We start from the raw sequence: 55676 nt of genomic DNA on the forward strand, positions 1-55676 counted from the left end.
GCCCTTTCACCGTTTCCCGGGGCTCCGCCCCGGACCCCCGCGCCTCAAACGCCGGCGGGGCTATAAATAGCCCGCGCGGCGTTTGAGCGCACCGGGCGCGGAGCGTCCGGAAACGGGTCCGGGCAGCGCCCGGGGAACGGGCGAAGAGGGGGTCCCCCCGGACGGAGTCTGGGGGAGGGTAGGGGACCTCGGCCCGCGCAGCGGCACCCCGGGCGGTCAGCCGAACAACGACGCCTGGGCGGACTCGCGGGCCGCGAGCCTGGCACCCTCCAGGACCGCCGGGTCCCCCAGGGCCGTGGCCCGGACCTCGGTCGGAACGGGGCTCAGGGCCGCCAGCCGGCCGCCCACCCGGGACGCCAGGCCCGGACCTCCCGCCCGCCCCAGGCCCCCGCCGAGGACCACGCACCCTGGGTCCAGCACCGCGGCGACGGCCGCCGCCCCGAGGGCGAGCCGCTCGGCGACCGCCTCCAGGAAGGCCTCCCCGGCGGCCCCCGCGAGCGCCTCCTCCACGGGCCCGCCGAAGCCGTGCTCCACGGCCAGCGCGGCCACCGCCGCCCGCCCGGCCAGGGCGTGGAAACCTCCCCCGCAGTCGGTGGCGGAGGGCAGTCCGGCCGTACCGGGCACCGGCAGGAAGCCGATCTCCCCCGCCCCGCCGGACGCGCCCCGTCGCAGCCGCCCGTCGAGCACCACCGCGGCCCCGACCCCGGCGCCGAGCCACAGCAGTACGAAGGAGTCCACGTCCCGCGCGGCGCCGACCCGCTGCTCGGCCAGGGCCGCCAGGTTGGTCTCGTTCTCCACCACCACCTGGGCCGGCAGCCGCCGCTGGAGCGCGGCCACCAGGTCCCGGTGCCAGGCCGGCAGGCCGGAGGTGTCACGCAGTTCGCCGGAGGCCGGGGCGACCAGGCCGGGCGCGCCGACGACCACCGTGTGCAGCGCCTCCGCGCCGGCCTCCCGGGCCAGGGCCTCCAGCCGGTCCACGGCCTCGTCCACGGCGTCGACGGGGAGCTCCGCCCGGGCCAGCGGGCTGCCGAGCAGGTCGGTGACCACCGCCGTCGCGCTGTCGGTCCGGACGTCCAGGGCGGCCAGGTGGGCCCGGCGGGCCACGATCCCGTAGAGGCGGGCGTTGGGGCCGCGCCGCTGGGCGCCGGACTCCCCCACGACCTCGATCAGCCCGGCCGCGCCGAGCCGTTCGAGCAGGTCGGCGGTGGAGGGGCGGGAGAGTCCGGTGAGCTGCTTGAGCTGGGTCGCCGTCAGTGGCCCCTCCGCCTGGAGGAGTTCCAGCGCGAGGCGGTCGTTCATGGCCCGGGCCGTGCTCGGCGAGGCGGGCGAGGGCGCCGGGGCGGCGGGCGGAGCGGAAGCGGCCGGCGGAGCGGAAGCGGCGGGGGAGATCGCCTTCACAGGGGTCACGGAACCCATCCTAAGGAAAGGCCTTAATCATCAGGCAGGCTCCCTGATAGTTTTATCGCATGACGACCGTGACGGCCGGGGACCCCGGCACCGGCCCGGCGCGGCTGCGCCGCGCCCGCTTCGCGATAGCCGCCGTCTTCTGCGCCCACGGCGCCGTGACCGGCTCCTTCGCCACCCGCATCCCGTGGATCCAGGAGCACGCCCAGATCGGCGCGGGCACCCTGGGCCTGGCCCTCGCCTTCCCCGCGCTCGGAGCCGCCCTCGCCATGCCGCTGGCCGGGCGGGTCAACCACCGCTTCGGCGCCCGCGCCGCACTGCGCGGGCTGCTGTCGCTGTGGACCCTGTCCCTCGTCCTGCCGGGCCTCGCCCCCAACCTGGTGACCCTGTGCTGCGCCCTCTTCGCCTACGGGGCCGCCGCCGGGATGTCGGACGTGGCCATGAACGCGCTCGGGGTGGAGACCGAGAACCGGCTCGGCCGCTCGATCATGTCCTCGCTGCACGGCATGTGGAGCGTGGGCGCCCTGATCGGTTCGGCCGCCGGGACCGTCGCCGCGCACACCGGGACGGACGCCCGGGTGCACCACCTGATCGCCGCCCTGGCCCTGACGGCGGCCGGGCTGGTCGCCGTGCGCGGGGTGCTGGACCTGCGCAGCGAGCCGGAGGAGGAGGCCCCGCCGCGGTTCGCCAGGCCTCCGAAGGCGGCCGTGCTGATCGGGGCCGTCGGGTTCTGCGCGGTGTTCGCCGAGGGCGCGAGCCTGGACTGGTCGGCGGTGTTCCTGCGGGACGTGCTGGGCACCGAGGCCGGCACGGCGGCCGCCTCCACCACCGCGTTCGCGCTGACCATGGCGGTGGCCCGGCTGGCCGGGGACCGGATCGTGGACCGGTTCGGGGCGGTGCGCACGGTGCGGGCGGGCGGAGCGCTGGCCACGGCGGGCGGGCTGCTCGTGGTGACGGTGCGCCAGCCGGCGGCGGCCATGGCCGGGTTCGGGATGATCGGGCTGGGCATCGCGGTGGTCGTGCCGCTGGCCTTCGCGGCGGCGGCGCGCAGCGGGCCCGCCCCGGCGCAGGCGATCGCGGGGGTCGCGACGATCACGTACACCTCGGGGCTGATCGCCCCGTCGGCGATCGGGGCGGTGGCGGACGCGACCTCGCTGGTGGTGTCGTTCGGCCTGGTGACGCTGCTGGCGTGCGCGCTGGTCGCGGGGGCGGCGGTACTGCGGCCGAAGCCCGGGCCGACGGGCGGCGCGCACGCCGCCAACCGGGACGAAACCGCTGCTATCCGGCCGTAATATATCGCTGGCCGCCCTGCGGTCATGATCCTTGACCTCTCGGCGGAACGGAAGTGGTGGAACATGGGCTTCGGCCTGCGCTGGACCCTGCACGGAGACGGGCGGACCCCCGCCCCCGGTGCGGTGGTCCGGCCGGACGAGCGGCTGTCGTGGCCGCGCACCGCCGGGCTCGGCGCCCAGCACGTGGTCGCGATGTTCGGGGCGAGCTTCGTCTCCCCGGTCCTCATGGGCCTGGATCCGAACCTGGCCATCATGATGTCCGGCATCGCCACCGCCGTCTTCCTGCTCGCGACGCGCGGGCGGGTCCCCTCGTACCTGGGCTGTTCGCTCTCCTTCGTGGGCGTGGCGGCGGCGATCCGGGCCGGCGGCGGGGACAGCGCGGTGGTCACGGGCGCGGTGTTCGTGGTCGGCGCGGCGCTGTTCCTGGCGGGTCTGGCCGTACAGCGGTTCGGGGCGCGGATCATCCACGCGGCGATGCCGCCCGTGGTGACGGGCGCGGTCGTGATGCTGATCGGGTTCAACCTGGCGCCGGTGACGGCGGCCACGTACTGGCCGCAGGACCAGTGGACGGCGCTGCTGACGATGCTGTTCACCGGGCTGGCCGTGGTGTGCCTGCGCGGCTTCTGGTCGCGGATCGCGATCTTCCTGGGCCTGGTGTTCGGGTACGGGATCTCGTGGGTCTTCGACATGGTCTTCGGCAAGATCCACTCCCCGGCGGGCGGGACCGAGGCCGTGGACCACTGGCGGCTCGACCTGTCGGGCGTGGGCAGGGCCGACTGGATCGGGCTGCCGTCCCTGCACGGGCCCTCCTTCGAGTGGTCGGCGATCCTGATCGCCCTGCCGGTGGTCATCGCGCTGATCGCCGAGAACGCCGGACACATCAAGGCGGTCGGCGAGATGACGGGCGACGCGCTCGACGACAAGCTCGGCACGGCGATCGCGGCCGACGGCGCCGCGTCCATGCTCTCCACGGCGGTGGGCGGCCCGCCGAACACCACGTACTCCGAGAACATCGGCGTCATGGCCGCCACCCGGGTCTACTCCACGGCGGCCTACTGGGCGGCCGCCGGCTTCGCGCTGCTCTTCGGGCTGTGCCCGAAGTTCGGCGCGGTCGTCGCCGCGATCCCCGGCGGGGTGCTGGGCGGCATCACCGTGATCCTGTACGGCATGATCGGCCTGCTCGGCGCGCAGATCTGGCTGAACGGCCGGGTGGACCTGCGCAATCCGCTGAACCTGGTCCCGGCCGCCGCCGGCATCATCATCGGCGTCGGCGGCGTCAAGCTGCACTTCAGCGACAGCTTCGAGCTGGGCGGCATCGCGCTCGGCACGATCGTGGTGATCACCGGATACCACGCGCTGCGCTACTTCGCGCCGGAGCACCTCAAGCGGCAGGAGCCGCTGCTGGACTCGGGGACCTCGGCGTACGACGGCTCCGCCGCCGAGGAGCCCGGGGACAAGCGGGGTTGACGGCGTTTCGCCCGAACCGGCGAAGCCTACGGCCAAGTTCCCCGCGCCGGGCGCCCGGGCTGTGACGCTGTCCTCCATGGAAGCGGTACTCGCGCGGATGCGCGTCCTCGACGAGCGGCTGCCGGCGCAGGACGGCGTCGCCGTCTTCAACCGGGTGTACCTGACCGTGACGCAGAGCCTGCACGAGCGGATCGAGCACGGGGACTTCCCCCGGCCCCGGCGGGCCGAGACGCTGAGCGTGCGGTTCGCCGAGCGGTACCTGACGGCGGTGGAGTCGGACCGGGCGCCGGCCTGCTGGCGCCCGCTCCTGCAGTACCGCCGCCACCCGGGGGTGCGCCCGCTCCAGCACGCGCTGGCCGGGATCAACGCCCACATCGGGCACGACCTGGCCCTGGCGGTGGTGTCCACCTGCCGGACGCTGGACTGCGCCCCCGCGGCCCTGGAGGCCGACTTCCACCGGGTCGGCGACACCCTGGTCTCCCTGGAGGAACGCATCCGGGAGGACCTGATGCCGGGCCCGGACCTGCTGGAGATCGCCGACCCCCTGACGCACCTGCTGGGCTCCTGGAGCCTGGAGCGCGCCCGCGCGGGCGCCTGGGCGGCGGCCCGCCTCCTGTGGACCCTGCGCCGCTCCCCCGACCTGGCGGAGGAGTTCGAGGAGTCCCTGGACGCGGGCGTCGGCCTGGTCGGCCGCTGCCTGCTGACCCCCGTCCGGGCATGAGAACGGGCCGCCGCCGCGTGCGTGACGCGGGGGCGGCCCGTGGTCCTGGGTGCCGGGGAGGATCAGTCCTCGGGGAGTTCGACCGGGGCGATCTCGTCGTAGACGTCGCCCGGGCCCGGGTTCGTGGTGTCCGTGGAGCCGCCGAGGTGGTGCATGACGCCCCAGACCGCGTTCAGGGCGGTCTGGACGGCGCCCTCGGCCCAGCCGGCCGTCCAGGAGATGTCGTCGCCCGCGAGGAAGATGCCGCGCTTGTCCTCGGGGAGGCCGTCCTGCATGAAGTGCGTGAACAGGCGGCGCTGGTAGCGGTAGTGGCCCGGCAGGTTCGCCTTGAACGCGCCCATGAAGTAGGGCTCGTCCTCCCAGGACACGGTGACCGGGTTGCCGATGATGTGGCGGCGGATGTCGACCTTGGGGTAGATCTCGCCGAGGGACTTCAGCATGACCTCCATCCGCTCGTTCGCGGACAGCGGCAGCCACTTCAGGCTGTCGTCGCACCACGTGTACGAGAGGCAGATGACGGCGGGCTTGTCCGGGCCGTTGTCCAGCAGGTAGGTGCCGCGGGTCATGCGGTCCGTGAGCGTCATCGACATGACGTCGCGGCCGGTCTCCTCGTCCTTGTCCAGCCAGAACGGGCGGTCCACGGGGATGAAGAGCTTCGAGCTCTCCATGTAGTGGGTGCGCTCGATCGCCGTCCAGTGGTCGATCGGGAACAGCGAGTCGTCGCACGCGATCTTGGACAGGAGCATCCAGGACTGCGCGGTGAAGATCGCGGCGCGGTAGGTGCGGATGTCGCCCGAGGAGTCGGTGACCGTGATGCGGTTGCCGGCCGTGCGGTGCAGGCGGGTGACGGCCGGGCGCGGGGTCCCGTCGTGCAGGGTGGAGAGGGAGGTGCCCTGGGCCCAGTGGACGATCTTCTCGGGCTCGCGCTCCCACAGGCGCACCGGCAGCTGCTGCGAGCCGCCGACGATGCCGCGGTGGTGGTCGTCGGCCTCGGTGTAGACGACGCGCAGGATCTCCAGGATGGAGTTCGGGAAGTCGGTGTCCCAGCCGCCCGTGCCGAAGCCGACCTGGCCGAAGATCTCGCGCTTGCGGAAGGACTTGAAGGCCTCCGACTTGCAGAGGAACCCGTAGAAGGTCTCGTCGTCGAGCTTCTCGACGAGCTTGGCCCAGATCTCGCGGATGCGCGGGACGTCCCGCTCGCGCATCGCGCGGTTCATGTCGGAGAAGTCGGCGCCCTCGTCGAGGCAGGCGTTCCACGCGTCGGCGACGTCGCGGTAGATCTGCGGGAGGTCGGCGATGGTCTCGGCGTAGTGCGTCTCGCCCTTGAGGTCGACGACCGTGGAGGGGGTGGCCTCGGCGAGCGGGTTCGGGAAGGGCTCGGTGACCAGGCCGACGAGGTCGATGTAGTGCTGCAGGGCCGTGGAGGAGGGCGGGAAGCGCATGGCGCCCATCTCCGCGGTGAGGCCCTCGGTCTCGGCGCCCTCGAAGCCGACGGTGCGCAGCCGGCCGCCGATCTGGTCGGCTTCGTAGACGACGGGCTTGAGGCCCATCTTCATCAGCTCGTAGGCGGAGATGATGCCGGACAGGCCGCCGCCGATGACGGCGACCTCGGTGCCGTGCTCGGTCGCCGGTATCTGGCCCAGGCCCGCCGGGTGGGCGAGGAAGTCGTCGTACGCGTACGGGAAGTCCGGGCCGAACATGGTGATCGGGGGGAGCTGTCCGTCGCCGTGCGGGACGGCGGTGGTGGGCACCGTGGACGTCATGGGGGTACGTCTCCTTGCGGCAGAGCAGGCGGGGCTGGGGCGGGGTGGTGCGGGGAGGGGCGGGCGGGCCTCAGACGAGGGAGGCGTACAGCCCGGGGCGCCGGTCGCGCAGGTACGGGTTGGTCTCGCGCGAGGCGCGCAGCAGCTCGGGGTCGACCTCGCCCTGGACCATCTCCTCGCCGCGGCCGGCGCGGGTGCGGGTGACCCCGTCCGGGCTGGCGAGGCAGCTGAGGCCGACGAACTCGAACTCGCCCTCGGGGCCGGTCCGGTTGACGTACGCGATGTACATCTGGTTCTCGAAGGCCCGTACCGGGACCAGCTGTTCGGCGACGAACTGGAACGGGTGCATCTGCGCGGTCGGGACCAGGAGGAGGTCGGTCCCGGCGAGCGCGTGCGCCCGTACGTTCTCGGGGAACTCCACGTCGTAGCAGATCATGATGCCGACGCGGAGGCCGTTCAGGTCGGCCTGGACGACGGGGACGTCGCCGGGGGTGAAGGCCTCCTGCTCGAAGCAGCCGAACAGGTGGGTCTTGCGGTAGTTCGCCAGCCGGGTCCCGTCGGGGCCGACGAGCTGGGCCGAGTTGTAGACGGTGTCGCCGTCGCGCTCGGGGTAGCCGTACAGGACGGCGATCCCGTGGCGGCGGGCGATGCCCCCGATGGCGTGGGCGGACTCGCCGTCGGCCGGCTCGGCCAGGCCCGCGATGTCCCCGGTCTCCAGCGCGTAGCCGGTCAGGTACATCTCGGAGGTCACGAGGAGCCCGGCCCCGCCCTGTGCGGCGCGCGCCGCGGCCTCGTCGAGCCGCTTCAGGTTCTCGGCGGTGTCGCCGAGCCGTCCGGAGCTCTGGAGGAGTGCGGTGCGCAGCGGGGGCATGGGCGAACCTCTGTGACAGGTGGGGTGGGGGTCGTAAAACGGTACGTTCTGGCGTTCGACCGGGACAAGCCGTCAGCGTTGCGCTGGGCTCATCGATTCGTTGCGCGTTCCGGCCCCGGTGCGGCGATTCGTTGCGCGGGGCCTTCCGTCGGCCGGAGCGGGGCGGACGGCAGGTGTCCCCGTAAATCCGCTGCTCCCGGGGTCCGCGGGGGCGTACCCTGCCGCCGTCGCCGCCGTCCGGTGCCGCCGCGCGGGCTTCCCGGGGCGGCCACCCCCAGGGAAGGATCCCGCACCGCATGTCCACCGAGAACCCCGCCGCCCCGCTGGACAACCCGGTCTGGGCCGCGCTGACCGGTCCGCACCGGGCCTTCGCCGAGTACTCCGGGCGCGGGGCCGCCCGCTACCTCCCGGCGGCGAACCCGTTCGCCGCCGTCGCCGACCCGGCCGATCCGGCCGCCTGGGCGGACCTGGCCGCGCTGGTGGGGCCGGGCCGGGAGGTCTGGCTGACCGGTCTGCCGACCCCGCCGGCGGACTGGGGGACCGTACGCGTCATCCCGGGCGTACAGCTGGACGGGCGGGGGGTGCGGGCCGAGGGCTCGCCGGAGGCGGTCGCGCTGGGGCCGGCCGACGTGGCGGAGATGACGGCGCTGGTGGAGCTGACCGAGCCGGGCCCCTTCCTGCCGCGCACCATCGAGCTGGGCAGCTACCTGGGGATCCGCCGGGAGGGGCGGCTGGTGGCGATGGCCGGGGAGCGGATGCGGCCGCCCGGCTGGACGGAGATCAGCGCGGTGTGCACCCATCCGGACCACCGCGGGCAGGGGCTGGCCGCGCTGCTGGTGCGGGCGGTGGCGGCCGGTATCCGCGAGCGCGGGGATGTCCCGTTCCTGCACGCGGCCGCCGACAACACCAACGCGATCCGGCTGTACGAGTCGATGGGCTTCGTCCTGCGCCGGGAGCCGGTCTTCATCGGGCTGCGCACGCCCGGGACCCCGGACGGCCGGCCGTAGCCCGCTCCACCGCCCGGTTCCCGGTTTAACACGGGGTTCATTGAGTGCCGCCCGGGCCTCCCGTAGCGTCGGCGGAGACGGGAGCCCGGGCCGGGGACCTGCCGGCCACCGCGATGAACACGCAGATCAGCGGCCGTCAGACCGCCGGACCGGCTCCCGTCCCCGTGGCCGCGCTCCGCTCCGCCCAGGCGCGGGCGAACAGCTCGTGCGGCGGGACGGGCGCCAGCAGGCGCAGCAGCGGCAGGTGGAGGTTCGCGCCCGAGGCGGACGCCACGTGTGCGGCGAGCTTCGCGGTCTCCACGGGCAGGTGCGGGGCCTTGGCCTGCGTCCACGGGCCGGGGACGAACAGGGTCCGGCCCGCGCGGGCCCGCTTGTCGGCCACCACGGCGCCGGTGGCCAGCAGCTCCGCCTGGGCGGCCTTGTGCCGGGCGGGGCTCCAGCCGTTCCAGCGGCGGACGGCCCGGTCGGTGGGGCGGGCGAGGGCCAGCAGCTGGAGGTGGAGGGCGGCCGCGTCCGTACCGGTCCCGAGGGCGGCGGCGACCTCGGCGGTCAGCTCCGGGGCGCTCAGGGCCGGGTTCGCCTCGTAGCCGCCCTCGGGCACCGGGGTGGTGGCGGCTCGGGCGGCCAGCCGGGCGAGGCCGGCGTGGAGCTCCCGGTGCCGGCGCAGGACGGTCAGCAGGTAGCCCTGCCGGACGGTGGCAGAGATCCGCTCGGCCCGCGCCATCCGCTCCGGGTCGGTGAGGGCGGCGGCCCGCAGGAAGGCGTCTCCACGGGGTACGGCCACCACGAACAGCCCGTCGTCGAGGAGCGTGGAGGTGCCGGTGGCGGCCTCCCACAACGGCTCCGGGCAGGGCAGCGCGGGCCCTTCGTACGGGACGAACCGCGGGTCGTCCTTCGCGATGCCGGCCAGCTCCTTGAAGAAGGTCCCCAGGGGGATGAGCGCGCCCGGGCCGTCCAGGTGGTCCCGCAGCCGCCCGTACAGGGCCAGGGCGCCCGCGGCTCCGGCGTCGCCGACGGGCCGTTCCGTCAGGGCCCAGGCGATCACGGAGGCGGCGGTGTGGTGGGCGGGCTCGGAGTGGAGGGCGGAGCCGGTGGCGCCGTCCGGCCGGGTGTGGTGGAGGTCGACGCCCCCGATGCGGTTGCCGACGAGGACGAGGCCCTCCTCGCCGAAGGGCGCCCCCTCGGGGGTCCGGCCGGCGGGCAGGGCCCGGGCCCAGGGCAGGGGCAGGCCCAGATCGGCCTCCAGGGCCGCGGCCAGCCCCTCGTCCACCTGCTCCTCGGCGCCCAGCAGGCCGGTCCACACGGCGGCCATCCGCTCGGCGGCCCGGACGGTCCCGCCCGGCTCCCACAGGTCGGCCACGTCCTGCGGCAGGCCGGCGGCGAGGACCGCGCAGCGTCCCGCGTCGCCCAGCTTCCAGGACAGCTCCCCGTACTCCGCGGCGAGGGACTTGTCGGCCTGGAACGGCGCCGAGGCCAGCAGCTTGAGCTGCTCCCGGTGGTCCTCGCGGGCCGGGAACCCGGCGAGGACCAGGCCCGCCACGGGCCCCCGGACCCCGGTCAGCCGGGTGAAGGCCTCGCGGGCGGCGGGCTCCGCGGGCAGCGGGCCCCGCTCGGCGAGCAGCTCCAGCAGCCGGGGCAGGCGTACGGAGTCCTCGTCCTCGACGGTGGTGGTCACGCACTCCTCGGCGCCCTCGGGGGCGGGGTCGGCGGCCCGCTGGAGGAACGGGGCCCGTCCGTCGCGGAGGGGCCCGCGGACCAGGGCGTGCCCGGCGCCGCGGAGGGCGGCGAGCGCATCCTCCCCGGCCCGGCCGGTGCGCCAGGTGCCGCCCGCCTCGGCGAAGGGCTGCCCGCTCCAGGTGTCCAGCAGTGCGGCCAGTGCCGTCCGCTGTTCGTCGGGGGTGGTCGCGGCGGCGGCCCGCCAAGCGACGGCGCCGATCCGGCCGAGCAGCGGCTCCCAGGGCTCGGGGGCGGCGGGCCGGGCCAGCAGGCGGGCCTCGTCGTCGATCTCGCCGCGCAGGTGGCGCCCGTCGGCGGCGACGGCGGTCAGCATCGCGGGCTGCCGGGCGAGCGGGGGCGCGTCGTGGTTGGGGGGGCGGTGGGGCAGCAGTGGGTAGAGGGCGGGGGCGAGCACGGAGTCGGGCACCTCGGTGCGCAGCGAGACGACCGGTGCGGCCCGCATCACGGCGACCCGGCGGGCCAGTTCGCGCAGCCGGCGCAGCACGTCGGCGGCGAGCCGGGCGGCCCGGTCGACCCCGGCGGCGATGTGCGGTTCGAGTCCGGCGGGCAGGGCGGGGGCCGGGTCCGCGGCGAGGGCGGCGTCGAGCAGGGCGTGGACGGTGGTGTCGTCGACGGCGCGCAGCGCCTTGGAGGAGGCTGGGCAGCGCGGGGTGAGGAAGTGCCAGAAGGCGGGCGGCGGGACCGGGCCGGCGCCTTCGCCGAAGCCGGGGGTGCGGCGCCGGTCGGAGCCGGGGAAGCCGTGCACCTGCCACAGGAGGGAGTTGTCCTCGGCGGCGTGGCAGCGGATGGCCTCGGCGCCGACGAGCACCCCGTCCTCGCCGCCCTCGGGCATCCGTACGACGGCCCAGGGCGCGCGCCCCCAGCGGCGGCTGCGGTAGGAGGCGCGGCGGCCGTCGGCGCCCTCCAGGACGAACGAGGTGGGCGAGGGCCCGGCGTAGGGGGTGTGGTGGAAGACCCGGAACCCGACGAGCCGGCCGTCCTGGCCGAGCGGGGAGGCGGGGGCGCCCTCGGGGAGGGCGGCGAGTGTCTGGCAGCGGGAGGAGAAGCGCCGCGTGCCGGGCGGGAGCTCGGCGGAGGCGTGGAACTCCGGGGGCGTCGGGTCGGCGAGCACCCCGCCGGTCTCCGGGTCGACGCGGGTCAGGGCCTGCCCCTGCCTCCGGCCGACGCCGCCGGCGCTCCAGTAGCGCCGGCCGTCGCTCATCTGGACGTCGTAGGCGCCGATCCCCTCGCGACCACCGGGCCGCAGGACGGATCCGCCCTCGTGGCGGCCGCCGCCGTCCGGGGTCTGGAAGTGGTAGCCGAGGTCGCCGCCGCCGTCGTAGCGGCGCAGGCCGAGCTGCTGCTCGGGCTCGAAGACGTCCTCGGGGCGGTCGGCCCAGAAGGCCCGGTCGCCGAAGGAGGCCTTGGGGGTGGTGCCGAAGCCGACCAGGAAGGCGCCGCCGACGTAGTGCACGGTGTGCGCGGTCGCTTCCTCGGGGAGGCGGAAGGAGCAGGAGGCGCGGGGGCCCGCGTGGTCGACGGTGACGGCCCGGTCGGGGCCGTAGACGGTCAGCAGGGGCCAGGTGCAGGTGACCCCGGTGACCGCGGCGGGGCCGCCGAGGCCGGCGACGGCCTCTTCGAGGGCGGGCCAGCCGTGTTCCTCGGGCAGTCCGGCGCGCAGGGCGCGGGCGAGCGGGCCGGTCAGGTCGGGTTCGGCCAGGGCCTCGTCGATGCCGTCGAGGGCTCGGGCGGTGGGCCGGTCGAGGAGGCCGGCGAGTTCGTCGACGGCCTCGTCGGCGGCGGCGAGGCCGCCGCCGCGCAGGGCGCCGAGCAGGGTCTCGACGCGGGCGTGCACCTCGGCGGCGATGCCGGCGTTGTGCGGGAGGCGGCTGATGGCGGTGCCGGAGCCGCGCAGTCCGGCGTGGACGGTGCCCTCCAGGCGGGGGCCGAAGACGGGGTCGGCGGCGAGGGCCTTGAGGTCGCGGGTCGAGCGTCCGTCCCAGAAGACCAGTTCCACGGCGGGGCCGGGGTCCTCGACGGCGATGCCTTCGGCGAGGCAGGCGTCGAGGAGGTCGGCGTCCAGTCCCCGGTAGGTGTAGCGGTCCTCGTGCAGCCGCAGCGGGCTGTCGCAGGCGCGCAGCCGGGGGGCGAAGAGGGCGAGGAGCTCGAAGAGCTCGGCGGGCATGGGCTGGCGCATGACGCCGCCGCCGGAGCGGCCGTGGGCGTAGCGGCCGGCGTACCGGGAGAACCATTCGGCGGGGCCGCCCTCGGGGACGATCCGGCCGGCCGCCGCGGCGTCGGCGGCTCCGCAGCCGAGGAGGAGGCGCAGCCAGGAGGAGGCGTCGCCGCGGCTCTCGGGGAAGAGGTCGAGGAGCGCGAGGGCGGTGTCGTCGGCCGGGGGGTGGGCGGCCAGCAGCGGGGTGGCGGCGTCCAGCAGCCGGTCGGGGACCTCCTTGTGCCGGGACGCGGCCAGGACGAGGCCCAGGACGCGGGCCTCCTCGGCGGCTCCGAGCCCCGCGGCCCGGGCGGAGAGCCGGACGCGGCGGGCCAGGTCGGCGGGGGGCTCGCCGGGCGAGGCGGCCCAGGCCCGCAGGACCCGTACGTACTCCTCGTGGGCGGCGGCGGGCTCCAGGGCGGTGGCCAGCCAGGCCTGGTGGCCGCTGAGCGCGGCGCCGGGCAGTGCTCCGGCGCGGGCGAAGAGGAGCAGGTTGGCTCGGTGCCAGTCGGGGTCGACGGGCAGGGTGTGGTCGCGCTCGGCCTTGCGCGCCAGGGTGTAGGCGCGGGCGGCGGAGCGCAGGTGCCAGGCGATGAGCTTGTGGCCGACGGTGTCCCAGAACCAGGGCAGGTGGGCCGGCTCCACTCCCCGTACGAGCCGCTCCAGGCCGTCCACGTAGCGGCCGGGCTTCTCGTAGGCGCGGTGGATCGTGCTGAGGGCCTCGTCGAGCAGCGCGACGGCGGCCGGCGCGGAGCCGGGGTCGTGCGCGCGGGCCCAGTCGGTGTAGGCGGTCGAGAGGTGCGGGTCGGCCGGTACCTGGATCTGGATCTTCATGGGGCCGATGGTGCCAGGCGCCTCCGACAGCCGCGGCGGCCGTGTCCGCGCGGGGACGGCGACGCCCCCGCCGGATGGTCCGGCGGGGGCGTCGGTGCGCGAACGTGTTACGCGGGTGCTCCCGAGGTGAAGCGGCGCAGCAGGGGCGACAGGACGAGGACGGACTTGGTCCGCTCCACGAAGGGTTCGCCCGCGATGCGCTCCAGGACCCGCTCGAAGTGGCGCATGTCGGAGGCGAAGACCTGGACGAGGGCGTCCGCGTCGCCGGTGACGGTCGACGCGGACACCACCTCGGGGTACCGCTCCAGCCCCCGCCGGATGTCGTCCGGCGAGGTGTTGTGGCGGCAGTAGATCTCGATGAAGCCCTCGGTCTCCCAGCCCATGGCCGCCGGGTCCACGCGGACGGTGAACCCGGTGATGGCGCCTTCGGCGCGGAGCCGGTCGACGCGCCGCTTGACGGCGGGGGCGGAGAGGCCGACCTCGGAGCCGATGTCCGCGTAGGAGCGGCGGGCGTCCTCGGCGAGGGCGTGCACGATGCGTTCGTCGAGATCGTTCAGTCGCACTGCGGATGGATCACTTCTCTGCTGTGGCCACTTCTTCTTCCGTTTCGGTGGCCAGACGGGAGCGGCGGATGCCGTAGGTGAAGTAGACCACGAGGCCGACGACCATCCAGCCACCGAAGACCTGCCACGTGGCGGCATCCAGGCTGAACATCATGTATCCGCAGGCGAGGAAGCCGAGGATCGGCGTGACCGGGAAGAGGGCCACCTTGAAGGTGCGCGGCATGTCCGGGCGCTTCACGCGCAGGATGATCACGGCGACGTTGACCAGACCGAAGGCGAAGAGGGTGCCGATGCTGGTGGCGTCGGCGAGCTTGCCGAGCGGGATGAAGGCCGCGAGGACGCCGCAGAAGAGGGAGACGATGACCACGTTGGCGCGGGGGGCGCCGGTCTTCTCGTCGACCTTGGCGAAGACCTTGGGAACGAGGCCGTCGCGGGACATCGCGAAGAGGATGCGGGTCTGGCCGTAGAGGACGGCGAAGACGACGGAGAAGATCGCGACGATGGCGCCGGCGGCGAGGACGACGCCCCAGACGCTGGTGCCGGTGACGTCCGTCATGATCTGGGCCAGCGCGGCCTCGGTGCCCTCGAAGTCCTTCCACGGCATGGCGCCGACGGCGACGAAGGCGACGAGGACGTAGAGGACGGTGACGATGCCCAGCGAGAGCATGATCGCGCGGGGGAGGTCCTTCTTCGGGTTCTTGGCTTCCTCACCGGCGGTGGAGGCCGCGTCGAAGCCGATGTAGGAGAAGAAGAGGGTGGAGGCGGCGGCGCTGATGCCGGTGACGCCGAGCGGGGCGAGGGGGGTGTAGTTGCCGGCCTTGATGCCCATGATGCCGATGCCGATGAAGAGGATCAGCGTGACGATCTTCACCGCGACCATGATCGAGTTGACCGTGGCGCTCTCCTTGGCGCCGCGCATCAGGAAGACCATGGAGAGCAGGACGACGACCAGCGCGGGCAGGTTGATGAACCCGCCGCCGTCACCGTACGGCTGGGAGATCGCCCCCGGAATGGTGACCCCGATGGTCCCGTCGAGGAACTCGTTGAGGTACTGGCCCCAGCCGACGGCCACGGCGGCCACGGAGACGGCGTACTCCAGGACCAGGCACCAGCCGCAGATCCAGGCTATGAGCTCGCCCATGGTGGCGTACGTGTAGGAGTACGAGGAGCCGGAGACCGGGACGGAGCCGGCCAGCTCGGCGTAGGAGAGGGCCGAGAACAGGGCGGTCAGGCCCGCGAGGATGAAGGAGATCGTCACGGCGGGGCCGGCCTTGGGGGCGGCGGTGCCGAGGACGACGAAGATGCCGGTGCCCAGGGTGGCGCCGATGCTGATCATGGTCAGCTGCCACATGGTGAGCGAGCGGCGCAGCGTACCGCCCTCGCCCTGCCCGCCCTCGGAGATGAGCCGCTCGACCGGCTTGCGCCGCATGAGCGGGTTCACGGGCTTGCGCGTCTCCTGGGAGAGCGGGGGTGCCTGGCCCTGATCGAGCACGAGGGGACTCCTTTGACACTGCGGGATGGGGACGGGTTCAGGCGTCGACCGCAGCGGTCCGGAGCAGTTGGCAGACGGGTGGGAACCCGTCTGGGCATGAGAGGACCGCCGAGCAGGCGGTCCGCGCCACTCCACGTACAGGGGGTGAGCCTACGAGCTGAGGGATACCGCCCGTAATGCACCATCCTTGCACATTGGCGCACGATCGTTGCGCGGATCTGTCCCAGATGGTCCTTTGTTGCACGCGGATGATCGATCAGTGCGCGACCCCCTTCCTCCCCCTTTCTTGACAGTCCGTCAGAATTGCCGCAGCGTGCCGTCATGGACGCAGACGGCACGGCCACGGCCTGGCTCGATCCGGGCCCCTTCCTGCGCGGCGTCGCCTGGCTGGACGGGGACCGGCCCGTACGGGCGGACCCGGCCGACACCGAACGGCTGCCCTGGGACACGGGCGAACGGGCCACCCTGCCGATCGGGGTCCGCCTGGAGTTCCTCGCCCACGGGGCGCGGGCGGTGGAGATCCGCTACCGGGCCGCCGTCCCCGGCCCCACGGACGCCCTGCGCGACCTCGCCCACGGCTTCTCCCTGTGGGACCGCCACGGGCCGGTCCGCGAGGTCTTCACCGACCCCGCCGCCGAGGCCGTCGTGCGCATCGGCCTGCCCGGCGGCCCCGGCCCCTTCACCGTCCACCCGCCCGAGGCGCAGTCCCCCCTGGTCCTGGGCGTGCGCGGGGTCGGCGGGGGGCTCGCCCCGGCCCCGCCCGCCCCGCGCTGGGTGGTGCACGGCGACTCGATCACCGAGGGCTGGTGGTCCACCCGCCCCGCCCACGGCTGGCCCGCCGTCGCCGGGCGCACGCTCGGCTGGAACACCGTGAACCTCGGGTACGCGGGCGCCGCGCGCGGGGAGCTGGCCACCGCCGAGCAGCTCGCGGCGCTGCCCGCCGACGCCCTGACCCTCGCCTTCGGCACCAACTGCTGGACCCGCGTCCCCTACACCGCCGCCCTGATGTACGAGACCACCCGCGTCTTCCTCGACCTGGTCCGCCAGGGCCACCCCCGCACCCCGCTCCTGCTGGTCTCCCCCGTACTGCGCCCCGACGCCGAACGCACCCCGAACCGGCTCGGCGCCACCCTGGGCGCCCTGCGCGACGCCATGGAGCGGGCCGCCCGCGAGCGGACCGCCGCCGGGGACGATCGGCTCGCCTTGCTGCCGGGCCGGGACCTGCTGGGGCCCGAGCACCTCGCGGACGGGCTGCACCCCAATGACGCCGGACACCGGATCCTCGGCCTCGCTGTGGCCACGGCCCTGCGGCGGGCCGGGTTCGACGGCGGGTGAGTGAGACAGGCCATACCCCTCCCGGTGAACGCGGCGCTCCCGCGGGGCCGTGTTCCGCACGAGTTGACGGGTTCCGGCGACCGGCAGGACCCGGACCCGGCGGAAACACACACGGGAGAGATCACCATGGGCATCAAGCGCGGAACCACCCTGGCCGCGGTCGCGGTCGTCGTCGTGCTGGCGGCGACCGCCTGCAACGGGGACGACAAGGCCGCCAAGGCCGACGCGGCCAAGCCGGCCGGAGCCGCCGCGGCCGCGCCCGCCGCCGACCCCTACGCCGACGCCTCCGCCGGCGCCAAGCCCGCCGGGGAGGCCGGCGCCGCCAAGCCCGCCGGCGCGCTCGCCGTCTCCACCACCGACCGGCTCGGCCAGGTCCTGACCGACGCCGCCGGATTCACCCTGTACCGCTTCGACAAGGACACCGCCAAGCCGCCGGCCTCCAACTGCGACGGGGACTGCGCCAAGGCCTGGCCGGCGGTCCCGGCGGGCGACGCGAGCGCGGCGGCGGGCATGGACCCGGCCCTGCTGGGCGAGGTGGTCCGCAAGGACGGCGGCAAGCAGCTGACGGTGGCCGGCTGGCCCGTGTACCGCTTCGCCAAGGACACCAAGGCCGGCGAGCTGAACGGGCAGGGCGTCGGCGGCACCTGGTTCGCCTTCGCGCCCGACGGCAAGAAGGCCGCCAAGGGCGCGGCGGGCGCCCCCGCCCCCGCCGGAGCGGGCCAGGCCTCCGGGGCCCTGACCGTGGCCAAGGACCCCAAGCTCGGCGAACACGTCGTCGACGGCAACGGGATGACCGTCTACCGCTTCAAGCCCGACACCGCCTGGCCCATGGTCTCCAAGTGCACCGGCGACTGCCTGGCCAAGTGGCCGGCCGTCGCCCCGGCCGAGCGCGGCGCCGGGATCGTGGAGAAGAACTACCTGGTCCTCGACCGCCCCGACGGCAAGAAGCAGCAGACCGTCAACTGCTGGCCCGTCTACACCTTCACCGGCGACAAGAACCCCGGCGACGTCAACGGGCAGGGCGTGGGCGGCACCTGGTACGCCGTCGCCCCCGACGGCAAGCTCCTCGGCGCCCAGTAGCCCGGCGGCTCCCCCCACACACCGGCTGCGCGGCCCCCGCCCCCCTCCCCCCGGGCGGGGGCCGCGCACCCGTTCTCCGGGGCCGGGACCGCGCCTAGACTCGGCCCATGCTGCGCGTACTGGCCGTCGACGACGAGAAGCCCCTGCTGGAGGAGCTCCTCTACCTGCTGCGCTCCGACGACCGGGTGCTCAGCGCCGAGGGCGCCTCGGACGCCACCGAGGCGCTGCGCCGGATCACCCGGGCCGTGGAGAGCGGCCCCGACGGCCCCGACGCCATCGACGTGGTCTTCCTGGACATCCAGATGGCCGGGCTGACCGGGCTGGACATCGCCCGGCTGCTGGCCGGGTTCGCACGGCCGCCGCTGATCGTGTTCGTCACCGCGCACGAGGGTTTCGCCGTCCAGGCCTTCGACCTCAAGGCGGTGGACTACGTGCTGAAGCCCGTACGGCCGGAACGGCTGGCCGAGGCGGTGCGCCGGGCCCGAGCCGCGCTCGGCGGCCCGGAGGAGCCGGCCCCCCGGGCCCCCGCCGGAGCCCCGCCGGCCCCCGCGGAGCCGGCCGCCGCCGAGCGGGCCCCCGAGCAGATCGCCGTGGAACTGGGCGGGGTCACCCGGTTCGTCGCCATCGCGGACATCGCCTACGTCGAGGCCCAGGGCGACTACGCCCGGCTGCACACCGACGGCGGCAGCCACCTGGTGCGGATCCCGCTGTCCGCGCTGGAGGAGCGCTGGGCCCCGCGCGGGTTCGTCCGCATCCACCGGCGCCATCTGGTGGCGCTGGGCCGCATCGACGAGCTCCGCGTGGACGCGGGCACCACGAGCGTCCGGATCGGCACGGCCGAACTCCAGGTGAGCCGCCGTCACGCCCGCCAGCTCCGCGACCTGTTGATGCGCCAGGCGACGGGCTGACCGGCCCGCCCCACACCCCTCCCGCGGCCCGCCCCACACCCCACCCGCGGCCCGCCCGCCCCCGGCCGCACCCGCGCGCCCGCCCGTGCCACCGGCTCACGCCCCCGCGCCCGGACGACCGTCCGGCGTACCAAGGCGCCGTTCGTCGCTCGGGGAGGGGCGTACGGCGATCCACCGGGCCCGTCGGCCGCAGGAGGAGGGCGTTGCCGCCCGGCGCCGTCCGGGCCGCCGTATCGTGGATCTTCCGGCCCCGGGAGGAGCGAAATGTCCGAGATCGAGGCGCTGCTGGACGCGCTGACCGGACTGCCCCGCACCCGGGCCGCCGGCCCCGCGGAGGCCGAGGCCCTGCTGGCCCGGCTGCGCAGCGCGGCCGCCCGCTGGGCGGACGTGCTCTACGAGGCCCGCGAGGGCACCCGCGAGCAGCTGCCGCCGAGCGCGGAGGCGGCCCTGACGCTGGCCTTCCGGCGGGCCGAGGAGTCGTACGTGGAACTGGAGATCGCCCTGCGCGACTGCGCGGAGCACCGCGACCCGGCGTTCTGAGGGCCGGAACCGGCCTGTTCCGGGGCGCGGGGGCTGCGTAGACTCCCAAGATCCCCTCCCCTGCCGAAGGACCCCCGGTGAACCAGACGTACGCGCTGACCGCGGTCACCGTCGTCGTCCTGGTCACCGTCCTGGTCGGCGCCCTCGGGCTGCGGATATCCCGGACCACCTCCGACTTCTACGTCGCCTCCCGCACCGTCGGCCCCCGGCTGAACGCGGCCGCCATCGGCGGGGAGTACCTCTCCGCCGCCTCCTTCCTCGGGGTCGCCGGGCTGGTGCTGCTCCAGGGGCCGGAGATGCTCTGGTACCCGGTCGGCTACACCGCCGGGTACCTGGTCCTGCTGGTGTTCGTCGCGGCGCCGCTGCGCCGCTCCGGGGCGTACACGCTGCCCGACTTCGCCGAGGCCCGGCTCCAGTCGCAGGCGGTGCGGCGGATCGCGGTGCTGTTCGTGCTCGGCGTCGGCTGGCTGTACCTGCTGCCTCAGCTCCAGGGGGCGGGTCTGACGCTGGAGGTGCTGACCGGGGCCCCGCACTGGGTGGGCGGTCTGGTGGTCGCCTGCGTGGTCACGGCGGCCGTGGCGGCGGGCGGGATGCGCAGCATCACCTTCGTGCAGGCCTTCCAGTACTGGCTCAAGCTCACCGCCCTGCTGGTGCCGGTCTTCTTCCTGCTCGCCGCCTGGGCGGGCGACGGCGCGCCGCGCGCCTCCTTCGACGCCCCGGCCGTCTTCCGCGAGCACACCGCCGTCACCCTGGCCCGGGACGTCCGGCTGTCGGTGCGCGAGCCGCTGACCCTCACGGTGACGGGCCGGGTCGACGGGCGCGCCTACCGGGAGGCCCCGCTGACGCTGGAGGCGGGGCAGCACACCGTGCAGGCGCGCGCCCGGCTGGAGTTCGCCCCCGGCTCGGCCGTCCCGGACTCCCGCGCCGGCGTGGACCGGGACACCCCGGGCTGGTCGAAGCCGCTGTCCGGGGGCGACCGGGGGCACCGGCTGTACGCCACGTACGGGCTGATCCTCGCCACGTTCCTCGGCACCATGGGCCTGCCGCACGTCGCCGTGCGCTTCTACACCAGCCCCGACGGCCGGGCCGCCCGCCGCACCACCCTGGTCGTACTGGGCCTGCTCGGGGTGTTCTACCTGCTGCCGCAGGTGTACGGGGCCCTCGGCCGGATCTACGCGCCCGAGCTGGCGCTCACCGGGAACGCGGACGCGGCCGTGCTGGTGCTGCCGGAGCGGATGCTGGGCGGGCTGCTCGGGGACCTGCTGGGGGCGCTGCTGGCCGGGGGCGCCTTCGCGGCGTTCCTGTCGACGGCGTCGGGGCTGACGATGGCGGTGGCCGGGGTGCTGCACCAGGACGTGCTGCCCCGGCGCGGGGTGGGCAGCTTCCGGCTCGCGGTGGCGGTGGCCATGGCGGTGCCGCTCGCGGTCGGGTTCGTCACCGCCCAGGTGCCGGTCGCGGACGCGGTCGGGCTGGCCTTCGCGGTGTCGGCGTCCTCCTTCTGCCCGCTGCTGGTGCTCGGCATCTGGTGGCGCGGGCTGACCCCGCCGGGTGCGGTGGCCGGTCTGCTCACCGGTGGCGGGGCGGCGCTGGGGGCGGTGGTGGCCACGCGCGGCGGGCTGGTCCCGCAGGGGTGGGCGCACGCGCTGCTGGCCTGGCCGGCGGTGTGGTCCGTCCCGCTGGGGTTCCTGACGATGGTGCTGGTGTCGCTGGCGACCCGGTCCCGGGTGCCGGCCGGGACGGCGGCGGCCCTGGCCCGGCTGCACCTGCCGGAGGACGTGGCGGGGGCCCGGAGCCCGGGGAAGGGTGCCTGGTGACGGGCGCGGCGCAGGCGGTGCTGGCGGCGGCCGGGGCCGTCCTGCTGGTCGGGCTGGGCTGGGCGGGAGGCCGTCTGCAGGCCCGGCGCGGGGAGCGGGCGGCGGGGCTGGACCTGGGGACCCCGGTGGAGCGGGCGACGTTCCACACCCTGTACACCGCCTCCCTCGCCGCTCCCCCGCTGCGCGCCGGGCTGACGCAGGACGCCGCCCGCAAGGCGGCCCGGCGGCTGCGGTCGCTGCTGGGCACGGAGGCGCTGTGCCTCACGGACCGGGAGGCGGTGCTGGCCTGGGACGGGCCGGGCGCCGACCACCACGAGCGGCGGGCGATGGCCCGGGTGGCGGTGATGCTGGAGTCGGGGCGCAGCCAGAGCGTGCGCACGGAGTGCCAGCGGCCGGACTGCCCGCTGAAGTGGGCGGTGTTCGCCCCGCTGACGGGTGAGGACGGGGTGCTGGGGGCGCTCGTCGCCTACGGGTCGCGGGAGTCGGCGGTGCTGGTGCGGGCGGCGACGGAGGTGGCCCGCTGGGTGTCCGTGCAGCTGGAGCTGTCGGAGCTGGACCGGGCGCGGACCCGGCTGATGGAGGCGGAGATCAAGGCGCTGCGGGCGCAGATCTCCCCGCACTTCATCTTCAACTCCCTCGCGGCGATCGCCTCGTTCGTGCGGACGGATCCGGAGCGGGCGCGGGAGCTGCTGCTGGAGTTCGCGGACTTCACCCGCTACTCCTTCCGCCGGCACGGGGAGTTCACCACGCTGGCCGAGGAGCTGCGCTCGATCGAGCGGTACCTGGCGCTGGCCGGTGCCCGGTTCGGGGACCGGCTGAAGGTGACCTTGCAGGTGGCGCCGGAGGTGCTGCCGGTGGCGCTGCCGTTCCTGTGCCTGCAGCCGCTGGTGGAGAACGCCGTCAAGCACGGGGTGGAGGACTCCACCGGGGAGTGCCGGATCACGATCGCGGCCCGGGACGCGGGCGCGGAGGCGCTGCTGACCATCGAGGACAACGGGGTGGGCATGGACCCGGCCCGGCTGCGCCGGATCCTGGCCGGGGACCGGGCGGGGGCCTCGTCGGGGGTCGGGCTGCCGAACGTGGACGAGCGGATGCGGCAGGTGTACGGGGACGACTACGGGCTGGTCATCGAGACGGGCGTGGGCGCGGGCATGAAGATCACGGTGCGGATCCCCAAGTACCGGGCGGGCGTGCACACGACGACGCCCCGCCCCCCGGCCGGTCGGGCGGGGGGCGGGGCGTCGTCGGAGGTCCGGGAGGACTAGCTCCAGCTGGCGTGCAGCGGCTTGCCCTCGGCGTAGCCGGCGGCGGACTGGATGCCGATGACGGCCTTCTCCTCGAACTCGGCCAGGGAGGCCGCGCCCGCGTAGGTGCAGGAGGAGCGGACACCGGCGATGATCGAGTCGATCAGGTCCTCGACGCCCGGGCGCTGCGGGTCGAGGAACATGCGGGAGGTGGAGATGCCCTCCTCGAACAGCGCCTTGCGGGCGCGGTCGTAGGCGGACTCCTCCGAGGTGCGGTTGCGCACGGCGCGGGCGGAGGCCATGCCGAAGGACTCCTTGTACAGGCGGCCCTCGGCCGACTGCTGGAGGTCGCCCGGGGACTCGTACGTGCCGGCGAACCAGGAGCCGATCATGACGTTGGAGGCGCCGGCCGCGAGGGCCATGGCCACGTCGCGCGGGTGGCGGACGCCGCCGTCGGCCCAGACGTGCTTGCCGTACTTCGCGGCCTCGGCGGCGCACTCCAGCACCGCGGAGAACTGCGGGCGGCCGACGCCGGTCATCATGCGGGTGGTGCACATGGCACCGGGGCCCACGCCGACCTTGATGATGTCGGCGCCGGCGTCGATGAGGTCCTTGACGCCCTCGGCGGCGACGATGTTGCCGGCGACGATCGGGACCTTCGGGTCCAGGGCGCGGACGGCCTTGATCGCGTTGATCATCGACTCCTGGTGGCCGTGGGCCGTGTCGATGACGAGCGTGTCCACGCCGGCGTCGAGGAGCTGCTTGGCCTTGCCGACGAAGTCGCCGTTGATGCCGACGGCGGCGGCGATGCGCAGCTTGCCGTTCGCGTCGGTGGCCGGGGTGTAGAGGGTCGCGCGCAGGGCGCCCTTGCGGGTCAGGATGCCGACGAGGCGGCCGTCCTTGTCGACGGCGGGGGCCAGCTTGCGGTGGCCGGCGTCGAGCTGGTTGAAGGCCTCGCGGGGGTCGATGTCGGCGTCGATGAGCAGCAGCTCCTTCGACATGACCTCGGAGAGCTGGGTGAAGCGGTCCACGCCGGTGAGGTCGTGGTCGGTGACCACGCCGACGGGGCGGTTGTCGGCGTCGACGACGACGCCGGCGCCGTGGGCCCGCTTGGGCAGGAGCGAGAGCGCGTCGGCGACGGTCTGGGTGGGCGCCAGCGTGATCGGGGTGTCGAGCACGTGGTGGCGGGTCTTGACCCAGGAGATGACGTCGGTGACGACCTCGATCGGGATGTCCTGCGGGATGACGACGATTCCACCGCGGCGGGCGACGGTCTCGGCCATGCGCCGGCCGGCGATGGCGGTCATGTTGGCCACCACGAGCGGAATGGTGGTGCCGGTGCCGTCGGGCGAGGAGAGGTCGACGCCCTGGCGGGAGCCGACCGCGGAGCGGCTCGGCACCATGAACACATCGTCGTACGTCAGGTCGTACGGCGGCTTCAGGTCATTGAGGAAACGCACGTGCTGAACATCCCAGTCGATCGGAGGTACCTCGACAGAAGACAGCCGAGGAAACGCACGTACTTCATTCTCCCACGGCCCGGCGTTCACACCGCCCGGGCTGATCGTCCAGGACATTCCGGGCCGCCTGGTCCTTTCCTACGAGGCGATGGTCCCGAACGGGTGGTGCAGGGGGCTCAGGCCGCCGGTCAGCGGGGCCGCGGTGGCCCCGTGGCGTACGGCGGTGAGCTCGGCGGCGATGGCGACGGCCGTCTCCTCGGGGGTGCGTCCGCCCAGGTCAAGGCCTATGGGCGATCTGAGCCGGGCCAGCTCGGCCTCGGTCACCCCCTCGGCCCGCAGCCGTTCGGTCCGCTCGGCGTGGGTGCGGCGCGATCCCATGGCCCCGACGTAGGCCAGCGGGAGCCGCAGGGCCAGGGCGAGGACGGGTACGTCGAACTTGGCGTCGTGGGTCAGGACGCAGACGGCGGTACGGGGGTCCAGGCGCCCGGCGTCCCGTTCGGCGGCCAGGTGGCGGTGGGGCCAGTCCACGATCACCTCGTCGGCGCCCGGGAAGCGCTCGGGGGTGGCGAAGACGGGCCGGGCGTCGCAGACGGTGACCCGGTGGCCGAGGAAGGCGCCCATGCTGGCCAGGGCGGAGGCGAAGTCGATGGCCCCGTAGACGATCAGCCGGGGCGGGGCGGCGGCGGATTCCACCAGCAGGGTGAGCGGCTCGCCGCACAGCCCGCCGGCGGTCCCCAGCTCGGCGGTGCCGGTCCGCCCGGCCAGCAGCAGGGCGCGGACCCGGTCGGCGGCGGCCCGGTCCAGGGCGGCCCCGCCGCTGAGCCCGCCCTCCCAGGAGCCGTCGGCGTGGACGGCCAGGGCCCGGCCGAGCTGGCCGGGCGGTCCGGAGACCACCCGGGCCAGCGCGGCCCGGCCCCCGCCGGCGGCGGCGTCGAGCACCGAGCCGAGCACGGGCCGTACGGGGTCCTGTCCGCGCACCGGGGTGACCAGCACGTCCAGGACCCCGCCGCAGGTCAGCCCCACCGCGAAGGCGTCGTCGTCGCTGTAGCCGAAGCGGTGGACGCCGCCGCGGCCCGAGGCGATGGCGTCTAGGCAGAGCTCGTGGACGGCGGACTCCACGCAGCCCCCGGAGAGGGAGCCGAGCGCGGTGCCGCCGGCGTCCACGGCCAGGCTGGCGCCCGGCCCCCGGGGTGCGCTGCCGCTGACGGCGACCACGGTGGCCAGGGCGAACTCACGGCGCTCGGCGCACCAGCCGCGCAGCGGCCCGGCGATGTCGAGCATCAGCGGATGAACGCGTGGCGCGCGGACTGGCCGGGGATCAGGGGCCGCGGCGGCAGGACGGCGGGGGGCCGGCCCGGGGTGTGTCCGCCCGGGTAGCGGGCGGGCGAGGCGAGGGACACCGGGTCGGGGTTCCGCCCGCCGGTGCCGAGGAGCCGGGCCGCGTGGGCGACGCTGGCGAGGGTGGCGTGGTGGTGCCAGCCACGGAAGGAGCGGCCCTCGAAGTCGCGGATGCCGACGGGTTCGCAGGTCTCGGTGAAGTCCAGGGCGACCCGGTCGGTGAGCTTGGCGAGCAGGAAGAGCTGGGCGAGCGGCCGGTCGCCGATGTTGGTGATCCAGAACTCGGAGGGCAGCAGGGACGCCTCGGTCCAGGCGCCCATCAGGAGCAGCGGGGCGGGCGGGGCGGGCACGGGCCGGTCCTCGGCGGGGGTGGCGAGGATGTGGGCGGAGGTGAGCAGGGTGACCGCTCCCTCGGCCCGGCCGTGCCGGGTCCACTCGACGACGCGGCGCTGGGAGCGCAGCGAGTCGATCAGCTCTCGGGCGGGCGCGGTGTACGGGCCGGGCTTGTGGCGGCCCGCTCCGCCGAAGGAGACGGGCAGGGAGCCGTCCACCTTCAGGACGAAGGGGATGTCCTGGAGGGCGAAGGCCTCCAGGACGGAGGGCAGGTCGGTGTTGGAGACCTCCATGACGACCGGGCGGCGCTGGAGCTGCCAGGTCGCGGCCATGCGCTGGACGGCGTGCACCGCATCCTGCGCGGGTGTCTGGGAGCGTGCGGTGTCGGGGATCCCGGCCCGGCGGCGGCGCAGCAGTTCGCTGGTCCAGGGGCCGGGGAGGGTGAGGGTCCATTCGACGGGGAAGCTGGCCTCGCTGGAGGCGAGCCAGATCCCGCCGGCCTGCTGGCAGTTGGCGGTGCGGCCGAGCTGCGGGACGAACTGCCTGCCGACGCCCACGGAGCGGTCGCCGGCCTTCTCGATGACCATGGGCTGCACCACCCAGGCCAGCGGGCGGCGGGCGGTGCGTTCGAGGTGCTGGGCGAGGGACCGGCGCACCGGGGTCCAGTCCCAGGGGGATTTGCTGATGAACTGCTGGAGGCTCTGTTCTACGGAACTGGCCCCCGTTCCCGCGATGTTGCGGATGGTTTTCTTCCCGCTGGTCCGGACCAGACCATTGAGATAAACGCGGGCCCAGTTTCGCTGGTCCCGCCGCGGTAAAGACTCGAAGAAAAGCGAGATCAATACGTCGATCAATTCGGAGATTTCCGTAGCGGAATCTTCCGGCAGCACTGCGCGAACCATCTGGAGCCTCCCCCGCGACCAGACTAGACCTTGACCCTACTTGACCGCACAGAACGGCCGTAGGGCCCTGCGGCTACTTCCTGAGGTCGCTGCCAGATTCGAGCCGCTCTTCTTCTACCACGAGTGGGATGGGGATCTGGTTCGCGGCGTAGTAGAGGGCGATCAGGAAGTGTGCGACGAGAGTGAGAGGTGCCGAGAAGAAGGACAGAATCACGGTCAAGGGGTAGGCGACCGCACCCAGTCCGAATCGGACCCTTGTGGCCCGGGCGCCCTCCTTGTCCACCGCCTCGTGGAAGAGGTGGCCGACCTTGGTCACGTACCACCAGAAAGTGAGGAAGGCGAGAGCGTACACGACGGTCCACGCACTGTAGAGGATCGCCGCCACGTTGGCCGAATCCCCGTCCATGAGGTGCTCGGCGAGGATGTTGGTGGTGTAGGGAATCACGGAAACCACCATCAGCACCAACAGATTCAGGAACAACAGCGGTCGGTCGACCCGCTTGAGGTGGCTGAAGATCGTGTGGTGGTTCACCCACATCACGCCGATGATGAGAAAACTCACCAGATACGCGGCATAGTGCGGCCATTGCTCCCAGAGTCCGTGCCACAGGGCCGATCCCTGCTCTTCCGGAACCTTTAACTCCAGCACCAGAATGGTGATCACGATGGCGAATACGCCATCGCTGAACGCCTCCACCCGGTTGGTTTCCTGCTCCATGACCTCCCCTTCCCGAATCCACGCGCGTGGACGGGGAGGGCCGCCTGCGCCCTCCCCGCCCACGCTACCCACGAAAGGGCGGTCAGCTGCCGAAGCCGGCCGTCTGGCGCCAGATCCGGCCATCGCGGACGACGAGTGTCCCGAACGCGTGCTCAGGAGCGCCGTTCAGGTTCATGATCGCCCGGTAGAAGATGGTGTCGTCGGTCTCGATGTACTCCTGGAGTTCGACGAGCGAGGGCTTCAGGGTGAGATAGCCGGTGAACGTCTCGCGAACGGCCTCGATGCCCACCGAGGCCCCTTCGAAGCGGACCAGGACGGCGTCCTCGGTGTAGTTCTTCATCACCGCCTCGATGTCCAGCGCGGCCAGGGCGTCCATCTGGCGGACGAAGACCGGGTGCAGCGCGGAGATGTCGTACTTGGCCATGTTCGACTTCCTTTCGGTGGGAGTGGGTGACGGCTTGCGGGGTGACGGATTCCGGCGGCCGGGGATCCGGGGACGGCGATCCGGTGGACGGCGATCCGGTGGCGGGCCGCTCAGCCCGCGAGGGGCAGGCGTACGAGCATCCGGGTCTCGCCCGGGCGGGAGCGGGCCGCGATCGACCCGTGGTGGCGCTGGGTCACGATCCGGTAGCTGAGGTGGAGCCCCAGGCCCGTGCCCTTGCCCACGTCCTTGGTCGTGTAGAAGGGCTCGAAGATGCGCGGCAGGACGTCCTCGGGGATGCCCCGCCCGGTGTCGGTGACCTCCACGACCATGCAGACGCCCTCGGCGTAGCAGCGCAGGGTCAGGGTGCCCGCGCCCTCCATGGCCTCGGCGGCGTTGTCGACCAGGTTGGTCCACACCTGGTTGAGCTCCCCCGGGTAGCCGGTGAGGTCCGGCAGGTCCGGGTCGTAGGCCCGGACGATGGTGATCCCGGTGAGCTTGGAGCGGAGCACCACCAGGGTGTTCTCCAGGCCGTCGGTCACCGCGAACCGCTGCTCGGGGGCCCGGTCGAGGTTGGCGTAGTCCCGGGTGGCCGCGACCAGCTGGGAGATGCGCGGACCGGCCGCGCGCAGCTCGGCGGCCAGTGAACGGGCCTCCAGCAGCGCCGCCAGGTGGTCGAGGGCGGCGGGCAGCGAGTCCTCGCCGATCCCCTCCAGCCGCTCCAGCAGCCAGCCGAGTTCCAGTCCGAGGTCGGAGGCCCCGGAGCCGAGCAGCCCCGGCCGGGCCGCGCCGGCCTCCTCCGCCCAGTCGGCGATCTCCTCCTCGGCGTCGGCCTGGGCGAGCGGGTCGGTGGTCTCCGGCGGCGGGAGCCGGTCCAGCTCCCCGGCCAGGTGCTCCAGTACGCCCCGCTCCGCGTCGGTGGCGGCCGCGCCCCACCCGTACGCGGTGGCGGTCAGCCGCTCCAGCGCGGGCACCAGCTCCTGCGCGGCGCGGGCCACGGCGGCGGCGGGGTTGTTCAGCTCGTGCGCGAGGCCGGCGGCCAGGGTGCCGAGGGCCTCCACGGTGGCCCGCTTGCGGGCCTGGACCTCGGAGGACTTGATCCGCCAGGCCAGGACCGGGATCAGCACGGCGGCCACCCCGTTGCAGCGGGTCAGCATCTCGAAGAACACCGCCTTCGGGTAGGCCACGACGGTGGTCGCCGGGCCGCTCGCGGAGGCGGTGGCCACGTACGAGCCGTCCGTCAGCAGCGGCAGCTCCCCGGTGAAGCGGTGCGCGGCGGCGGGCTTGCCGTCGTGTTCCTCGGCGGCGGCGCTCTCCTCCTCGGTGGAGTGCCGGGTCAGGACCTCCTCGCGGCCGTCGACGACCTTGGTGACGACCAGTCCGCCGGAGACCAGCACGTGGAAGCAGGTGGCCTCGTCCCCGTCGTGGAAGAGGACCTCCCCGTCGGCCAGGACGCTCAGGTGGGAGACCGAGACGAGCCAGTCGAGCTGCTCCTCGGTGAGCGCGGCGAAGATCTCCAGCCCCTGGAGGGCGGTCCGCAGCTCTTTGGTGCTCACGGTGGTCACAGGGTGCTCCCCTCGGCCCTGGTGCGGGCCGCCAGCCGCAGGGTCGTGAACAGGGCCAGCGCGCACACCGCGGCGACGGCCGCCATGAACCCGACCGAGGTGCGCTGCAGGCCGTGGATGTTGGTCAGGAGTCCGGCGAGGACCGCCGGGACGCTCATGGCGAGGTACGCGAAGACGTAGACGGCGGCGGTCAGTTCGCCGCGGTGCTCCGGTTCGGCGAGGGTGCTGATCGCGCGGAAGGAGCCGAGGAAGGCCGCCCCCCAGCCACTGCCGAGGACGGCGGTGGCGACGAGGAACACGGGCGCCGAGCCGATGCCCAGGGCCAGCAGCACCAGGGCCAGCCCGGCGAGCAGCCCGAGCAGTCCGAGGACGGCGGTGCGCAGCGGTTCGGTGCGGCCCAGCAGCAGCTGGGCGCAGGTGGCGGAGCCCGCGAGCAGGCCCACCGTGGCCCCGCCGGCCAGGTAGTTGGTGGAGTGGAGCAGGGACAGGGCCAGGTGCGGCCCGAGGGAGAGGTAGAAGCCGCCGACGGTCCAGACGGCCACCACCGTGAGCACCAGCACGGCGAACCTGCGCCGTACGGCGGCCGGTACCCGGATCCGGTGCGGGACCACCCGGAGCGGGCCCCCGGCCCCGGGCGCGCTCTCGCCCATCCGGACCACCCCGACCAGGGTGGCCGCGAAGGCGACGACCAGCAGCAGGTAGCTCAGCACGGTCGGGGCGGGCGCGTACTGCACGAGCAGTCCCGCCCCGAGCCCGCCGAGGCCGATGCCGACGGTCGGGCCCGCGCTGTTGACCTGGGCCCCGAGGGCGGGCCGCGAGCGCGGGCTGAGCTCCAGCAGGGCGGCGCCCATCGCCCCGGTGGCCAGGCCCACCGCCAGCCCCTGTACGGCGCGGGCGGCGAGCAGCAGGCCGAGCCCGCCGGCCCCGGCGAACAGGCCCATGGAGACGATCGCCAGGACCAGTCCGGCGCCGAGGACGGGCCGGCGCCCCAGGGTGTCGGAGAGGGACCCGAACAGCAGCAGTCCGGCGAGCACGGTGACGGCGTACACGGCGAAGACCACCGTGACGACGCCGGAGGACAGCCCCCAGCGCTGCTGGTAGAGCACGTAGAGGGCGGAGGGAACGGAGGAGGAGAGCATCAGCAGCACGAGGACCGAGCCCACCACCCAGAAGCCGGACGGTCTCGGCCGCGCCGCGGCGCGGCCCGCCGGGTGGAGGGTCTCTCCCGTGGTCGTCGTCTCGTTCGGTTCGCGCACGCTGGTCAACTCCACTCCCCCGCCCTGCCCCGGCGGGCCGTCAGGCGCTGCTGTGGTCCGCCGCCCTGGCCAGGGCGCGGGCGGTGAGGACGCCCGCGAGGTGGCCCAGGTACTCGGCCGAGGTACCGCGCCCGGGGACGAACAGCTCCCTGGGCTCGGCGCGGAAGGCCGCGAGCACCTCCGCGGTGGTGTACGGGCCCCCGCGCAGCCGTTCCTCCACCCCGCGCAGGCGCAGGGCGCGGGGGGTGGCTCCGGTGACCGCGATCCGCGGTCCGTCGGGGGTGATCCGCACCGCGGCGGCGCACAGCGGGTACCGCGTGGCCCGGTCGGCGGTCTTCTCGAAGGCGGCCGCCCCTCCGGCGGCGGGCACCAGCAGGGCGGTGAGCACCCGGCCGGCGGGTACCCCGGAGGCGGCGAGCTCCTCGGCCGGGACCTCGGCGGTGGCGCCGGGTCCGGCCAGTTCGGCCCGGGCGCCGGCGGCGATGGCGGCGACGGGCAGGTCGGTGGGGCGCCCGTCGACGGCGAGGTTGCCGCCGACGGTGCCGAGGTTGCGGACCTGGGGGTCGCCGTTGGCGCGGGCCGCGGCGGCCAGTTCCGGGGCCTCGGCGCGCACCAGGGGGTGCGCGGCGAGCTCGGCCAGGGTGGTCAGGGCCCCGATCCGCAGCTCCCCTCCGGCCCGCTCGACGCCGCGCAGCGGCGCGAGGTGGCGCACGTCGACCAGCAGGCGGGCCCGGTCGGCGCCGGTGCGCAGCCCCGGGAGCAGGCTCTGGCCGCCGGCCAGCACCCGGGCTCCGGGGGCGCCCGCGAGGAGGGCGATGGCCTCGTCGAGGGAGGCGGGCCGGGCGTAGTCGAAATCGGCGAGGATCACCGGTCTCCTCCTTCCAGGACGCGCCAGACCTTCTCGGGGGTCAGCGGCATGTCGATGTGCGTGACGCCGAGGTCGGCGAGGGCGTCGACGACCGCGTTGACCACGGCGGCGGCGGGCGGCACGGTGGCGATCTCGCCGGCCCCCTTGGCGCCGAGCGGGTTGTGCGGGGAGGGCGTGACGGTCCGGTCGAGGGTGAAGAAGGGCACGTCGGCGGCCCGGGGCAGGGCGTAGCCGGTGAGGTCGGAGCTGATGAGGATGCCGTTCTCGTCGTACTCGGCGGCCTCCATCAGGGCCTGGCCCAGGCCGTGCACGATGCTGCCCTCGATCTGCCCGTGGACGATCTTCGGGTTGCCGATGTTCCCGGCGTCGTCGACGGCGGTGTAGTCCACCACCTCGGTCTCGCCGGTGAGTTCGTCGATCTCGACCACGGCGACATGGGTGCCGAAGGGGTAGTTGAAGTCCGGCGGGTCGAAGTGGGTGGTCTCGTCGAGGGCCGGTTCGATCTCGGGGGGCAGTCCCCAGCCGTACCACATGGCCATGGCCAGTTCGGCGAAGGTCTTGGCGTTCTCCGGGTTACCGGCCTCGTGGACGCCGCCGTTCTCGTAGACGACCCGGTCCTCGGGGACGTTCAGGAAGACGGCCCCGGCCTTGACGAGCTTGGCCTTGATCTTGCGGGCGGTGAGGGCGATCGCGGGGGCGGCCATGCTGTAGGAGCGGGAGCCGTAGGTGCCCTGCCCGTACGGGGCCTTGAGCGTGTCCCCCTCGTACACCTGGACCTGCGCCGGGTCGATGCCGAGCTCGTCGGCGGCGACCATCGCGAAGACGGTGCCGTGGCTCTGGCCGGTGGAGGCGGAGCCGACGGTGACGGTGACCTCGCCGGTGGGGTGGACGCGGATGTTCGCGCTCTCCCAGGTGCCGCCGAGCATGCCCTCCTTGGACATCCGGGTGGAGGGGCCGACCCCGCAGACGGCCACGTAGGTGGCGATGCCGGCGCCGAGCCGCTTGCCGCGGGCGCGGGCCGCCTCCTTGCGGGCGGGCAGGTCGGCGTAGCCGGCCAGTTCCAGGGCCCGTTCGAAGTTGGGCGCGTAGTTCCCGGAGTCGTAGGTCCAGCCGAGGCCGTTGTCGTACGGGAACTTCTCCTTCGGCACCAGGTTCCTGCGGCGGACCTCGGCCGGGTCCATGCCGATCTCGGCGGCGTAGCGGTCGACGAGGCGCTCCATCAGGAAGGCGGCCTCGGCGCGGCCGCTGCCGCGCTGGGCGCCGAGGGAGACCGTGTTGGTGAAGGCCGCGTAGACCTCGCAGAAGGCGGCCCCGACCTCGTACATGCCGGTGATGGAGCGGCCCATCAGGGCGGTGGCGACACCGGGTCCGATGGTGGAGGGGTAGGCGCCGAGGTTGGCGTAACTGGTGCAGCGGACGGCGGTGATGCGGCCGTCGCGGGTGCCGGCGAGGGTGACGTGCTGGCGGTGGTCGCGGCCCTGGACGGTGGAGTTCATCAGGCCGGTGCGGGTGTCCACCCATTTGACGGGCCGGCCGAGCGCCTTGGAGAGCAGCAGGACCAGGGCCATGTCGGGGTAGAGGTAGCCCTTGGTGCCGAAGCTGCCGCCGACGGTCGGGGCGATGACCCGAAGCTTGTTGAAGGGGATGCCGAGGACCAGCGCGGAGAGCAGGAAGCGGTGGTTGTGCGGGCCCTGGGTGGAGGCGTAGAGGGTGTACTCGCCGGTGGCGGCGTTGTAGTCGCCGACGGCCCCGCGCGGTTCGATGGGGCTGTTGATGGTGCGCTGGTTGACGAGGTCCAGCTCCACGGTGACCTCGGCGCGGGCGATGGCCGCGTCGGTGCGGTCCTTGTCGCCGCAGGTCCAGTACGCGTTGAGGTTCCCGGGGACGGCCTCGTGCAGCTGCGGCGCGCCCTCGGCGAGGGCCTCGTCGGCCCGGGTGACCACGGGCAGCGGCTCGTACTCCACGCTGATCGCGGCGAGGGCGGCGGCGGCCTGGCGCGGGGTCTCGGCCACGACCACGGCGATCGGGTCGCCGACGTGGCGGACGGCGTCGCCGGTGAGGACCGGGCGGGCGCCGGGCAGTCCGTAGGGGTGGGGCGGGAAGTGGCTCTCCACCCCGCCGGGTATCCAGATGCAGGGCAGCGGCATGACGTCGGTGAAGTCGGCGGCGGTGGCCACCTTCAGGACGCCCGGCAGCTGCTCGGCCGCCTTGGTCTCGATGGAGAGGATCCTCGCGTGGGCCACCGGGCTACCCAGGATGGCCATGTGCGCGGTGCCCGGCAGGTCGATGTCGGCCACGTACACGGCCTCGCCGCGCAGCAGCTGCGGGTCCTCCCGGCTGTCCAGCGGGCGTCCGAGGACGCCGCCGTCGGTGGTGCTCTCCCCCGTCACGGTGGTCATCCCGCTCACCGCCCCTCGGCCGCGGGCGCGGCGGATCCGGCGGGAGCGGAGCAGGCGCGCTGAACGCCCCTGACCACGCTGTGGTACCCGGTGCAGCGGCACAGGTTGCCGGTGAGCCACTCGCGGATCTCGGGCTCGGTGGGCGCCTGCCCCGGGGCGGTGTTCTCGACGAGTTCGCCCAGCGCCATGACCATGCCGGGGGTGCAGAACCCGCACTGGGTGCCGTGCTCCTGGCGCAGCGCCTCCTGGAGGCCGGTCAGCTCCCCGCCGCGGTCGGATACCCCCTCGATGGTGGTGACCTCCGAGCCGGCGGCGGAGGCGGTGAGGACCAGGCAGCTCTTGACGGACCTGCCGTCGAGGCGGACCACGCAGGTGCCGCACTGGCCGGTGTCGCAGCCGACCTTGGTGCCGGTCAGCCCGAGTCCGTCGCGGAGCCGTTCCACGAGGAGTTCGCTCGGCCGGGCCGCGAACTCCTCGGGTCTCCCGTTCACGTGGAGGGTCAGGGTGGGGGCGGGTGTCAGATCCATGCGAGCGCCTGCGCTTCCGTGAGCGACCGGTTGAAGAGGGGGCCGCCGGGCTGCTGGAGAATTCCGCCGGAATGCAGCGGTCCGGTGTCCACGGCGGCGAATCCGAGATCGGTGATGATTCCGGCGACGATTTCCTTCGCCTTCGGATCGTCACCCGCCGTGTAATGGGCGAGGCGTTCCTCTCCGGATTTCCCGGCGACGGCGAGGGTTTCGTAATGCATGGTGTTCAGGGATTTCACGACCCGGGCGCCGGGATACCACTCGGCGACCAGTTCGCTGGAGGCGCGGCCGCCCAGGTCGGCGGGGGTGCCGGGGCCGCTGAAGGCGTTGGTGGAGTCCACCAGCACCTTGTCCTGCACGACGTGCGGGGGCAGCAGTCCGCGCACGCTCGCGTAGGGCACCATCAGCACCAGGAGATCGGCCCGGCCGGCCGCCTCGACGGGGCGCGCCGCCGTGGCGGCGGGGCCCAGTTCGGCGAGCAGCGGGGCGAGGGAATCCGGCCCGGTGCCGTTGGCGAGGACCACCTCGTGGCCCGCGGCCACCAGGATCCTCGCGAGGGTCGAGCCGATCCGCCCGGTGCCGATGACGCCTGTCCGCATTGAGGCTCCTCGATCGCTCGGTCCGGCGCTGCCGGACGTCGGTCCGTACGTCGCTCCGTACGTCAGTCCATGCCGATCCAGACCGACTTGGTCTGGGTGTAGCTCTCCAGCGACTCCGGGCCGCACTCGCGGCCGTAGCCGGAGGCCTTGTAGCCGCCGTAGGGGACGGAGGGGTCGTACTGGTTGTAGCAGTTGACCCAGACGGTGCCGGCCTTGATCTGCGAGGCGACCCGGTGGGCCCGGCGCAGGTCCCTGGTGTGGACCCCGGCGGCGAGGCCGTACGCGCTGTCGTTGGCGATGCGCACGGCGTCCTCCTCCGTGTCGAAGGGGATGACCGACAGGACGGGTCCGAAGATCTCCTCCTGGGCGATGCGCATCCCGTTGTCGACGCCGGTGAAGACGGTCGGCAGGAAGTACAGGCCCTGGCTGGAGGCCCCCTCGGGGGTCCAGCCGGAGCCGCCGGTGCGCAGCACCGCGCCTTCCTTCTCGCCCACCTCGATGTAGGAGCTGACCTTGTCGAACTGGGCCCGGTGGGCGAGCGGGCCGAAGAGGGTCTGCGGATCGCGCGGGTCGCCGGGCTTGAGGGCGGCGGCCCGGCGGACGAGGCGTTCGACCAGCTCGTCGTGGATGGGGCGCTGGAGCAGCAGCCGGGAGCCGGCCGTGCAGATCTCGCCCTTGTTGTAGTAGATGCCGAAGAAGGCGAGTTCCTCGGCGGCGTCGAGGTCGGCGTCGGCGAAGACGATGTTGGCGGACTTGCCGCCGAGTTCCATCGTCACCTTCTTCAGGGTGCCGGCCGACTTGCGGATGATCGACTGCCCGACGGCGGTGGAGCCGGTGAAGGCGATCTTGTCGATGCCGGGGTGGCCGGTGAGGGTCTCCCCCAGCTCCACCCCGGGTCCGGTGACGACGTTCAGCACCCCGTCGGGGATCTCCGCCTCCTGGAACAGCTCGGCGATCTTCAGGGCGGTGAGCGGGGTGGCCGGGGAGGGCTTGTGGACGACCGTGTTCCCGGCCGCGAGGGCCGGGGCGATCTTGGTCATCGACAGCAGCAGCGGGAAGTTGAACGGGGTGATGGCGCAGACCACGCCCAGCGGCTCGCGCAGGGTGTAGGCGAGCTGACCGCCAGCGGGGGCCCTGGAGGAGCCGTCGACCCGGGTGACCGCGCCCGCGTAGTAGTGCATCAGCTGGGCGGCCATGGGCGCGTCGACGGTGCTGGAGAAGGCGAACGGCTTGCCCATGTCCACCGTCTCCAGCAGGGCGATCTCCTCCAGGTCCCGTTCGATCAGCTCACCGACCCGGTTCAGCCGCAGCGCGCGCTCCTGGGCGGACAGCCGGCTCCACGGACCCTCCTCGTACGCGGCGCGGGCGGCCGCGACGGCGGCGTCCGCGTCGGTCGCGGCGGCCTGGGCCACCGGTACGATCTCCTGTCCGTCGATGGGGCTGATGTCCGGCTCGGTACGGCCGTCCCTGGCCGGCACCCACTGGCCGCCGATGAACAGCTTCCCGGGATGGGCCAGGGGCTGGCCGCTGAGCTCGCGCTTGGTCATGGCTGCACCTTCCGGTGTCGCGGGGGCTAGGCCTCGTCGAGCTGCCGCAGAAACGTCTCGGCGAGGGCCTTGGAGGAGTAGGGGTTCTGGCCGGTCGTCAGCCTGCGGTCGACGACGACGTGCGAGTCCCAGATCGCGTCGGCCTTCTCGTAGCGGGCGCCGAGTCTGGTCAGTTCGGCCTCCAGGATCAGCGGGAGCCGGCCGGCCATGTTGGTGACCAGTTCCTCCTCGTGGGAGAACGCCGTCATCCGGTAGCCCTCGAACGGCCAGCGGCCCTCTCCGTCGCGCAGCGCGAGGAGGGCGGTGTGGCCGTGGCAGACCGTGGCGATCGGCTTGTCCTGCGCGATGGCCCAGCGCAGCAGCTGCGCCAGTTCGTCGGACTTGGGCAGGTCGCCGATGGCCCCGTGGCCGCCGCTGATGTAGAGGGCGTCGTAGCCGGCGACGTCCTTCTCCCCGAGGGACTCGATCGCGAGCGGGCTGCGGAGCTGGGGGGCCCGCTCGATCACGCGGACGTACTCGGCCGCGTTGGCCTCGTCCTCGTCGGGCGAGCCGGCCGGGCGCACGTACTGCAGGAACTGCGGGTCGATGCTGGTCTGGTCGACCGTGGGGGTGGCGCCCCCGATCGTCGCCACGTCGACGGTGTGGCCGGCGGCCTGGAAGAGGGTGTAGGGGACCGCGAATTCCTCGGCCCAGAAGCCGGAGGGGTGCTGCTCCCCGTCCAGGAGATGGAGGGTGGCCTTTGCCGTCAAGACGACGAGAATCCTCATGATTCTCTCCTTGTTCTGGATTCGCTGCCGATTCAACACGCCCCCGAAGGAGACGCGTAAGGGGGTGACGTCAGGCCCGCGATACTTCGTCACGTGCGTCCAACGCCGTGAGGATCGTGCGGAATTCACCGACCAGGGGGTGGTCGGGGAACGCTTCGGCGAATATGCGTTCGCCGTAGAGGGCCGCCATTTCCGGTACGTACGGGAGGATTCCGGCCAGGGGGGTGCCGTATACCTCCTCGGCGCGCCGGCGGACGGCTTCGTGGTCGACGCCATCGGGCGCCATGCTCAGGACGAGGGCGCGCCGGCAGGCCAGCCGCCCGGCGAGGGCGATGGTCTCCTCGACCCCGGAGAGGTCGACGCGGTCCGCCCTCGTCATGATCAGTACGACGTCGGCGCTGCCCATGGCGGTCACCGACTCGTTGTTGAGCCCCGCGTGGGTGTCGAGCAGCAGGACGTCCAGCGCGTGGCTGCGCGCCAGCCGCTCGAAGCCCTCCGGGAGCAGGCCGACGTCGTACCCGGTGGCCATCAGCTCCCGCAGGGCCGCCGTCCCGGTCCGGGCCGGTACGACGTACAGCCCGGGGACCGCGGTCCGCCGGGCCGCGGCCTCGATCTCGCAGCGGCCGAGCAGGTAGTCGGCCAGCGAGCCGGGGCCGGGCGCCACCCCGAACAGCAGGTCCAGCGTGGGCGACTGGAGGTCCGTGTCGACCACTCCGACCCGCCGTCCGGCGGTCGCCAGGAGCAGCGCCAGATTGGCGAGCACCGACGACTTCCCGGTGCCGCCGCGGTGCGAGTGCACCACGATGGTCCGGGTCATCACGCCACCACCCGGTAGCCGTCACCGTCCGCATGCGGCCCCCGCGCCGCACGTGGCCGGTGCAGGGCCAGCATGGTGACGTCGTCGTGCTGTTCGGCGGTGCCGGTGTGCTCGCGCACCGCCCGGTCCATCAGGTCGACCACGTCCCGGCCGCTCGCCGGGGGGCCGGCGAGCAGTTCGAGCATCCGCTCGTCACCGAGGAAGTAGCCCTCGGGGCAGCGCGCCTCGGGGACTCCGTCGGTGAACACGAACAGGGTGTCGCCCGGGTCGAGCTGGGCGTAGCCGAGGGTGTAGACGCAGTCGGGCAGGACCCCGACCGCCGGTCCCGTGACCTCCAGCATCCGGGTGCCGGAGCCGTCGCCGGAGAGCAGCAGCGGCGGGTTGTGGCCGCCGTTGATGTAGACGAGGCTGCCGGTGTGGGGGTCCAGGACGCCGAAGAAGAGGGTGGCGAAGTATCCCTGCCTCAGGTGGTTGCGGGTGAGGTAGCCGTTGGTGGCGGTGACCGCGTTGAGCAGCGGCGTGGCACCGACCACCGGGGCGCGCCGGCTGCCGCCGGTGCGGCCGGCGGCCATCAGGTGCTGGAGGCCGCTGTTCTCGGCGGTGTGGCGGAGCAGGGAGCGGATGAGCGCCATGAAGAGCGCCGCGCCCACCCCCTTGTCGCAGACGTCGGCGACCACCACGGCCAGCCTGCGGCCGCGGGAGATCTCGAAGACGTCGTAGAAGTCCCCGGCGACCTGCCGCGCCGGCCGGAAGCGCACGTCGATCTCCCAGCCGGCGGGCACGGGCAGTGATTCGGGCAGGAAGCCGGCCTGGATCTCCCGGCCGATCTCCAGCTCCTTCTCGTAGCCCATGAGTTCGGCGCGGGCGTCGGCCTCCTGCACGGTGCGGCCGAGCCCGGCGCGCTCGGTGCAGCTGCGCAGCCGGGCCCCGACCAGGGAGGGCAGGAAGGGCGGGACCAGGTAGTCGTGGCCGAGCCGGACGTGCCGTTCCAGGGCGGCGAAGTCCCCCGCGGTCCAGGCGACCACGATCGGGGCCCCGGCCCAGCGGCGCAGCCGGCGCACGACCGTGCGCACGATGTCCGGGTCGGCTTCGGCGGGGACCAGGAGCACGTCCCCGGCGGGCAGCGCGTCCAGGCGGCCGCGCAACAGGTGCGAGAGGGTGGGGCTGACGAGTTCCGCGTCCATCAGCCGGAGCGATTCGAGCAGTTCGGCCGGCGGCAGCGGGTCCACGTCGAGGATGATCACGGTTGTGGAGGGCATGCGTCCGTCCCCTCGGCCTTGACGGTCAGCGTGCTGATGTTGCGGCCGTCCCTGCGGGCATAGGTGTACGCGTCCACGCTGGTCAGGGCCAGGTGGATGCCGAGGCCGCCGACCCGCCGCCGCTCCGGGGGAACCCCGGGGGCGGGGGGCAGGCGGCCCGCGACGGGGTCGAACGCGGGGGCGGCGTCCTCGATGACGATCCGCACCCCGTCGGGACCGGAGCGGCCCAGGACGGTGATCCGTCCCTCGCCGCCCCGGTACCCGTGCATCACGATGTTGGTGGCCAGTTCGTCGACGGCCAGCCGGATCCGGTAGGTCGCCCCGGTGCCCAGGCGGGCCCGGGCGGCGAGCCGCAGGACGAACGCGGCGATCTCGCCCAGGGCCCCCAGGGTGGCGGGCACCTCCAGTACGGCGGGCTTCCTCGCCAGTTCGACCACGTCAGCCACCGGCCCGGGAGCCCCGCCCGGTCGTGGGCGACTCAGTCATCGGAGAGCACGATGCTGCGGTCGAGTCCGGCCGTGCGGATGGTCCGCGAGACGGGCTCGATGGCGCCGACCACCTTGATGGTGACGTGCTCCGCGACCTTCTGCTGGGCGAAGACCAGGGAGCGCAGCCCGGCGCTGGCCATGTAGCCGACGCCGGCCATCCGGATCTCGACGGTGCCGGTGCCGTGACCGGCGGCCTTCTCGATCGTCTGGTGGAACTCCGGGGCGGTCTTGGCGTCCAGCTCGCCCGTCAGTTCGATCACGGTGGTGTCGCCCTCGATGCTCAGGGACACGGAAAGCGGCATGTCAGGTCTCCTTCGGTCACTCGGGGTCGTTGGCGCGGCCGACCAGGATCACGACCGAGCGCGGGCCGATCAGGTACTTGCCGGCGTTGTCGAGCTCCTGCTCCGTCCCCGGGGTGCGGATGTCGTACGGGGCCTCGGCGCCGGTGTCGGCGAACAGGTGCCAGCTGCGCCCGTGGGGCAGGGCGGGCAGTTCCAGGTCGTGCGCCTCCCAGTGCGAGTTCATGGCGACGTACACCACGTCCTCGTCGGCGGTGCCGCAGCGGGCCACGGCGATCAGCCGGCTCTCCGGCGACCAGTCGGGCTGCCAGGCCCGCTCCCCGTGCCAGCTGATGTCCGGCAGCCCGAGGCTGTCGCGGAGCTTGCCGGTGGGGTGGGTGGTGGAGCGCAGCTCGCGGTGGCGGCCCCGGAAGGCGATCATCTCGCGGGTGAACCGGAGCAGTTCGGCGTTCTCCCCGACCTGGTCCCAGTCGAACCAGGACAGCTCGTTGTCCTGGCAGTACGTGTTGTTGTTGCCCTGCTGGGTGCGGGCGACCTCGTCCCCGGACAGCAGCATCGGGATGCCCTGGCTGGTGAGGAGGATGGCCATGGCGTTCTTCATCTGCCGCAGCCGCAGGGCGTTGACCCCGGGGTCGTCCGTGGGCCCCTCGGCCCCGCAGTTCCAGCTGTTGTTGTCGTTGGCCCCGTCGTTGTTGCCCTCGCCGTTGGCCTCGTTGTGCTTGTCGTTGTACGAGACCAGGTCCGCCAGGGTGAAACCGTCGTGGGCCGTCAGGAAGTTGACGGACGCGGTGGTCCCGCGGCTGGAGTAGAGGTCGGGCGAGCCCGCGATCCGGGTCGCCAGCTCGCCGGTGACCCCGGGGTCGCCCTTGAGGAAGCTGCGCACGGTGTCGCGGTACTTGCCGTTCCACTCGGCCCAGCGGCCGTAGGCCGGGAAGTTGCCGACCTCGTAGAGGCCGCCGGCGTCCCAGGCCTCGGCGATGAGCTTGGTGTGCCGCAGGACGGGGTCGAAGGCGAGCATCTCCAGCAGCGGCGGGTTGGGCAGCGGAGTGCCGTCCAGGTCCCGGCCGAGGATGGCCGCGAGGTCGAACCGGAAGCCGTCGACGTGGTAGTCGGCGACCCAGTGGCGCAGGCAGTCGAGCACGTAGTTGCGCACCACGGGGTGGTTGCAGTTGACCGTGTTGCCGGTGCCGCTGAAGTTGAAGTAGTACCCCTCGGGCGTGAGCATGTAGTACGTGGCGTTGTCGAGGCCCTTGAAGGAGATGGTCGGGCCCTGCTCGTTGCCCTCGGCGGTGTGGTTGAAGACGACGTCGAGGATGACCTCGATGCCGGCCGCGTGCAGGTCCTTGATCAGGGTGCGGAACTCGTCGCCCTGCATCCCGTAGCGTCCGGTGGCCGCGTAGCCGGCCTTCGGCGCGAAGAAGGAGACGGTGTTGTAGCCCCAGTAGTCGTAGAGCTTCTCGCCGGTCTCCGGGTTGCTGCGCGGGTTGTCGCTCTCGTCGAACTCGAAGACGGGGAGCAGCTCGACGCAGTTGACCCCGAGCTCCTTCAGGTACGGGATCTTCTCCCGCAGCCCCGCGAAGGTGCCGGGGGCGGTGACCCGCGAGGAGGGGTGCCGGGTGAAGCCGCGCACGTGGGCCTCGTAGACGACGAGGTCCTCGGCGGGGATCCCCAGCGGGGTGTCGTCGCCCCAGTCGAAGTCCTGGAGGCAGACCCGCGAGCGGTACTGGTAGCCGCGGCTGCGGTCCGGCTCCACGCCCCACACGTCGCGGCCGGCGATCAGCCGGGCGTAGGGGTCGGAGAGGACCTGGCGGGCGTCGAAGCGGTGGCCGGTGACCGGGTCGTAGGGGCCGTCGGCCCGGTACCCGTACTCGATGTTCTCGTGGTCGAGGCCGAAGACCGTCATGGAGAAGACGCTGCCGGTGCGGAACTCCTCGGGGAATTCCAGCTCGGCCATCGGCTCGGGCTCTCCGCGCTTGTAGATGACCAGGGTCATGGAGGTGGCCTGGTCGGAGAAGACGGAGAAGCTGACCCCGCCGGGGACCACGTTGGCCCCGAAGGGGAACGGCTTGCCCGCGCGGACGCGGTACCCGCCCACCTCGTGGGTCGGGTACGCGTCCACGCGCAGCACTCGTTCGGAGCGGGCCTCGCTCATCGCGCGGCCTTGGCCCGGCCGGCGGCGGCCGCGGCCTCGCCGGTCTCGAAGAAGTCGAGGAAGCCGGTGGCCGACATGACGAACCGGACCTCCTCGCTCACCCCGTACAGGGTGACGGCGACGCCGGCGTGCTGGGCCTCGCGGTAGACGACCAGCAGGGTGCGCAGGCCGGCGCTGGAGACGTAGGTGACGGCGGTCAGGTCGATGCGCAGCGGCCGGCCCTCGCGGACCAGCGGCAGCAGGGTCTCCAGCAGGGTGCCGGAGGTCTCGCTGTTGATCTCGCCGGTGGCGACGAGGACGGTACCCGTCTTGTTGCGGCGTTCCTTCACGTTCAGACTCATGTCGTGCTTCCCCTCTGGTTGGGGCGCCCCCCGTTGGGCACTACTTCTGGGCCACCGGCCGGAGCCGGACCTTGACCTTCACCCGTCCCTGGACGTCGGGGAGGTGGACGGTCAGCTCGTCCGCGTCGAACTCCTCGTACGGCTTCTCGTCGATCTCCACGGACGCGATCCGCACCGAGCCCGCGGGCAGCAGGTCGGGCGAGACGCGCAGCGTCCGGCCGGGCAGGTCGGTCGGGTCGGGCTGGAAGTGGAAGTCCATCTCCCGGCCGTTGATGAGCAGGTTGTTGTAGACGGCGGCGAGGTAGCACAGCTCCGCCGAGTGGTACATGGACATCGAGTGGCTGCCCTTGAGCCGCTCGGTGCCGAGCAGGTACGGCGTGCCGCTGGCGAGCACGTTGAAGTACACGGCCCCCTCGTCGTGGTCGAGGAAGAAGGTGTTGTAGAAGGCCTGCGCCTGGCGGGCCTCGCGCAGGTTCGCCTCGCCGCCGACGGTGCCGTTCAGGATGAGGTAGGCGAGGATCGCCTGCTCCTGCTGCCACCAGGCCTTGCGGTCGTGCCAGGCGAAACGGTACGTCTCCTGGTCGCCCTCCTTCACCCGCTCCACGACGTCGTACCAGCCGCCGCGCTGCTGGTCGCTGCCGACGGCCGGCATGATCTCGCCGATCCTGCGGGCGAGCTCCTCGTAGGCGGGCTTGGCCTTCAGCGAGTTCATCCGCATCAGGTTCCAGGCGATCTTCAGGTTGTGCCCGACGACCGCGCGGTTCTGCTGCCAGCTGTGCGCGGTGTCGTGCGACCAGTCGCGGAAGAAGCGCTCCTGGACGAAGGGGCTGTTCTTGTAGTCCGGGAACTTGTCCGCGATGGTGTCGAAGGTGTACTCGAGGAAGTCGGCGTACTTCTGGTCGCCGGTCGCCAGGTACAGGTTGATCAGGTACGCGGGCGCGTGGTCGCCGACCGAGTTCCAGTTCTTGCGCTCGGCGTTCTCGCCGAGGGACTCGTGGTCCGGGCTGAAGAGGATCGGGTCGACGTGCGAGAAGTAGCCGCCCTGCTCCGGGTCGAGGAAGAACTTGTCGAACAGCCGGATGGTGGCGTCGGCGTCGTTCTTGATCCGGACGTCGCCGGTGATCCGGTAGGTCTGGATCGGGCCGGCCAGGGCGTAGATCTGCTCGTACATCGGGATCGCGTCGTAGTCGTCGGAGAACTCCGAGGTGAACAGCTTGCGCTCGGTGTCCCCGTCGACGCTGATGCCGTGGTACCAGTAGACGACGTCTTCCTCGGTGTCCACGACCCGCATGTGCTTGCGCAGGTACTCGGTGCCGCGCTCGGCGACCTCCAGGTACTCGTCCCTGCCGGTCAGCAGGTAGGCCGAGGCCATGCCGTAGACCAGGCGGGAGATGGTGTCGGTCTCCTGGACGTGGCTGGCGGTCTTGTCGCCGCCGAGCCGGATCTCGGTGCGGTACCGGTTGAAGTCCACCGGCCCGTCGCCGAACTGCGCCCGCTTGTAGAAGTCGGCCAGGGACTCGATCTGCTTGACCCACCAGCCGGCGTCCTCGAAGCGGTAGTCCTCGGCGCTGCGGCCCAGGAACACCAGCCGCTTGGCGTCGAAGCGCCCGCCCTGCTCGGGGTAGTGGACGCCGTAGGCGAAGAGGAGGCGGCCCGGGGAGAGCATCTCGTCGATGTGGCCGGAGGCGTCGATGTAGGGCTCGTCCAGGTTGCGGACCAGCTCGGCGCTGGGGCCCGAGGCGAGCGAGACGTCGAACTCCCGGTCGTCGGCGGTCTTCAGCCGCAGCAGCCGCGCGACGGAGTCGAAGCGGACGACGTAGCCCGCGATCGTGTCGGAGAAGGAGAAGCCGGTCGTGCCCGCCATGTCATGCACCTTCCTTGTCGTGTGAGCGGTCGTCCTCGAATCCCTGACTGACCTCGACGATCACCCCGTCGGGATCGCGGACCCACACGGTCCGCCAGCCGCAGACGAAGTCGTCGAAGTCCAGCGGCCCCAGGGTCACGTCGGCCTCGTCGCCCAGTTCCGCGAGGAACGCGTCGACGCTGTCGGTCTGGAAGGCCAGGTGCCGGATCCGGCCCGGGGCCGGCGGCCCGTCGTCGTGGGCCGGACGGGCCGGCTCGGCGGCCGACCCGAAGAGCTCCAGGTACGCGTCCCCCTTGCGCAGGAACACGATCCGCGCCTCCCCGAGGTCGACCACCCGGGCCCGGGTGAAGCCGAAGTAGCGGGTGTAGAACTCCTCGGTGCTCTTTTGGTCGGCGCAGTTGAGGCCCACGTGCGACCAGGCCATCGGGCGGTCGGCGGCGCCGGCCATCAGACGCTCCCCCGGCCCCGCCCGGCCGCCACCAGCTCGATGATCCGGCGGGCGAAGAGGTGGTGGTGGGCGCCGGTGCGGCCGGTGACCAGGTCCCCGTCGACCACCACGTCCTCGTTGACGTACTCGGCGCCCATGTTGCGGACGTCGCCGATGAGGTTGTTGTGGCAGACCACCTTGCGGCCGCGGACCTTGTCCGGGATCGAGGAGGCCAGCCACATGCCGTGGCAGATGATCCCCTTGAGGACCGTGGGCTCCTCGAAGGCCCGGCGCAGGAACTCGGTCGCGGGCGCCAGCACGTCCACGTCCTCGGTGTAGCGCAGCCGGTCGGCGACCATGCCCGAGGGCACGATGACCGCCGCGTACCGGCGCAGCTCCTCGTCGCCCAGCCCCTCCAGGGACTTGTCGGCGGTGAACGGCGCCCGGTACTCGTGCCCGGAGAAGGTGATGGAGTCGTTGCCCCACAGCCGGGTCAGGAAGTCGACCTCGGCGCCCTCCTCCGCGAAGCGGCTGCGGTAGTAGAAGATCTCCGGCTCGTAGAAGTCGCTCTCGACCAGGACCGCGATCCGCGTCCCGCTCAGCGCGCCCTCGCGCAGTACGACGTCAGGCACGTCGGGCCCCCCTGTTCCGGCCGGTGAGGAAGTCCGCCGCGCGCTCGGCGATCATCGCGATGGCGGTGTGGCAGTTGCCCGACGGGACGGCCGGCATCACGCTGGCGTCGACGACGCGCAGGTTCCGGACGCCGTGCACCCGCAGCTCGGGGTCGACGACGGCGAGGTCGTCGACGCCCATGCGGCAGGAGCCCGCCTGGTGGTGGTAGCTCTCCGCCTTCTGCCGCACGAAGGTCCGCAGGTCCTCGTCGGTGACGGCGCCGGGCCCCGGCTGGAGCTCCTGCTTGTACCAGGGCGAGAAGGCCGAGGTGGCGAAGATCTCCCGGGCGAGCTTGACACCCTGCACCATCCGCTCCAGGTCCCAGCGGTCGCCCAGGTAGTTCGGGTGGATCAGCGGGTGGGCGAGCGGATCGGCGCTCGCGAGCCGGATCCAGCCGCGCGAGACGGGGCGGACGACGCCGGGGAGGATGGACACCGTGTTCGGGTGGTCCTGGCCGACGATCACGTCGAAGGGGACGTGGACGAAGGCGATCTGGAGGTCCGGCGCGGGCAGCCCGGGCCGGGAGGAGAGGAACAGGGCGCTCTCCGACAGGTTCTGCGCCGGCGCCGGGAGCTCCTGGGTGACCTCGGCCATCAGCCCGGTCAGGACGTGGTTGTGGAAGTTCTCGCCGACCCCGGGCACGGCCGCGGTGACCGCGATGCCGTGCTCCCGCAGCCGTTCGGGGTGCCCGATGCCGGAGAGCAGCAGCAGCTTCGGGGACTCGATCGCCCCGGCGGCCACGATCACCTCGCGGCGGGCCCGTACGGTGTGCGTCCCCGGGGCCGGCGCGGTGCTGTGGCCGTCCCGGACGGTACGGCCCGGGATCTCCGCCGGGGGGCCGCTCTGGACGTACTCGACGCCCGTGCAGGTGTCCCCGTCGAAGAGCAGCCGGGTGGACTGGGCGCTGGTGCGCAGGGTCAGGTTGGGGCGGGTGAGGGCCGGCTCCAGGTAGGAGGCCAGGGTGCCCTGGCGGCGGCCGTCGGCCACGTCGATGTGGTGCCAGCCGGTGCCGAAGAGGCCGCCGCGCGGGCCGTCGGTGTTGAAGTCGTCGATCTCGCCGTGGCCGAGCTCGACGGCGGCGTCGATGAAGGCGCGGGAGACCGGGTTGGGCCCGTGCCGCCCCGCGTTGGTGACGCGCTGGGGTCCGGCGGTGCCGGTGGTGGGGGCGGTGACGTCCTCCTGGGCCTCCAGGAGGGCGAAGTACGGCAGCACGTCCTCGTACGCCCAGCCGGCCGCGCCCTGGTAGGCCCAGTTGTCGAAGTCCGAGGCGTGGCCCCGGATGTGCATCATGATGTAGAGGTTGCTGCTGCCGCCGGGGGCCTTGCCGCGCGGTTCGTACGTGCGGCGCCCGCCCAGGCCCGGCTGAGGGACGCTGGTGTAGCCCCAGTCGACGGGTCCGCCGAGCAGCTTGTACCAGGAGGACGGGTCGTCCACCTCGGGCGGGATGCGGTGGCCGCCGGCCTCCAGGACCAGGACGGAGACGTCCGGGTCGGCGGAGAGGCGGTCGGCGAGGACGCTGCCGGCGGTGCCGGAGCCGACGATCACGTAGTCGTACTGCTCTGTGGCCACGGTCCGGTCCCCTCAGTCCTGGCTCAGCACCTGGAAGGGGACGGTGTCGTGGTAGTTCGCCATGTAGGCGATCCGGCCGTCCACGATCCGGAAGAAGTTCATCACCTCGGCCTCGATGGCCTGGCCGGAGGGGCTGACGGCGGTGAGGTGGGAGACGGCCGCGGCCTTCTCCCCGTCGACCAGGAAGTGCACGGGCTCGTTGCGGAAGACCCGGTACATGGTCCCCATGCCCTTCATCATCGAGCGCAGGGTCTCCAGGCCCTCGATGTGTCCGGCGAGCTGCTCGTCCATGACCTGGTCCTCGGCGAACAGGTCGCACCAGCGGTCCCAGTCACCGGCGTTGGCGTACTCGTAATACTTGGTCAGGATCTCTCGGGCGTCCATCGCGTCTCTCATCCCCCTATCGGTCCCTGCGGGTGCCGTCCGGCGCGAAGGGCGCCCAGAACTGGCTGAAGGCACTGGCCGTGTCGCCGAAGAGCCCGTCGCGGCCCTCGACGACCCGCCCGTCCCGCCACCGCATGAAGTGGAAGACCGGGTAGTCCATCCGCTCGTACGGGGAGCCGCTCGCCGGGTCCGCGCCGTCCCGCAGGGCGGTGTTGCGGCAGACGTCGGCGCTGCAGTCCGGTCCGGTGAGGACGGCCTCCAGCTCCATGCGGAAGGTGCCGCCGGTGAGCTTGTGGGTCTGGCCCATCAGCTCCAGGAAGGCGTCCAGGCTCTCGTACCAGCCGGCCAGCGGGTGGTTGCCGGGCACCAGCCAGCGCAGGTCCTCGGAGTAGTACTCCAGGATGCGCGCGCGGTCTCCGGAGCCGAGGGCGCGGTAGGCGGCCTCGACCCGTTCGCGGGTCACCTCGGTCATCGCCCCGGCCCCCTCAGAGCGAGCCCGAACCGGGCATCGGCGCCAGTCCGTTGACGGTGTACTGCTTGATCTGCGGTCCGTCCGCGCCCGCCACCAGGGTCCAGGTCTGGTCGGCGTCGAAGCCGAGCCACTGGCTGCGGGCGGCCGGCGCGTCCCAGATCTTGGCCTGCCAGTTGACGAGGACGCGGACGACCGCCCGGTCCCCCTCGATGACCGGCTCCACCTTGGTGACCGTGTGCACCTCGTCGAAGAACCGGTGGGTGACGGCGTCGTACCAGCGGGCGAAGCCCTGGTGGCCGAGGAAGGTGTCCTCGGGGACCTTGAACTCCAGGTCCTCCGTGATGAGGGCGAGGACCTGCTCCAGCGGGAGGTGGCGGTCCAGGGCCACGTACCAGTTCTCGGCGAAGGTGCGGATCGCGTCCTCGGTCAGCCGCTCGGCGGGCATGCGGTCTCCTCCTGTTCGGTGTGGTCCGGTCGGTTCAGATCTGGACGTCGACGAGGAACGGGCCGGGGTGGGCCAGCATCCGGTCCACGGCGGCCGCCGCCTCGTCCGGCTTCTCCACCCGCGTCCCGTCGGCGCCCAGCGCCCGGGCCAGCCCCGCGAAGTCGATCTCGGGGCGGGAGAGGTCGAAGGAGCCCGGGAAGGGGTGCTCGGCGATGTCCCGTTCGCGCCAGTACTGGGCGATGTTGTCGTCGAGCAGCCGGTACTTGCGGTTGTTGCAGACCACGAACTTGGCGTCGATCCCGTGCCGGACCGCCGTCCACAGCGCCTGGTAGGTGTACATCGACCCGCCGTCGCCCGCGAAGCCGACGACGAGCCGGTCCGGGCGGGCCAGCTTGGCGCCGACCGCCCCCGGGAAGCCCACGCCCAGCGAACCGCCCCGGGTGAGGTGGTAGTCGCCCGGCCGCTCCGGCGGCAGGTGGCGGGTGACCAGCGGGGAGGTGGTGAGCGCCTCGTCGAAGACGATCAGGTCCCCGCGGGTGCGTTCGGCCAGGGTCCGCAGGAAGACGCCCATCGGCGTGTCGTCGTCCGGGGACGCCTGCCCGGCGGCACGGACCCGCTCCCGGGTCCGTACGTCGATCCGCGCGGCCGCCGCCGCCCGCCGGGCCGGGGTCAGCCGCTGTTCCAGTACGACGGCCAGCGCGCGCAGCGCCTGGCGCGGGTCGGCGGCCAGTCCGAGGTCGACGGGGTGGTTCTTGGCGATCTCGTAGGCGTTCAGGTCGATGTGCACGACCTTGGCGCCGGGCCGGAAGGGGCTCTCCAGTTCGGGGAACACCTCGGGGAAGACGTAGGTGCCGACGATCAGCACCCCGTCCGCCCCGCCGACCAGCTCCTTGCTGTGCGGGCCGAACATGTGGCCGGTCTGGCCCCGGCGCAGCGGGTGCGAGGCCGCGATGTTGACCTCGGAGGAGTCGACCTCGTACACGTCGGCGCCCAGCAGCTCGGCGACGGCGGCGAGTTCGGCCTGCGCCCCGGAGAGCGAGACCCCGTCCCCGACGAGGACCACCGGGCGTTCGGCGGAGGCCAGCAGCTCGGCCGCCCGGCCCACCGAGGCCGGCGAGGGCGCCACGTCCGTGAGCGGCACCGTGGCGGGCAGGACGGGCTCGGAGTTGAGCTCGTCCAGGACGTCCATGGGCAGCGCCACGAACACCGGTCCGCGCGGCGGGGTCAGGGCGATCTTCACGGCCCGCCGGATCGTGCGCAGCACGGACCGGGGGTCGGTGACCCGGGTCGCGTACTTGGTGACGGGTTTGGCCATGGCCACCAGGTCGGAGGCCATCTGGGCGTCCATGGCGTCGTAGCGCACCCCGGCGTCGCCGGCGACCACCACCAGGGGCGTGTGGCCGCGCAGCGACTGGTAGAGCATCCCGATGCCGTTGCCCAGCCCCACTCCGGAGTGGAGCTGGAGCAGCGCCGCACCCCCGGTGGCCCGGGCGTAGCCGTCGGCGATGCCGGCGGCCACGGTCTCCTGGAGGGCCAGGACGTACTGGAAGTCCGCCGCCGCGTCGACCGCGTCGAGGAATCCCTGTTCCACCGTTCCCGGATTTCCGAACATCACCGTCAGGCCGTCGGCCTTGAACTGCTCGATCAGCCTTTCCCGTCCGGGAGTGGCTTCGGAATTCATCGGACTCCCCCTCATTCCCCTACCACCCGTAACGGGTGAGACCGTTCTCCAGGACTTCCACGATCTTCTGCCCCGTGAGATACGAGTCGGGGGTGGAGCGCCCGGTGACGAAGGGATAGTCGACTATCACCGACAGCGGGTGGCCGAAATTCCCGTGATAGGCGCCGCGCGGGCCGGTCGCGTCGCGCAGGATGTACTCCAGCGGGTACGGCGGCGGGCCCATGTTGAAGTCGGTACCGAGGAATCCGGTGCCGTCCTTGTAGTCGTACTCCTTGCAGTGGCCGGTGACGTGCTTGCCCCAGATGATGCTCTTGCGGTCGCCCCAGTCGCGGGCGAAGGCCAGGCAGGCGACGCCGTAGCACTCGGCGGCCACGACCTTGCCGGCGTCCTTGAAGGCCAGGATCAGGGCGTGGACCCGCTCGTTGTTGGCGAGGTCCACGATGGGACCGCTGCCGCCGACGATGAGGACCGCGTCGTAGCCGGCGATGTCGGCCTGGAGCTTCTCCAGGTCGCGGTGGTACTGCTCCAGCTTGCGCAGGTACTCGCCGTCGCTCGTGTACGGGCGCTCCGGCACCCACGCCTCGATGTCGAGGGGCGTGTCGAGGCGGTTCGACTGCTCGAACTCCCGGCCCAGCCGGGCGTTCTCCTCCGAGGTGACCGAGCGGCCGAGCGGAGGGTCGACGAAGTTCGGGTCGAGGCTCGGCGGAAGCGCGTGGGCGCGCTTTCCGGTCGGCGTGGCGAATGTGATCTCGTAGCCCTGCTCGTCGAACTTCGAAACGGGACCGATCAGTTCCTCGGACCAGTAACCGTGTTCGGAGACAATGACCAGAATCTTTCTGCTCACGGATTCCTCCAGGCGCGGCCTGTTGTCGTTTGCGTCCCCAACACTGGGGGCGCCCGGAGCCTGCGTCAAAGGGCTGGAATGCGACTTCGTGAGGTAGCGGGCAAGGTCGTGGCGGCACCTCACCTAGTAGCCCCGCGAGGTCAGGAAGTACGTGCCGGACTTCCTGACCTCGGCCGGATCGCTGAACCATTTCAAGATCCCCGATTTATGGTCTGGACGCGCCGTGCCGGTCGGGCGCGCCGGGTCAGGAGTGCGTGAGGAGAGGGACGGGGACGATGACGAAGGACCTGTTGTGCACACACGTCGACCAGATACGTGCCGTGAAGCCATCGGCCGAGGGCTGCGAGGAGTGCCTGCGCCTCGGGGACGTCTGGGTGCACCTGCGGATGTGCCTGAGCTGCGGACACGTCGGATGCTGCGACTCCTCGAAGAACCGGCACGCCACCCGGCACTTCCGGGCGACGGCCCACCCGATCGCGGCCTCGCACGAGCCCGGTGAGGACTGGGCCTGGTGCTACGCCGACCAGCTCATGCTGGAGCCGGCGTGAGCGCGGCCCAGGGGAGCCCCGCCTCCCCCGCCACGAGCGCCGCCGCCTCGGGGAGCCCCGAACGGGCCGAGAGCCGCAAGCCCGTGATCCTGGCCGTGGACGACGACCCTCAGGTGCTGCGGGCGGTGCGCCGGGACCTGCGCAGCGCCTACGGGGACCGCTACCGGGTGCTCGGCGCCTCCTCGGCCGCGGACGCCCTGAAGATCCTGGACTCCCTCGACGAGCGCGGGCACGACCCCGCGCTGTTCCTCGTCGACCAGCGGATGCCGGACGTCACCGGCGTGGAGTTCCTGCTGGAGGCCGTCAGCCGGTTCCCGGACGCCCGCCGGGTGCTGCTGACGGCGTACGCGGAGACGGACGCGGCCATCACCGCCATCAACCGGGTCCGGCTGGACTACTACCTGCTCAAGCCCTGGGACCCGCCGCACGAGCGGCTCTTCCCGGTCCTGGACGACCTGCTCTCCGACTGGCTGGCCACCTACCGGCCGGCGTACGACGGGATCATCGTCGCGGGCCACCTGGTCTCCCCCGGCACCCACGCCGTCCGGGACTTCTTCACCCGCAACGGGCAGCCGTTCCGCTTCCTGAACGTCGAACGGGACCCCGAGGCGCTGACGGTGATCGCCGACGCGCAGGCCGGTGCCGCGCTGCCGCTGGTGCGCTTCCCCGACGGCTCGGTGCTCACCGCGCCGACCGACACCGAACTCGCCCGGCACCTGGGCCTGGCCACCACCGCCTCGCGCCCGCACTACGAGTGCGTCATCGTCGGCGCCGGCCCGGCCGGGCTGGCCGCCGGGGTGTACGCGGCCTCCGAGGGCCTGTCCACGCTGATGCTGGACTCCCGCGCGCCGGGCGGCCAGGCCGGTACCTCCAGCCTGATCGAGAACTACCTCGGCTTCCCCTCGGGCCTCTCCGGCGGGGACCTGACCCGCCGGGCCACCATCCAGGCCTCCCGGTTCGGCGCGGAGATCCTGCACCCGGTGGAGGTGGTCTCCCTCACCCGGGACGACCCGGCGAAGATCCTGACCCTGGCGGACGGTACCGAGATCAGCGCCGAGACGGTGCTGCTGGCGACCGGGGTCTCGTACAACCGGCTGCAGGCCCCCGGCGCGGACCGCTTCGAGGGCGCGGGGCTGTACTACGGGGCGGCGACCACGGAGAGCTCGGCCTGCATCTCCCAGCACGTGTTCATCGTGGGCGGCGCCAACTCGGCCGGGCAGGCCGCGGTGCACTTCGCCAAGTACGCGGCCCGGGTGACCATCCTGGTCCGCGCGGCCTCCCTCGACGCGAGCATGTCCCGCTACCTGATCGACGAGATCGAGCGCACCCCGAACATCGAGGTGAAGGTGCGCACGACCGTCACCGCCCTGGACGGCGGGGAGCACCTGGAGCGGATCACCCTGCACGACGCGGACACCGGCGAGGACCGGGAGGTCCCGGCCCGGTTCATGTTCACGTTCATCGGGGCGCGCCCGCACACGGACTGGCTGTCGGGGGTGGTGGAGCGCGACGAGTACGGCTTCGTCCTCACCGGCTCCGACCTGATCGCCAACGGGGGCGAGCTCCCGGCGGAGTGGAGCCTGGAGCGCGCGCCCTACCCGCTGGAGACCAGCGTCCCCGGGGTCTTCGCGGCGGGCGACGTACGGGCCCACTCGGTCAAGCGGGTCGCCTCGGGCGTGGGCGAGGGGGCGATGGCGGTCTCGCTGATCCACCGCTACCGCTCGATGGGCTGAAGCCGAGAGCGAACGCCCGGGCCCTTGCGATCAAGAGGAGAGTGGACGCAACGTTGATTACATGATTACAGCCGAACAGAGCGAGAAGCTCCGCGCGTGGTTCGCCGAGCGCCTGCCGGTGGACGTCTACGAGTCCCTCGTCTCGGTCACGGTCGACCGGGAGGAGATCACCGTCGTCGGCGCCGTCCCGGCGTCCGAGTCGGTCAAGGAGTTCCGCGAGCGCACCCGCGAGCAGCGCGTCGAGGTGGCCCGCGAGGCCGAGGAGCTCTACCGCCGCAAGGTCGCCTGGGGCGTGAGGTCGGGTGAGGAGACCGTGCTCTTCACCCACCTCGCGGTCCCCGTCATGACCCGGCTGCGCCAGTCCGAGCGCCAGGTGCTCGACACCCTGGTCGCCGGCGGTGTGGCGCGCAGCCGGGCGGACGCCCTGGCCTGGTGCGTACGCCTCGTCGGGGAGAACGCCGACGAGTGGCTCCGGGAGCTGCGGGAGTCCCTCGACGAGGTGCGCCGGGTCCGCGCGCAGGGCCCCGACCTCCAGAAGTCTCAGCCGGAGTGACGGAAATCCCCACCGGGCACTGATGATCCCGGAAAGTATCCGGGACGACCTGATCCCAGGGAGAGGCACGCACACCATGACCACCACCGTCGAGTACATCCGCTACCGGATCGCCTCGCAGGACCAGCAGGCCTTCGAGGAGTCGTACGCCCGCGCGGCCGAGGCCCTGGCCGCCTCGCCCGAGTGCATCGACTACGAGCTGGCCCACAACACCGAGGACACCGAGCGGTACATCCTGCGGATCCGCTGGACCTCGGTCGACGCCCACCTCAACGGCTTCCGCAAGGGCGAGCACTTCCCGGCGTTCTTCCAGGCGATCCGCCCGTACGTGACGAACATCGAGGAGATGCAGCACTACACCGTCACCGACGTCGTCGGCCCGGGAAAGGCCGCCGGACAGTCATGAGCACCACGCCCACGATCTACGAGTGGATGGGCGGCGCGGAGGCGATGCGCCGCCTCACCGACGTGTTCTACGACCACGCCCTCCAGGACGAGATCCTCGCCCCCGTCTTCGCGGGCATGGACGCGGAGCACCCGCAGCACGTCGCGGTCTGGCTGTCGGAGGTCTTCGGCGGCCCGGCCGACTACTCGGCGCACCACGGCGGCCACATGCACATGGCCACCAAGCACCTGGGGCGCGGCATCACCGAGGAGCAGCGCCGCCGCTGGGTGGACCTGCTGCTGGACACGGCCGACGAGGTCGGCCTCCCGACGGACCCCGAGTTCCGGGCGGTGTTCGTCTACTACATCGAGTGGGGCACCCGGATGGCCCTGATCTACTCGGGCCCCAACCCGCCGCCGGTGGACGCGGCCGACATCCCGGTCTGGTCCTGGGGCCAGACCCCGCCGTGGATCCCGAAGACGGCACAGGACTGAACGAGGAGGCCCGCCTCCGGATCCAGCCCCGCCGGCGATTGAGGCGCGGGGGTCCGGGGGCGGAGCCCCCGGCAACGGACCGCACCCGAGGACCTGCACCCGCACCCGCCCACGGGCCGCCGCTCAGCCGGCCAGGACCACCGTCAGCGGCGGCGCCCCGGCCTGCTCGCGCCAGAACTCGGCGGCCTCCTCCAGGATCTCCCCCAGCGTCTCCCAGTCCTCGTCCCGCTCGGCGGCGTACCCGCGCCAGGACGTCACCGCCAGCAGCCGCCCCGGCGCCTCCGGCAGCCAGGACAGGTCGATCAGCGCGTCGGCGAGCGCGTCCCAGTTCCCGCCGAACCACTCCGGCACCCGCAGGGCCGCCGCGCAGCGCCGCATCAGTGCCGCCTTGCTCCGCACCCCGTCCAGGTCCAGCCGCACGGTCGTCCAGCCGGCCTCCTCGGCGGCGGCCAGGGCGGGGGCGAGCGGCTGGGGGGCGAGGGTCATCGGAGAACCGCCTTGAAGGTCTCGTAGTGGTCGTCCGTGTAGTAGAACTCCCCGCCCCCGCCGGTGATGATCCGGCGGGCGCCGCGGTCACGCGACCCCGGGGTCCTGACCGTGTACTCGTGGTAGTAGCCGCGCTTCTGCTTCGGCAGGACCTTCTCGAAGTTCCCGAAGACGGTCCCGTCCTGCCGGTACGGGTACGGGCCGCCCTTGTCGATCAGCGCGAGCACCTCGCGGGCCTGCGGGGGCAGCGCGTCCGCCCGTACGGTGGCCATCCCCTTCGCCCACGAGGGCGCGGGGGCGGCGCTGGCCCCCGTACCGGCGGGCGCGGCCCGCTCCGTCTTGCCGCCGCAGGCCACGGCCGCCGTCAGCGCGAGGCACAGGAACAGGGCCCCCAGCGCGCGCCGCAACGACCGGGGCACGTTCCGAAAGATCATGCACCGATCGTGCCAAATATCCGTTTTCCCGGCCACCCGCCGGACCGGAGCCCGTCAGAGCACGGACATCCTGTTGTACGGGCTGAGGACGCGTTTGCGCACCGAGCCGAAGTCGACGCAGACGGCCACGCCCTCCTCGACGTCGACCACCCGGCCGAGGCCGTACGCGTCGTGACTCACCCGGTCGCCCACTCCGAATCGCCGCACGGGCGGCTCCACGGGGGGCGCGAAGGGACTGGACGACAAATGGCGGCGTGACGCCGCGGGTCTGGTCATCGGACTCAGTATGCGCCCCGAGAGCCGCCCCCGGGCCGCCGCTCGGGTCTCGATTGCGGCACGGGCACCTCCGGGGGACGGCCGGCG

General features: G+C 73.0%; 52 protein-coding genes. 15 read left to right on the forward strand and 37 right to left on the reverse strand.

All coding sequences use genetic code 11. The annotated features are described in order from the left end of the window. Positions 1-216: 216 nt before the first annotated feature. Positions 217-1299 (reverse strand): ROK family transcriptional regulator, encoded by a 1083-nt coding sequence (locus tag AB0O29_RS12050; protein WP_365150142.1) that lies wholly within the window; start codon positions 1297-1299, stop codon positions 217-219. A gap of 167 nt (positions 1300-1466) precedes the next feature. On the opposite strand from AB0O29_RS12050, the gene AB0O29_RS12055 reads away from it, so the two are divergent. The 3 genes from AB0O29_RS12055 to AB0O29_RS12065 all read left to right on the forward strand — a co-directional run bounded on the left by AB0O29_RS12055 (position 1467) and on the right by AB0O29_RS12065 (position 4884). Beyond that, positions 1467-2696, forward strand: coding sequence for an MFS transporter (locus AB0O29_RS12055; RefSeq protein WP_365149992.1), 1230 nt, complete (start codon positions 1467-1469; stop codon positions 2694-2696). A gap of 63 nt (positions 2697-2759) precedes the next feature. Beyond that, positions 2760-4163, forward strand: a complete 1404-nt coding sequence (locus AB0O29_RS12060; protein ID WP_365150145.1) for a solute carrier family 23 protein — start codon at positions 2760-2762, stop codon at positions 4161-4163. Positions 4164-4239: 76 nt separating this feature from the next. Then, the gene (locus tag AB0O29_RS12065; RefSeq protein WP_365149996.1) at positions 4240-4884 is read left to right on the forward strand and encodes a DUF5995 family protein; all 645 of its coding nucleotides are present in this window, start codon (positions 4240-4242) and stop codon (positions 4882-4884) included. Between the two features lie 62 nt (positions 4885-4946). On the opposite strand, the gene AB0O29_RS12070 is transcribed toward AB0O29_RS12065, so the two are convergent. Both AB0O29_RS12070 and AB0O29_RS12075 read right to left on the reverse strand, forming a co-directional pair. After that, complete coding sequence (locus AB0O29_RS12070; RefSeq protein ID WP_365149998.1) at positions 4947-6647, reverse strand: NAD(P)/FAD-dependent oxidoreductase; 1701 nt, start codon at positions 6645-6647, stop codon at positions 4947-4949. 70 nt (positions 6648-6717) lie between these two features. Beyond that, positions 6718-7518, reverse strand: a complete 801-nt coding sequence (locus AB0O29_RS12075; RefSeq protein WP_365150000.1) for a carbon-nitrogen hydrolase family protein — start codon at positions 7516-7518, stop codon at positions 6718-6720. Positions 7519-7814: 296 nt separating this feature from the next. Between AB0O29_RS12075 and AB0O29_RS12080 the strand changes: the two genes are divergently transcribed. After that, positions 7815-8525, forward strand: a complete 711-nt coding sequence (locus AB0O29_RS12080) for a GNAT family N-acetyltransferase (RefSeq protein WP_365150002.1) — start codon at positions 7815-7817, stop codon at positions 8523-8525. A 136-nt stretch (positions 8526-8661) separates the two neighbouring features. Here AB0O29_RS12080 and AB0O29_RS12085 read toward each other — a convergent pair whose 3' ends face one another. The 3 genes from AB0O29_RS12085 to AB0O29_RS12095 form a co-directional block, all read right to left on the reverse strand. Continuing rightward, a complete protein-coding gene (locus AB0O29_RS12085) occupies positions 8662-13290 on the reverse strand; it encodes a hypothetical protein (protein ID WP_365150005.1) in 4629 nt (1542 codons plus the stop codon). Between the two features lie 107 nt (positions 13291-13397). Next, positions 13398-13853 (reverse strand): Lrp/AsnC family transcriptional regulator, encoded by a 456-nt coding sequence (locus AB0O29_RS12090; protein WP_007262967.1) that lies wholly within the window; start codon positions 13851-13853, stop codon positions 13398-13400. Positions 13854-13863: 10 nt separating this feature from the next. Continuing rightward, a complete protein-coding gene (locus tag AB0O29_RS12095; protein WP_365150008.1) occupies positions 13864-15345 on the reverse strand; it encodes an amino acid permease in 1482 nt (493 codons plus the stop codon). A gap of 321 nt (positions 15346-15666) precedes the next feature. On the opposite strand from AB0O29_RS12095, the gene AB0O29_RS12100 reads away from it, so the two are divergent. The 6 genes from AB0O29_RS12100 (at position 15667) to AB0O29_RS12125 (ending at position 22287) form a co-directional block, all read left to right on the forward strand. Next, a complete protein-coding gene (locus AB0O29_RS12100) occupies positions 15667-16680 on the forward strand; it encodes a GDSL-type esterase/lipase family protein (RefSeq protein ID WP_365150011.1) in 1014 nt (337 codons plus the stop codon). A 126-nt stretch (positions 16681-16806) separates the two neighbouring features. Then, positions 16807-17760, forward strand: coding sequence for an SCO0930 family lipoprotein (locus AB0O29_RS12105; protein WP_365150013.1), 954 nt, complete (start codon positions 16807-16809; stop codon positions 17758-17760). 107 nt (positions 17761-17867) lie between these two features. Then, entirely contained in the window at positions 17868-18668 is an 801-nt protein-coding gene (locus AB0O29_RS12110) for a LytTR family DNA-binding domain-containing protein (RefSeq protein WP_365150016.1), read from the forward strand. 264 nt (positions 18669-18932) lie between these two features. Then, positions 18933-19208, forward strand: coding sequence for a hypothetical protein (locus AB0O29_RS12115; RefSeq protein ID WP_365150019.1), 276 nt, complete (start codon positions 18933-18935; stop codon positions 19206-19208). 77 nt (positions 19209-19285) lie between these two features. Then, complete coding sequence (locus AB0O29_RS12120; protein WP_365150021.1) at positions 19286-21022, forward strand: cation acetate symporter; 1737 nt, start codon at positions 19286-19288, stop codon at positions 21020-21022. Beyond that, positions 21019-22287 carry a histidine kinase gene (locus AB0O29_RS12125; protein WP_365150024.1) on the forward strand — a complete coding sequence of 423 codons (1269 nt, stop codon included), beginning with the start codon at positions 21019-21021 and terminating at the stop codon, positions 22285-22287. The genes AB0O29_RS12120 and AB0O29_RS12125 overlap by 4 nt, the downstream gene beginning before the upstream one ends. Here the strand turns inward: AB0O29_RS12125 and AB0O29_RS12130 are convergent. From AB0O29_RS12130 to AB0O29_RS12265, 28 genes are all read right to left on the reverse strand, one after another. Next, the gene (locus AB0O29_RS12130) at positions 22284-23726 is read right to left on the reverse strand and encodes a GuaB1 family IMP dehydrogenase-related protein (RefSeq protein WP_365150027.1); all 1443 of its coding nucleotides are present in this window, start codon (positions 23724-23726) and stop codon (positions 22284-22286) included. The two genes, AB0O29_RS12125 and AB0O29_RS12130, sit on opposite strands and share 4 nt — an antisense overlap. Positions 23727-23864: 138 nt before the next feature. Then, positions 23865-25007, reverse strand: a complete 1143-nt coding sequence (locus AB0O29_RS12135; RefSeq protein ID WP_365150030.1) for an XdhC/CoxI family protein — start codon at positions 25005-25007, stop codon at positions 23865-23867. Beyond that, entirely contained in the window at positions 25007-26299 is a 1293-nt protein-coding gene (locus tag AB0O29_RS12140; protein ID WP_365150033.1) for a transposase, read from the reverse strand. Before AB0O29_RS12140 ends, AB0O29_RS12135 begins: the two co-directional genes overlap by 1 nt. Positions 26300-26372: 73 nt before the next feature. Next, positions 26373-27017, reverse strand: a complete 645-nt coding sequence (locus AB0O29_RS12145; protein WP_365150036.1) for a TMEM175 family protein — start codon at positions 27015-27017, stop codon at positions 26373-26375. Between the two features lie 82 nt (positions 27018-27099). Continuing rightward, on the reverse strand, positions 27100-27441 hold the full coding sequence (locus AB0O29_RS12150; RefSeq protein WP_365150039.1) for a nuclear transport factor 2 family protein: 342 nt from the start codon (positions 27439-27441) through the stop codon (positions 27100-27102). A 110-nt stretch (positions 27442-27551) separates the two neighbouring features. Beyond that, entirely contained in the window at positions 27552-29003 is a 1452-nt protein-coding gene (locus AB0O29_RS12155) for an ATP-binding protein (RefSeq protein WP_365150041.1), read from the reverse strand. Further along, on the reverse strand, positions 29000-30259 hold the full coding sequence (locus tag AB0O29_RS12160) for an MFS transporter (protein WP_365150044.1): 1260 nt from the start codon (positions 30257-30259) through the stop codon (positions 29000-29002). Before AB0O29_RS12160 ends, AB0O29_RS12155 begins: the two co-directional genes overlap by 4 nt. 40 nt (positions 30260-30299) lie before the next feature. Continuing rightward, positions 30300-31127, reverse strand: a complete 828-nt coding sequence (locus AB0O29_RS12165; RefSeq protein WP_365150046.1) for an FAD binding domain-containing protein — start codon at positions 31125-31127, stop codon at positions 30300-30302. Continuing rightward, positions 31124-33526 carry a xanthine dehydrogenase family protein molybdopterin-binding subunit gene (locus tag AB0O29_RS12170; RefSeq protein WP_365150049.1) on the reverse strand — a complete coding sequence of 801 codons (2403 nt, stop codon included), beginning with the start codon at positions 33524-33526 and terminating at the stop codon, positions 31124-31126. The genes AB0O29_RS12165 and AB0O29_RS12170 overlap by 4 nt, the downstream gene beginning before the upstream one ends. A 5-nt stretch (positions 33527-33531) precedes the next feature. Further along, positions 33532-34053 (reverse strand): (2Fe-2S)-binding protein, encoded by a 522-nt coding sequence (locus tag AB0O29_RS12175; protein WP_365150052.1) that lies wholly within the window; start codon positions 34051-34053, stop codon positions 33532-33534. Then, positions 34044-34778, reverse strand: a complete 735-nt coding sequence (locus AB0O29_RS12180) for an NAD(P)-binding domain-containing protein (RefSeq protein ID WP_365150055.1) — start codon at positions 34776-34778, stop codon at positions 34044-34046. The genes AB0O29_RS12175 and AB0O29_RS12180 overlap by 10 nt, the downstream gene beginning before the upstream one ends. Next, a complete protein-coding gene (locus AB0O29_RS12185; protein WP_365150058.1) occupies positions 34715-36199 on the reverse strand; it encodes an aldehyde dehydrogenase family protein in 1485 nt (494 codons plus the stop codon). The genes AB0O29_RS12180 and AB0O29_RS12185 overlap by 64 nt, the downstream gene beginning before the upstream one ends. Positions 36200-36225: 26 nt before the next feature. Beyond that, entirely contained in the window at positions 36226-36966 is a 741-nt protein-coding gene (locus AB0O29_RS12190; RefSeq protein WP_365150061.1) for a type 1 glutamine amidotransferase domain-containing protein, read from the reverse strand. A gap of 70 nt (positions 36967-37036) precedes the next feature. Further along, a complete protein-coding gene (locus AB0O29_RS12195) occupies positions 37037-37783 on the reverse strand; it encodes a MinD/ParA family protein (RefSeq protein ID WP_365150064.1) in 747 nt (248 codons plus the stop codon). Then, positions 37783-39042, reverse strand: coding sequence for a PP2C family protein-serine/threonine phosphatase (locus AB0O29_RS12200; RefSeq protein ID WP_365150067.1), 1260 nt, complete (start codon positions 39040-39042; stop codon positions 37783-37785). The genes AB0O29_RS12195 and AB0O29_RS12200 overlap by 1 nt, the downstream gene beginning before the upstream one ends. Continuing rightward, on the reverse strand, positions 39024-39488 hold the full coding sequence (locus AB0O29_RS12205) for an ATP-binding protein (RefSeq protein ID WP_365150069.1): 465 nt from the start codon (positions 39486-39488) through the stop codon (positions 39024-39026). Before AB0O29_RS12205 ends, AB0O29_RS12200 begins: the two co-directional genes overlap by 19 nt. A 32-nt stretch (positions 39489-39520) precedes the next feature. Beyond that, a complete protein-coding gene (locus AB0O29_RS12210) occupies positions 39521-39832 on the reverse strand; it encodes an STAS domain-containing protein (RefSeq protein ID WP_365150072.1) in 312 nt (103 codons plus the stop codon). A gap of 16 nt (positions 39833-39848) precedes the next feature. Beyond that, complete coding sequence (gene glgX, locus AB0O29_RS12215; RefSeq protein WP_365150075.1) at positions 39849-41981, reverse strand: glycogen debranching protein GlgX; 2133 nt, start codon at positions 41979-41981, stop codon at positions 39849-39851. Next, positions 41978-42322, reverse strand: a complete 345-nt coding sequence (locus tag AB0O29_RS12220; RefSeq protein WP_365150077.1) for an STAS domain-containing protein — start codon at positions 42320-42322, stop codon at positions 41978-41980. The genes glgX and AB0O29_RS12220 overlap by 4 nt, the downstream gene beginning before the upstream one ends. Before the next feature lie 40 nt (positions 42323-42362). After that, entirely contained in the window at positions 42363-44186 is a 1824-nt protein-coding gene (locus AB0O29_RS12225) for an AGE family epimerase/isomerase (protein WP_365150080.1), read from the reverse strand. 1 nt (position 44187) lies between these two features. Then, positions 44188-44634, reverse strand: a complete 447-nt coding sequence (locus tag AB0O29_RS12230) for a VOC family protein (protein WP_365150083.1) — start codon at positions 44632-44634, stop codon at positions 44188-44190. Next, positions 44634-45245: a DJ-1/PfpI family protein gene (locus AB0O29_RS12235; RefSeq protein ID WP_365150086.1), complete on the reverse strand. Its 612-nt coding sequence runs from the start codon at positions 45243-45245 to the stop codon at positions 44634-44636. Before AB0O29_RS12235 ends, AB0O29_RS12230 begins: the two co-directional genes overlap by 1 nt. Continuing rightward, complete coding sequence (locus AB0O29_RS12240; RefSeq protein WP_365150089.1) at positions 45238-46854, reverse strand: GMC oxidoreductase; 1617 nt, start codon at positions 46852-46854, stop codon at positions 45238-45240. The genes AB0O29_RS12235 and AB0O29_RS12240 overlap by 8 nt, the downstream gene beginning before the upstream one ends. A gap of 12 nt (positions 46855-46866) precedes the next feature. Beyond that, positions 46867-47238 carry a nuclear transport factor 2 family protein gene (locus AB0O29_RS12245; RefSeq protein ID WP_365150092.1) on the reverse strand — a complete coding sequence of 124 codons (372 nt, stop codon included), beginning with the start codon at positions 47236-47238 and terminating at the stop codon, positions 46867-46869. 16 nt (positions 47239-47254) lie between these two features. Next, positions 47255-47710, reverse strand: a complete 456-nt coding sequence (locus AB0O29_RS12250) for a nuclear transport factor 2 family protein (RefSeq protein ID WP_365150095.1) — start codon at positions 47708-47710, stop codon at positions 47255-47257. Between the two features lie 13 nt (positions 47711-47723). Further along, a complete protein-coding gene (locus AB0O29_RS12255) occupies positions 47724-48155 on the reverse strand; it encodes a nuclear transport factor 2 family protein (protein WP_365150098.1) in 432 nt (143 codons plus the stop codon). A gap of 34 nt (positions 48156-48189) precedes the next feature. Then, positions 48190-49836 (reverse strand): thiamine pyrophosphate-binding protein, encoded by a 1647-nt coding sequence (locus AB0O29_RS12260; protein ID WP_365150101.1) that lies wholly within the window; start codon positions 49834-49836, stop codon positions 48190-48192. 19 nt (positions 49837-49855) lie between these two features. After that, positions 49856-50680, reverse strand: a complete 825-nt coding sequence (locus tag AB0O29_RS12265) for a type 1 glutamine amidotransferase domain-containing protein (RefSeq protein ID WP_365150104.1) — start codon at positions 50678-50680, stop codon at positions 49856-49858. Between the two features lie 275 nt (positions 50681-50955). Between AB0O29_RS12265 and AB0O29_RS12270 the strand changes: the two genes are divergently transcribed. The 5 genes from AB0O29_RS12270 (at position 50956) to AB0O29_RS12290 (ending at position 54393) form a co-directional block, all read left to right on the forward strand. Next, on the forward strand, positions 50956-51228 hold the full coding sequence (locus AB0O29_RS12270) for a UBP-type zinc finger domain-containing protein (RefSeq protein WP_365150107.1): 273 nt from the start codon (positions 50956-50958) through the stop codon (positions 51226-51228). Positions 51229-51311: 83 nt separating this feature from the next. Then, entirely contained in the window at positions 51312-52961 is a 1650-nt protein-coding gene (locus tag AB0O29_RS12275; RefSeq protein WP_365150148.1) for an FAD-dependent oxidoreductase, read from the forward strand. 61 nt (positions 52962-53022) lie between these two features. Continuing rightward, positions 53023-53514, forward strand: coding sequence for a hypothetical protein (locus AB0O29_RS12280; RefSeq protein WP_365150110.1), 492 nt, complete (start codon positions 53023-53025; stop codon positions 53512-53514). Positions 53515-53590: 76 nt separating this feature from the next. Then, positions 53591-53920 carry an antibiotic biosynthesis monooxygenase gene (locus tag AB0O29_RS12285; RefSeq protein ID WP_365150113.1) on the forward strand — a complete coding sequence of 110 codons (330 nt, stop codon included), beginning with the start codon at positions 53591-53593 and terminating at the stop codon, positions 53918-53920. Further along, entirely contained in the window at positions 53917-54393 is a 477-nt protein-coding gene (locus AB0O29_RS12290; RefSeq protein WP_365150116.1) for a group II truncated hemoglobin, read from the forward strand. Before AB0O29_RS12285 ends, AB0O29_RS12290 begins: the two co-directional genes overlap by 4 nt. Positions 54394-54516: 123 nt before the next feature. Here the strand turns inward: AB0O29_RS12290 and AB0O29_RS12295 are convergent, their stop codons facing one another. Genes AB0O29_RS12295 through AB0O29_RS12305 form a run of 3 tightly spaced genes read right to left on the reverse strand, consistent with a single transcriptional unit; the run spans position 54517 to position 55589 of the window. Beyond that, a complete protein-coding gene (locus tag AB0O29_RS12295; RefSeq protein ID WP_365150119.1) occupies positions 54517-54879 on the reverse strand; it encodes a barstar family protein in 363 nt (120 codons plus the stop codon). Then, the gene (locus AB0O29_RS12300) at positions 54876-55313 is read right to left on the reverse strand and encodes a ribonuclease domain-containing protein (RefSeq protein WP_365150122.1); all 438 of its coding nucleotides are present in this window, start codon (positions 55311-55313) and stop codon (positions 54876-54878) included. The genes AB0O29_RS12295 and AB0O29_RS12300 overlap by 4 nt, the downstream gene beginning before the upstream one ends. 54 nt (positions 55314-55367) lie before the next feature. Further along, positions 55368-55589: a hypothetical protein gene (locus tag AB0O29_RS12305; protein ID WP_365150125.1), complete on the reverse strand. Its 222-nt coding sequence runs from the start codon at positions 55587-55589 to the stop codon at positions 55368-55370. Between the last annotated feature and the right edge of the window lie 87 nt (positions 55590-55676).

It is taken from the genome of Streptomyces sp. NPDC089915 (assembly GCF_040684675.1).
In the GTDB taxonomy this organism is placed as follows: domain Bacteria; phylum Actinomycetota; class Actinomycetes; order Streptomycetales; family Streptomycetaceae; genus Streptomyces.

Excerpts from the sequence above, each read along its gene's own strand:
- AB0O29_RS12050 (WP_365150142.1), bottom strand. The coding sequence starts at position 1,299 with ATGAACGACCGCCTCGCGCTGGAACTCCTCCAGGCGGAGGGGCCACTG.
- AB0O29_RS12055 (WP_365149992.1), top strand. The coding sequence starts at position 1,467 with ATGACGACCGTGACGGCCGGGGACCCCGGCACCGGCCCGGCGCGGCTG.
- AB0O29_RS12060 (WP_365150145.1), top strand. The coding sequence starts at position 2,760 with ATGGGCTTCGGCCTGCGCTGGACCCTGCACGGAGACGGGCGGACCCCC.
- AB0O29_RS12065 (WP_365149996.1), top strand. The coding sequence starts at position 4,240 with ATGGAAGCGGTACTCGCGCGGATGCGCGTCCTCGACGAGCGGCTGCCG.
- AB0O29_RS12070 (WP_365149998.1), bottom strand. The coding sequence starts at position 6,647 with ATGACGTCCACGGTGCCCACCACCGCCGTCCCGCACGGCGACGGACAG.
- AB0O29_RS12075 (WP_365150000.1), bottom strand. The coding sequence starts at position 7,518 with ATGCCCCCGCTGCGCACCGCACTCCTCCAGAGCTCCGGACGGCTCGGC.
- AB0O29_RS12080 (WP_365150002.1), top strand. The coding sequence starts at position 7,815 with ATGTCCACCGAGAACCCCGCCGCCCCGCTGGACAACCCGGTCTGGGCC.
- AB0O29_RS12085 (WP_365150005.1), bottom strand. The coding sequence starts at position 13,290 with ATGAAGATCCAGATCCAGGTACCGGCCGACCCGCACCTCTCGACCGCC.
- AB0O29_RS12100 (WP_365150011.1), top strand. The coding sequence starts at position 15,667 with ATGGACGCAGACGGCACGGCCACGGCCTGGCTCGATCCGGGCCCCTTC.
- AB0O29_RS12105 (WP_365150013.1), top strand. The coding sequence starts at position 16,807 with ATGGGCATCAAGCGCGGAACCACCCTGGCCGCGGTCGCGGTCGTCGTC.
- AB0O29_RS12110 (WP_365150016.1), top strand. The coding sequence starts at position 17,868 with ATGCTGCGCGTACTGGCCGTCGACGACGAGAAGCCCCTGCTGGAGGAG.
- AB0O29_RS12115 (WP_365150019.1), top strand. The coding sequence starts at position 18,933 with ATGTCCGAGATCGAGGCGCTGCTGGACGCGCTGACCGGACTGCCCCGC.
- AB0O29_RS12135 (WP_365150030.1), bottom strand. The coding sequence starts at position 25,007 with ATGCTCGACATCGCCGGGCCGCTGCGCGGCTGGTGCGCCGAGCGCCGT.
- AB0O29_RS12140 (WP_365150033.1), bottom strand. The coding sequence starts at position 26,299 with ATGGTTCGCGCAGTGCTGCCGGAAGATTCCGCTACGGAAATCTCCGAA.
- AB0O29_RS12145 (WP_365150036.1), bottom strand. The coding sequence starts at position 27,017 with ATGGAGCAGGAAACCAACCGGGTGGAGGCGTTCAGCGATGGCGTATTC.
- AB0O29_RS12150 (WP_365150039.1), bottom strand. The coding sequence starts at position 27,441 with ATGGCCAAGTACGACATCTCCGCGCTGCACCCGGTCTTCGTCCGCCAG.
- AB0O29_RS12170 (WP_365150049.1), bottom strand. The coding sequence starts at position 33,526 with ATGACCACCGTGACGGGGGAGAGCACCACCGACGGCGGCGTCCTCGGA.
- AB0O29_RS12175 (WP_365150052.1), bottom strand. The coding sequence starts at position 34,053 with ATGGATCTGACACCCGCCCCCACCCTGACCCTCCACGTGAACGGGAGA.
- AB0O29_RS12185 (WP_365150058.1), bottom strand. The coding sequence starts at position 36,199 with ATGACCAAGCGCGAGCTCAGCGGCCAGCCCCTGGCCCATCCCGGGAAG.
- AB0O29_RS12190 (WP_365150061.1), bottom strand. The coding sequence starts at position 36,966 with ATGAGGATTCTCGTCGTCTTGACGGCAAAGGCCACCCTCCATCTCCTG.
- AB0O29_RS12195 (WP_365150064.1), bottom strand. The coding sequence starts at position 37,783 with ATGACCCGGACCATCGTGGTGCACTCGCACCGCGGCGGCACCGGGAAG.
- AB0O29_RS12200 (WP_365150067.1), bottom strand. The coding sequence starts at position 39,042 with ATGCCCTCCACAACCGTGATCATCCTCGACGTGGACCCGCTGCCGCCG.
- AB0O29_RS12210 (WP_365150072.1), bottom strand. The coding sequence starts at position 39,832 with ATGCCGCTTTCCGTGTCCCTGAGCATCGAGGGCGACACCACCGTGATC.
- glgX (WP_365150075.1), bottom strand. The coding sequence starts at position 41,981 with ATGAGCGAGGCCCGCTCCGAACGAGTGCTGCGCGTGGACGCGTACCCG.
- AB0O29_RS12220 (WP_365150077.1), bottom strand. The coding sequence starts at position 42,322 with ATGAGTCTGAACGTGAAGGAACGCCGCAACAAGACGGGTACCGTCCTC.
- AB0O29_RS12225 (WP_365150080.1), bottom strand. The coding sequence starts at position 44,186 with ATGGCGGGCACGACCGGCTTCTCCTTCTCCGACACGATCGCGGGCTAC.
- AB0O29_RS12230 (WP_365150083.1), bottom strand. The coding sequence starts at position 44,634 with ATGGCCGGCGCCGCCGACCGCCCGATGGCCTGGTCGCACGTGGGCCTC.
- AB0O29_RS12245 (WP_365150092.1), bottom strand. The coding sequence starts at position 47,238 with ATGGACGCCCGAGAGATCCTGACCAAGTATTACGAGTACGCCAACGCC.
- AB0O29_RS12250 (WP_365150095.1), bottom strand. The coding sequence starts at position 47,710 with ATGACCGAGGTGACCCGCGAACGGGTCGAGGCCGCCTACCGCGCCCTC.
- AB0O29_RS12255 (WP_365150098.1), bottom strand. The coding sequence starts at position 48,155 with ATGCCCGCCGAGCGGCTGACCGAGGACGCGATCCGCACCTTCGCCGAG.
- AB0O29_RS12260 (WP_365150101.1), bottom strand. The coding sequence starts at position 49,836 with ATGAATTCCGAAGCCACTCCCGGACGGGAAAGGCTGATCGAGCAGTTC.
- AB0O29_RS12270 (WP_365150107.1), top strand. The coding sequence starts at position 50,956 with ATGACGAAGGACCTGTTGTGCACACACGTCGACCAGATACGTGCCGTG.
- AB0O29_RS12280 (WP_365150110.1), top strand. The coding sequence starts at position 53,023 with ATGATTACAGCCGAACAGAGCGAGAAGCTCCGCGCGTGGTTCGCCGAG.
- AB0O29_RS12285 (WP_365150113.1), top strand. The coding sequence starts at position 53,591 with ATGACCACCACCGTCGAGTACATCCGCTACCGGATCGCCTCGCAGGAC.
- AB0O29_RS12290 (WP_365150116.1), top strand. The coding sequence starts at position 53,917 with ATGAGCACCACGCCCACGATCTACGAGTGGATGGGCGGCGCGGAGGCG.
- AB0O29_RS12295 (WP_365150119.1), bottom strand. The coding sequence starts at position 54,879 with ATGACCCTCGCCCCCCAGCCGCTCGCCCCCGCCCTGGCCGCCGCCGAG.
- AB0O29_RS12300 (WP_365150122.1), bottom strand. The coding sequence starts at position 55,313 with ATGATCTTTCGGAACGTGCCCCGGTCGTTGCGGCGCGCGCTGGGGGCC.
- AB0O29_RS12305 (WP_365150125.1), bottom strand. The coding sequence starts at position 55,589 with ATGACCAGACCCGCGGCGTCACGCCGCCATTTGTCGTCCAGTCCCTTC.